The organism is Spirillospora sp. NPDC029432 (assembly GCF_040703975.1).
In the GTDB taxonomy this organism is placed as follows: Bacteria; Actinomycetota; Actinomycetes; order Streptosporangiales; family Streptosporangiaceae; genus Spirillospora.
In genome coordinates this window covers 1-55563 of record NZ_JBEZWH010000034.1, presented here as the reverse complement: position 1 = coordinate 55563, position 55563 = coordinate 1, and the positions used below count along the sequence as shown (strand labels likewise).

Genomic DNA, 55563 nt, shown 5'->3' with positions numbered 1-55563 from the left:
ACGAACGACTTGATGTCGCCGCCGTTCTCGTGGATCTCCTCGAGCATCTCCAGCACGGCCTGGTTGGCGCCGCCGTGCAGCGGGCCGAACAGCGCGTCCACGCCCGCCGAGATGGAGGAGAACAGGTTGGCGTGGCTGGAGCCCACGAGCCGCACGGTCGACGTCGAGCAGTTCTGCTCGTGGTCGGCGTGCAGGATGAACAGCATGTCGAGGATCCGCACGATCTCGGGGTCGACCTCGTACGGCTGGGTCGGCAGCCCGAACGTCATCCGCAGGAAGTTCTCGACGTACCCGAGGGAGTTGTCCGGGTAAAGCAGCGGCTGCCCGATCGAGGTCTTGTACGCGTACGCCGCGATCGTGGGCAGCTTGGCGATGAGCCGGATGCTGGACCGGTCGACCTGCTCGGCGTCGAACGGGTCCAGGCTGTCCTGGTAGAAGGTCGACAGGGCGCTGACGGCCGACGACAGCACCGCCATCGGGTGGGCGCGCCGCGGGAACGCCGAGAAGAACGCCCGGAACTTCTCGTCCAGCAGCGTGTGGTTGCGCACGCTGTCGGTGAACGACCAGAGCTGCTCCGCGGTGGGGAGCTCGCCGTAGATCAGCAGATAGGCGACCTCCAGGAAGGATGACTTCTCCGCCAGCTCGTCGATCGGGTATCCGCGGTAGCGGAGGATCCCCGCGTCACCGTCGATGTAGGTGATCTCCGATGTGGTGGACGCGGTGTTGGTGAAGCCCGTGTCGAGGGTGACCTGGCCGGTCTCTTTCATGAGGCTTCCGATGCGGAGCCCCGATGGGCCCTCGGTCGCCTGAGTCACCTCGAGTGGCAGTCGCCCGCCCGCGTGGTTGAGCTCGAAATCGGACATACTCTCTCTCGCTCCCAACTCCGTCCACACCTGCGTAGACGTTCCGTTCCTCATCGTATCCACGCGATCATGCGGCTTGATCCCCGGCCTGCCTGCAGTTGACGGCGGAGTTGACGGGGAGCGGCGCGGGACGGCCCGGCCGCCGGGCCTTCCTAGGGCGCCGGCAGGATGGCGGTGACCTGGGTCACCGTCTCCTGGTTCTCGCCGATGAGGGACGCCACGTCCGTAGGCAGCCACTCCTCGCCGTAGTGCGCGTCCAGCAGCGTCGACAGCGCCGTCAGCACCTGGTCGGGAGAGGGACGGTCCACCGCCTCCTTGGAGAGGCAGCGGGTGACGAGCCCGCGCATGGGGTCCGGCAGCCCGGACAGGTCGGGCTCGCCGTACACGATCCGCCCCCGCACCTTGCGGTCCGCTCCGAACGGCGCCGCGCCGACCGCCGCGTACACGAGCGTCGCCCCCAGGGAGAAGACGTCGCTCTGGGGCGTGATGCCCTCGCCGAGCGCCTGCTCGGGCGACATGTAGGCGGGCGTGCCGAGGATCTGCGAGCGCGACAGTGGCACGGCGTCCAGCGGGCGGGCGATGCCGAAGTCGATGACCCGCGGCCCGTCGGCGGCCAGCAGGACGTTCGACGGCTTCAGGTCCCGGTGGACGATCCCCGCCCGGTGGATCGCGATGAGCGCCTCGGCCAGGCCGGCCCCGAGCCGGCACGCGGCCTGCTCCGGGAGCGGGCCGCGCTCGGTCACCGCGGCGGAGAGGCTGACGCCGTTGATGTACTGCGTGGCCAGCCACGGGTTCGCCGCGTCCGGGTCGGCGTCCACCACCGGCGCCGTGTAGAAGCCGCTGACCGACTGCGCCGACGCGACCTCCCGGCGGAACCGCTCCCGCCAGTGGGGGTCGCCCACCAGCTCCGACCTGATCACCTTGACGGCCACCAGCCGGCGGCTCGGCGAGCTGGCCAGGAAGACCTGCCCCATGCCGCCCTCGCCCAGTTTGGCGGCCACCCGGTAAGGCCCGATGGTCTGGGGGGCGTCAGGGGGCAGAGGCTGCATGGGCACCGATTCCGATCATGACGGGTGAGCCGTTCCATGCTCCCACGACGTCACGTCCAGGGAAGAGCGGCACGTTGCTCCCAGTAGCGCTCGGGCGGAACCGCCAAGGAGCCGAGCGCACCTTCTTCTAGGACGACGTCCAGCGCCGCCAGGTTGGACCGCAACTGCGCGGTGCTGACCGCCCCGATAAGAACGGTGTCCGCCCAGGGCTGCCGCAGCGCGGACGCCAGAGCGACCGCGTCCGTGCCCACCCCTTGGTCGTCCGCGATCCGCCGCACGGGCCCAGGCGCCTGAACGGCGAGCCTGCCGTTGGCGAGGGCCTCCTTCACCAGAACATGGATCCCGGCCCCATGTGCTTCGCTCAGGGCCGCCCCCACGGATGGCTCCAGAACGTTCCAGGTGGACTGGACCGTACTGAACAGCCGCCGTCCCTCCACCTCCAGTTCCAGGGCCTTCTTGACGGTCTCGCCCTGCCGCGGCCCCGACGTGGAGAACCCGAGCCGCACCCCGTCGGCCGCCGCCTCCGCGAGCGCCGCCTGCAGCGCCCTGTCCACGAACAGCGGGCTGTCCACCGTCAGCGAATGCACCTGGTACACATCGGGCCTCAGGAACCGCCGCGTCTCCGCGTACTGCTCGCGGAACCGGCGCAGGCTGTGCTCCTTGACCTCGTGCACCTCGGCGTCCATCCGCCAGCCGCCGACGTACGCGTACCCCCACTTGCTGGACACGGTGACGTCCCGGTGCCCGCGGTCGGCCAGCCAGCCGCCCAGGAACTCCTCGGACCTCCCGTACGAGCGCGCCGCGTCCACCCAGCGCACCCCTGCCGCGTACGCGGCGTCCAGGACGCTCCACGTCGCCTTCCGGAGGTCCTCCACCCCGCGCCGCGCCGGCAGCTCCTCCGCCCGGCCGACGTTGATGTACGCCGGCCGGCCCAGCGCGGCCAGCCCCATCCCCAGACGTCCCACTCTCATCCCTTCACTCTCGCACGCCGGGTTATCCACAGAATCTCGTTCCACTGTCCCCGCCACGCCGCGTCGGCGACGCTTGCAGTCCGTGACCGATCGAAGGAGAGGCCGATGCGTACCACGAACCCCCGCGCCGACCTGGGCTTCCGCCAGCTGGCCGGAATCCTCGGGCTCGCCCCCTGGCAGCTGCGGCTGGCCCTCGAACACGGCCTCGTCCCCGCCCCGGACGCCGACGGCCGCTGGCCGGCCGGCACTCCCGAACGATGCCCCGGCGGGGCGCAGATCATCGAGGCCTTCGGCGAGGAGCCGCCGATCGGCGCGGGCAAGGCCGCGGCCCGGCTCGCGCTGCGACTCGCCCTCGACGTCGAGCGCGCCGACATCGAGGTGCTCGTCGCCCGCGGCGACCTCACCGTCGCCGGACGCTACCGGCGGCACCCGATCTACCTGCTCCGCGACCTGGACGCGCTCGACGCCGGCGTCGTCCGCGACGTCGTCGCCACCCGCAAGGGCCCGCTCCTCGACAGCGTGGACGCCAAGGGCGCCGCGCTCGTCCTGGGCTGGCCGAAGGGCCTCTTCGACGACATCGCCGCCGAGCGCTCCCTGCCCGCCGACCAGCTCGGCCGCTACCACCTGGCCGACGTCCGCGCGCTGGCGGCCGACGGCGCCCTCGCCGAACGCGCCCGCGCCGACCTGCGCCACCGCGCCCTGGCCCGCGCCCGCCGCGACGAGGAACGTCACGAGGACGCCCTGCGCAACTGGATGCTGCGCTGTACCGCCTACCTGGACCGCGCCGCCGACGACCCGCCCGACCCGGCCGCCGCGGGCCGGACCCTGCGAGCGCTCAGGACCGCCCGCGCCGCTCCCCTTGACCACCCGTGACCCCGCGGAGCCGCCCGCCGGCGGCGCGCGGCCGCCTCAGGGGCGAGGGCCTGTACTCCGAAGGGACGACGCAATGATCGGACTCCCGGACGACCGTTCGGGGCCGGGGCCGTCGGGACGATATCGATCATGACCGGAATACGGAACGGGCGGGCGCTGCCCGGGGCGCCGCTGGCGGGCGCGGGCGCCGCGGTGTTCGTCCTCGCCTACGCCTGGCTGCTGCTGAACGGTGAGACGGAGATCGCGAAGTCGGCGGATCCGGGCGCCGCCGGGTCCTCGCTGTGGGCGGTCGCGCTGCCGCCGCTGGCCGCGATCCTGCTGGCCCGCGCGGTGCCGCCGAAGGACGAACCGCCGCTGCCGCTGGCCGAGTCGCCACGGGACCGGCTGCGCAAGGAGACCGGGGCGCTGCTGGCGTCGGCGATCGTCGTCGCCTGCCTGCTGCCGTTCTCCGGAGACGCGTATCCGCTGGTCAAGGTGGTCGTTCTCCTGCTGGCCCCGCTCATCGCGTTCAAAATCATCAGAGGTGGCGGCGGCAAGGCGCGGGTGATCCCCGCGCCCGCCGCCTGGGTCGCGCCTCTGCCCGCGGTGGCGGCGTGGTTCGTTCTCTCGCAGGTCTGGCCGTTCGCGGTGCCGCTCACGCAGGAGCTCCCCGACCCGATCACCCTGGTCGTGGCCTCTCTGATCACCTTGCTGACCGCGAGCGTGCTCGAAGAGGTCTTCTACCGGGCGTGGCTGCAGACCAGGCTCGAGGCGCTGTACGGCCGGTGGCCGGCGATCATGGTCTCGTCGCTGCTGTTCGCGCTGATGCACTCCGACCGGCTGGACGCCGCGGCCCCGCTGACCGGCCTGGCCGCCATCGTCGCCGCGCAAGGACTGTTCGGCCTGATGCTCGGCTACCTCTGGTCCCGCTACCGCAACATCTGGGTGATCATCTTCATTCATGTCACCACCAATCTGATCCTGGTGCCGATGCTGGTCGAACGGCTCTGAGCGCGGCCCTGAGCGCGGCTCTTGAGTGTGGTACTGAGCGCGGCACTCGACGCGCACGATCGATTCGTGTGAGGCGACGGAACGCGGCGCCCATGGGAAGGCCCCGCCCGAATGCGCGGGTGCGGGCGGTCAGCGGCGCTTGGAGCGGGACTTGCGGGTGGGGGGTGCCTCCGGTGTCGGGACGATGGTCGCGTGAAGGCGGTCGCGGGCCTCCGTGCGGGACATCGCGGGCAGGCGCTGGGGCAGGACGTCCGCCAGGGCCGGCGGGGCGTCCGGCAGGCCCTCCTCGTCCACCGCGACGCGATCGCCCGGCCAGTCGCCCAGCAGCACGGCGTTGAACTGGCCGGGGTGGCGGGCCAGCAGCCGCTCGATCCGGGCGGCCTCCTGGCCGCAGTCGGCGACCAGGAGGAGGCGGCGGCGCGAGCGCGCGGCCGCCGTGTCGCGGCGCATGGCGAGCTCGGTCTCCAGGTAGGCGAGTGCGGCGTCGAGGTTGCCGGGGATGAACAGGCCCGCGCCGGTGTCGTCGAGCAGGTCGTCCTCGGCCAGCCCGAACAGCGCGCCCGCGTCGGGCCGGGGGACCACGGCGAGCGCGGTGTCGGCGCAGCCCTCCAGCGCGGCCAGGGCGAGCACGCGCGCCGAGGCCGTGGCGCCCGGGCCGGTGAAGGCCAGCAGCGGCGCGGCGAACGGATCGATCGCGGGCCGGTACGTGGGCGGCGCCGGCGGCTCGCCCGGCGGCGGGCCGGGGACGAGGAACGGCGGACCGGCCACGGCGTAGAGGCGGTGGCGCATCGGGTAGCCGATGGCGACGGCCGCCGGCAGCAGCAGGCCGAGCAGCAGCAGCGGCGGGAGCGAGCCCGTCGCCGCGGACTCCCGCGCGAGGTCGCTGGACGGGACGGCCGTCGGAGGGGCCGGGGCCGGACTGAACGTGGCGGGCGGGCTCGACGCGACCGGGCTGGGGGAGGGCAGCTCGCGGGTCTCGCGCGGGACGGCGGGCCGGGTCGGCGGGGACTTGCGGCTGGGGTGCCGTTCCCGGGGGCGCAGCTCCAGCCCGGAACGGCGGTCCTTGTAGTACATCGCCCGCCATGCCTCCCTGCACTTGCGCCACATGTGGCCGTCGCCGGTGCGGATGGCCAGCCGGCAGTCGGCGGGGAGGGTGCGGCGCGGCCGCGGTTCGTCGGCCTGGACGGGGAGGGCCATGGCGAACGAGGCGGCGCCGGCCATGGCCATACAACCCAGCAGTCCGCACGCGCAGCGGACGGCTCCACTCGGGGAGCCGGTGCGGCCGAGGTCTGCCAGCAAGCGCTTCATTGTCGCCCCGGGGGGTAGCGGGTGGTCGGCGTCAGGTAGCCGATCATAGTCAGTCCGGCTACGGAGCGTTGACATTTGGTCACAGTTCTTCGTCTTCCCGTACATGCCCCGCGACCAAGCGGCCAAATGCGACGAGCCGCCCGCGCGGAGCGGGCCGGCCCTCCCCGGGGCCGTTTCGACCTTCGCGGAGCGGTGCGCGATCCTGTCCTCCCAACCGCTCCAGGCCGCGCCCGCGACGATCGGCGGCCGCGACAGGAAAGGCGGGGCCGGGTGCCCTTCACTCTCAGCCATCCCGCCGCCGTGATCCCGCTCGCCCGCGGCCGCATGGTGCCCTCGGCGCTCGTCGCGGGCTCGATGGCGCCGGACGTGCCGTACTTCTTCGGGATGGGGGACCTCCGGGGCGCCACCCATGACCCGGTGGGCGTCGTGACCGTCGACCTCGTGCTGGGCATCGGGCTGTTCGCGGCGTTCCACCTGTTCTGGAAGCGGCCGCTGGCCGCCCTCGCGCCCGAACGGGCGCGGCGGCTGCTCGGCGGCCCGCTGCGCGGCCCGCACCGCTCGGCGCTGGTCTGGGTGCCGCCGTCGGTGCTCGCCGGGACGGTGACGCACGTGGTCTGGGACGCGTTCACGCACCGGTATCACGGGTTCGCCGACCTCATGCCCTGGCTGGTGACGACCTCGTTCGCGGGCATGGAGCTCTACCGGTGGCTGCAGTACGGCAGCGGCGTGGGCGGCCTCGCGATCGTCGCCTGGTGGCTCCGCCGGTGGGCGCGCCGGGCGACCGCCGACCCCGAGCCGCCGGCGGGCCTGCCGGTACGGGCCGCGCTCGCGGTGGGCGGCGCGCTGCTGGCCTGTGCGGCCGCGGGCGGCGTGCTCGGGGCGGTGTTCCTGTTCAACCAGCCGGATCTGCCGCGCACCTCGCACATGACCCTGGCCAGCGGGGTCATCGGGACGATCTGCGGCGGGGTCGTCGCGCTGAGCTTGTACGGCGCGGCGTTCACGCTGCGGGAACGCCGCCGGGGAGTGCCCGCCGCCGTGCCGGGGCGGCGGGAGGGCGAGCCGACGTAGGGGGCGCCGGTCCCGCCTTCTCGTTCTCGTACGGAATAAAAGAAATCGTCTATCCGGGACAAGGAATTCGTTCCGGTTCGCCCTCTTTGGGTACAGGGGTGTCGCTCCGTCCACCCGCCCCCGGGCGGACGGCACGTCACGACGGCCGACACCGGACGTCGGCGAAAAGCGCCGGACAGCCGGGCAATGCGCACGGTAAAATCATGGTCACCCGCAGTCATGTTCCGCGGTGCCGTGTCGTGGCATGCCCACAGTCGCTCATTCTCTGCGGCCGCGACCGGCGATCTCCGCTGTCACCGCTCTTTCGCGCCAGGGCGGACACGCACGACCAACAAATGAAAGGTAACGGCATGTGCCGATTGTTCGGTATGAGCACCGGCGGTCCCCGGGTCCGGGCCTCGCACTGGTTGATGGACGCGCCCGAATGCCTGCGGGCGCAGAGCCACCGGATGCCGCACGGCGCGGGGCTGGGCTGGTTCTCGCTCGGTGCGGAGCCGGTGCGCGACCGGGCCCCGCTCGCCGCGTTCGAGAGCCCCGACTTCGCCCTCCACGCGCGCAACGTCGTGTCGCACACGTTCGTGTCCCATATCCGTGACGCCTCCGTGGGCGGCCTGACGGTGCACAACTGCCACCCGTTCGTCATGAACGACCGGCTGTTCGCCCACAACGGCGTGGTCAAGGGCCTTCCGACGCTCGGTTCCTGGCTGACGGAGCTCGACCGCGCCCACGTGGCGGGCGAGACCGACTCCGAGCTGGTGTTCGCCTACATCACCGCCGAGATCCGCCGCGCCGGCGACACCACCGAGGGGCTCGTCCGGGCCGTCGCCCGGATCGGCGCCGAGCTGCCGGTGTTCTCGTTGAACCTCCTCATCGCCGAGGCGGGGCGCCTGTGGGCCTTGCGCTACCCCGACTCCAACGAGCTGTGGGTGCTGTCCCCCCGGCACGGCGGCCGGAGCGGGCCGGAGGCCGGCGAGGCGTCCGAGCACGTCCCCGCGGTCGTCGTGGCGAGCGAGCCGATGGACGGCCATCCCGGCTGGCGCCTCATGGACCCGGGCGAGCTCCTGATCGTGGACGGGCTGGAGGAGACGTCGGCGCACCCGTTCGAGCCGCCGCGCCACCGGCTGAGCCGGGCCGACCTGTCGCTGCGCGAGGCGGCCTCGCAGGGCGTGGTCGTCGCCCCGCCGTCCGCCGAGGCCATCCCCGCCCCGGGCGACGCGGCGGTGATCACCGACCTCTGAACGGCCCGCACGGCGCCCGGAGGCTCCCGACCTTCCCGGAGCCTCCGGGCGCCGTCCGGATCCGCGGCCCGGCGGCAAATTCGCTGGCCGGGACCTCCCGGCCGCTGAGAGGGTCGCCGGATGACCGCAACCCGTGCAGACCTCCTGATCCGGCAGCTCGACATCGCCTGGGCCCTGTTCGAATACCACCTCGCCGACATCGACGACGACGCCTGTCTCTGGGAGCCCGCGCCGGACTGCTGGACCGTCCGTGAGGACGGCCGGGGCCGCTGGATCGCCGACTGGGCCGACACCGAGCCGGACCCCGTCCCCGCCGTCACCATCGCCTGGGTGACCTGGCACATCGACTTCTGGTGGACGACCACGCTCGGCCACTGCTTCGGGTCCGGCGCCCCCGCCCGCGAGGAGATCACCTGGCCCGGCGGCATCGCGGCCGCGACCGGACGGCTCCGCGCCCTGAACGACGAGTGGCGCACCCGGCTCCGCGAACTCACCGACGCCGACCTCGACTCGGCCGATCGGACCGCCGGCCTGCCCTGGGGGCGGGACATGACCCTCGGCGACGTCGCGGCCTGGCTCAACGTCGAACTCACCAAGAACGTCGCCGAGATCGGACTCCTCCACAATCTCCACAAGCTCCACAACGTCCACGACCTCCGCGCCACCGGCGGCAACGCCCCGTCCGCATGACCCCCGGCCCCGGGTGGCCGCGTGTGGTCGGTTTGGTGGGTGAGGTGCGGATTTGGGCTCTTCTTGACAACCCCGATCGTTCCTAGAACGTCTGGTTCTTCGGGGAAGGAGAGGTACATCGGGGGACGGGGGATTTGGCGGATGTCTACCTGTGGGTACGCCTGGTAACGACACGCCGTTCGCCGTGGAAAAGACCACCAGTGGCCGGTCTTGTGTCGTTTCGCGCGGCATCGGGGGCGGATTATTGGGGATTGTGTACGTTGGGTAGATCAACAGTGCCGTGAGCTGCGGGGACGATCGTTCCGTCCCGGCTCACGCGTCGATTGAGGAGGTAACCGTGGCCCGCACTCTGGCGAGAGGCACCCGTGTCACCGGTGCCGAGCGCACCCGGCTGGCGGCGGAGCTCGCCCCTCGGTACGCGGCAGGAGAGAGCATCCGTGACCTGGCCGCCGAGACCGGCCGGTCCTACGGATTCATCTACAACGTTCTCAAGGAGGCGGGGATCCCGTTGCGCGGTCGCGGTGGCAACACCCGCCGCAAGAAGGACTGAGGCGGCGTCCCCCCAAGGCTCCCTGGGGGGACGCGGTCAGCGGCCGGACACCTCGGAGCGGGCGTTCAGGCTGGCCAGGTCGGCGGCCGCGCGTCCGGCCGCCCAGCCCTCGTGGTTGGAGACCGTACGGGCCCGGCCGCGGGACAGGTTCGGGAACAGCGCCGTGACGGCGTCGTCGACGGCCCGGTCGCGGGCGGCCAGGACCGGGACGAGGTCGCGGCCGCCGGACTCGGACTCCGATTCCGAGGCGGCGCGTCCGGCCGCCTCGCGGAGCCGCTCGCCGATGCGGGAGGCGTAGGCGTTCAGGAACGCGTGGCGGAACGAGCGGGTGCGGGAGCGGCCCGCGGCGTCGCGGCGGGGACCGGCGTTGACCATCGCCGTGGTCGCCTGGACCAGCAGCGAGGTGAAGAGCAGTTCGACCGCCGCGAGATCGGCGGGGAATCCCAGGACGGTGGAGAAGCCGAGTTCGCGGTGCCAGATCGCGCGGCAGCGGTTGGCGTCGGCGACGACGGTGAGCAGGGCGGCCTTGGGGCCGTCGTACGGGGTGTCGACGGCCAGGCGGCGGCCGGCGGGTTCGGAGACCGTGCCGAGGTCGGCGTCCAGCAGCGCGTGGTCGATGCTGTGCCGGGCCATCAGCTCCTGCGCCCGGGCGCTGAGCGCCTCGGCCTCTTCGGGGAACTCGGTGGACTCGGCCTTGGCGAGCAGGGCGCGGACCTTGCCGAGCATCCGCTGGTCGATCTCGGCGGGCGGGGTGTCCGGGACGGCCGCGCCGGGCGGCGGGCCGATCGTCGCGAGCCGGGGGAGGGCCAGGAGGAGGTCCAGGAGCTCGCTCGCGCAGGCCGCGAGGGCGTCCGGACCGGCCTCCTCGGCATCGCACCAGGCGGCCGTGTAGTCGCCGTCCCACCAGATCCGGGCATCGAGGGCGGTGAGCTGCTCGCGCCACTGGGGGCCCAGGGTCGCGTACCCGCGCGTCTCGGCCGCGATGGCGTCGACGACGAGCCGCTCGTGCCGCGGGGAGAGCCTGCGGGCGGTGTGCCGGACGAGGTCGGCGGGCTGCCAGCCGCGGCCCCAGGCGACCGTGACGGCCCGCTGGAGCCGCGCCACGAGGAGCCGGTCATGGGCCGGCGGCTCCTCGGGCGGGTTCTCGGGGGGTGCCGCGTCGCGGGTCTTCCGGTTCCACCATCGGGTCGCCCCCACCACCGTTCCCGCTCCCTTCCGCGCCGCGTGCCCATCGGCATCCTGCCACGCAGCGCACGGTGGTGGTGACCCGGTTCGTCAGGCGTCCCCGTGCAGTTCCTCGACGACGACGCTCTGGAAGTCGCGGGAGGTGTCGGGGACGTAGGTCAGCCGGGCCAGCGCCCGGCCGTCCCGGTCGCGGATCTCGAAGTGGTAGCCGCCCGCCGCGGCCTCGCCGATGTGCGCGACGGCCTGGTCGTGGCGCAGCCGGCACATCGTGTCCACCTTCTCGAGCGCGACCTTCAGGCTGCCGGCGTCGCTGATGAGGCGGGCGGGTTCGCTCGTCTCCCAGATCTCGAACATGGGTCGCGTCCTGTCGGCGATAGGGGGTGGGGTCGCGGGGCTTTCAGGTGTGCAGGAAAGCTTGCGACGCTTTTGTGGATCTTTCAATCGACGGAGGTATCGGATTGATCACTATTCGGAGTCGGGCACGTCCGTACGGTGATGGGCGCACGGCTCCTCTTACGGGACGCGCAGGTCGGCGGCTAGGGTTACCTGCCGTTACCGAATGTGATTCGGAGGAGGCGGAGTTGGACTACCGGGTGGTGTCGATCGTCCGTGACCACGCCCGCGAGCGCCCCGGGGCGCCCGCCGTGACCGGGGACGGCCGGACGGTGACGTACGCCGAACTGCACGACCGCTCCAGCCGGGCGGCCCGGGCGCTGCTGGCCGCGGGGCTCGGCCCGGGCTCGCGCGCCGGGTACGTGGGCAAGAACGCCCCCGAGTTCTTCGACCTCCTCTTCGGCGCCGCGAAGATCGGCGCGGTGGCGACCCCGGTCAACTGGCGGCTGACGCCCGGCGAGATCGCCGCGATCGTCGCCGACGCCGAGGCGCCGCTGACCGTGGTGGACGCCGAGTTCGCCGACCTGGCCGCCGTCCTGCCCGGCGAGGTCGTCGTGACCGGCGAGCCGTACGAGAACTGGCTGGCGGCCCACGCCCCGGACGACCCCGGCTACACCGGCCGGCCGGACGACATAGTGGTGCAGCTCTACACGTCCGGGACGACCGGGACGCCGAAGGGCGTCCAGCTCAGCAACACCAACTTCGCCATCGGCGAGCGGATGGCGCCGCGCTGGCGGCTGGACGGGTCGGCGGTGAGCCTGGTCCCGATGCCGCTGTTCCACATCGGCGGGACCGGCTGGGCGCTGGCCGGGCTGTACGCGGGGTGCCGGCAGGTGCTGGTGCGCGACATCGACCCGGCCGCGCTGGTGGACACGTTCGAGCGCGAGCGGATCACCAACGCGTTCATCGTCCCGGCGGTGCTGCAGTTCATGTGCCAGGTGCCGGGCGCGGCGGAGCGCGACTTCTCGGCGCTGCGGGCGATCACGTACGGCGCGTCGCCGATCACCTCCGAGGTGCTGCGCCGCGCGCTGGAGACGTTCCGGGCGCCGCTGTTCCAGCTGTACGGGATGACGGAGACGACCGGGGCGATCGTGCAGCTGGAGCCCGAGGACCACGACCCGGCGGGCCCGCGCCGCCATCTGATGCGCTCGGCGGGGCGGCCGTACGACTGGGTGGAGATCAGGATCGCCGATCCGGCGACGGGGGCCGAGCGGGCGCCGGGGGAGACGGGCGAGGTGCTGATCCGGTCCTCGCAGACCACGCCCGGCTACTGGAAGCGGCCCGCCGAGACGGAGCGGCTGCTGGCCGGGGACGGCTGGATCCGCACGGGCGACGCGGGGCACGTCGACGCCGAGGGCTACCTGTTCCTCACCGACCGGATCAAGGACATGATCGTCACCGGGGCGGAGAACGTGTACCCGATCGAGGTCGAGGAGGTGCTGGCCGGCCATCCGGGCATCGCCGACGTGGCCGTGATCGGCGTTCCGGACGAGCGGTGGGGCGAGACCGTGAAGGCGGTCGTGGTCCTCGCCGAGGGCGCGTCGCTGAGCGCGGACGAGGTCCTCTCCTACGCGCGGGAGCGGCTCGCGGGCTTCAAGCGGCCGCGCTCGGTGGACTTCGTCGAGGCGCTGCCGCGCAACCCGAGCGGCAAGATCCTCAAGAAGGACCTGCGCGCGCCGTACTGGGAGGGCCTCGGCCGCACCATCGCCTGAGCCGCGCCCGCCCGCGCCCGTCCGGGCCGGGCCCGTCAGGGCTCGGAGACCACCTGGAGGTCGGACGCCTCCGGCTCGGCGAACGCGACGAGCGACTCGGCCTCGGCCGCCAGCTCCTCCAGCGCGCCGCGCGGCAGCGGCTCGAACGGGCGCAGGCGCAGCGTCGCGGTCTTCCGCTTGCGCTCCAGCTCCCACGTGCCGCGGGCGAAGCCGTCCCAGAGGAACGTGGCGCGCACGCGCAGGTTCTTGGTCGTGAGGCCGGGCCGGTGCGCCTCGGAGATGACGCGCGTGCGGTCCGCGTGGGCCAGCACGAGGTTGTCGAACTCGGGCAGGAACCGCGCGGGCGCCGGCGTGTCCGCGTCCGGCCTGGGGGCGTCCGGGAGGTCGAACAGCTCGCGGCCCCGCTCGCCGGTGAACGCGCGCAGCCGCGGCCGCAGGCGCTCCAGGACCTCGCCGAGGGCGGGCAGCCCGGACCAGGCCTGCGCGTCGGCGGCGGAGGCGGGGCCGAAGGCCGCCAGATAGCGCAGGACGAGCTCGTCCACCGCGGGGGTGTCCGAGGGCGCCTCGCCCAGCCGGCTCTCCGCCAGGGCGAACCGGGCGCTGCGCGGGAAGCCCCAGCGGTCCGCGGTGGGCACCATGATCAGGGGCAGGCACATCCGGACGGCGAAGCCGAGCGCGCGCTCGTTCACGTCCGGGAACTCGGCCTGGAGGAGCGCGCGCGTCTCGTTGAACGTGCGCGGCGACTCCTCCAGCAGGCGCCGGGCCACCGGGAGGACGGCGTCCCGGTCCATGCCCTCGGCGCGCGCGCCCAGCACCTTCAGTCCCGCGTCCAGTACGGGCTGGATCGCCGTACGGAACGAGAGGTAGTCGGCGGCCGTCATGAGATGGAGCGTTCCGCGCATCATCGTCGCCCGGACGACGGCGCCGCCGTCCAGGGCCGCGCGGAGGTCCGCGGCGGCGAACCCGCCGAGCCGCGTCCAGAGCCCCAGGAACGGCGGCCGCGGCTCCTGCGCCTGCATCCCGCAGAGGCGGCCGACCGCCTCTGTGACGGAGATCTCCTCGCGCGCGAGGAGCATCTGGCGGGCCAGCGTCGCCCGGTTCAGGGCCCGGAGGGTGAGGGTGTCGGTCGTCACGGCCACACAGTAGAGGAGCCGTCCGCGCGGCCGCCCGCGAGAGGCGCCGTCACCGAACGCAAGCGCCCGCGATCACTTCGTGATCGGCTTCGGGCCGTTCCGTAGCGGCCGCCGTACGGTCCGTGGCCGTGCACCCGTACCCGAATGAAGTTCTGGAAAAACTTGGCGGCCGGCTCACGGCTCCGGGGAGGTGCTGTGAGGGCGCTCCGGCGGGGCCGCCGTCCGCGCCGGTCAGGGGCTTGCGGAGGGTGCGGGAACGCCCTGGCGTCAGTGCTTCCACACGTGTCCCGCAAGGCTCGAATGAGACACTTTTCGTTATCCTGCACGTGCATCGGCCCTTGCACATGCACGACATACCTAGCAGGATTGCTCCCGGACCCCCGCACGTGAACTCCCCGGAGATCGCGATGAACGCACACTTGAGTGACAGCGACCGACAGGCGCTGCGGCTTGCCCACGACCTGCGCGAGGAGCTGCGGCAGACACTGCCGCAGCAGGTCTCCGCACCGTCGGTCTCGCCGTTCGTCGATCCCTCGGGGCGGCCCGCCGTCCTGATGAAGATGGACGAGGAGACCGCGCGCGCCGTGATGGCGGTGCTGGAGGAGCGGCGCGGCCGGCAGGCCCAGCAGTTCCCCGAACCGCGGCGCGCCGACGGTACCCACGTACCACCGCCCCCGGACACCGCGATGGCGGTGCCGCCCCAGCGGCACCCCTCGGTTCCGGTGACGGCGACGGGCTTCCCCGCGGCGCCGATGCCCGCGGCCGGCGGCCCCGGCCTGCTCCCCACCGCCTTCCCGCTGCGCTGACGCGATCTCCCGGCCCCGCGCGGGCCGGGCACCGCGCCTCAGCCGGGCGGGCGGCCGAACGCCTCGACGGTGATGCCCCTCGCCTCGGCGAGCGGCGGCGCGAGATCTCGCGGCCGGCCGGGGGAGACCGGGACGGCGACGCCGGCCCGATCGTGATCTCCAGCGCGACACCGGGTGCCTCGGCTCACGCGTCCTCCCAGACGGCCCGCACGGCCTCGGCCACCGACGGCGCCTGGGCCCGCCCGGCGCGCGCCGCCGGGGCGCGGCCCGCGGGGTCCAGCGAGTTGCCGCCGAACGCCTCCCGTTCCGCGCGGCCCGGCGAGACCACGACCACCCGGGAGCCCGCGCGTCGCAGCGCGGCCACCTGCCGCCCCACGCTCGCCATCGGGCCGAACCCCGCCGTCGTGGGCGCCAGGACGAGCACGGCGCGGTGCCCGGCGGCCAGATCGGCGTTGGCGGCCGACCGCAGCCCGCCGTCGACGTAGCGGCGGCCGCCGATCGTCACCGGCGGCCAGACGCCGGGAACGGCGCAGCTGGCGCCCACGGCGTCCACCAGCGGCACCCCGGCCTCGCGGTCGAACACGGTGAACGCCCCCGTGAGCGCGTCCACGGCGGTGATCCGCAGCGGCCGGCCTGGCCACTCCCGGATCGGCAGGCGCGACTCGATCACGGCCCGCCGCTCGGCCTCGGGGACCGTCCGGGCAGCCAGCGCCTGCCGCCCGATCCGCGCCCCGAGCCCTTCGGGCGTGCGCGAGCGCACGGCCGCCCACGCCCAGCGCGCCACCACGGACCGGCCCACCCGGGCGGGGATCTCGTCCCCGGCGCCGGCCAGCTGCGCCCGGAAGCGCACCTCGGGTTCGATGCCCGAGGCCACCTGGGCGCCGACGATCGAGCCCGCCGACGTCCCGACGACCAGGTCGGCCGCGCCCGGATCGAGCCCGGCCTCGGCGAGCCCGGCCAGGATCCCCCACTCCCAGGCGATCCCGGTGATCCCGCCCCCGCCGAGCACGAGCGCCCGCCCGCCGGCCGCGGGCCCTGCCGTGCCGCCGGTCATTCGTACGGGTTCCTCGGCTTCTTGATCTTGGTGACCGACCGGCCCTGCAGCTCGTGCAGGCCGGAGACGGCGCGGCCCCGCGGCGGGCGCCAGGTGCCCACCACGCGGACCCAGGTGTCGGCGGGAGGCCGCTCCAGGCCGTGCACCACCACCGGGAACGGCACCGCGTCACCGGCGCAGCAGGCCATCTTGAGCCGGGTCACCTGCCAGCCGGGGCCGTCGGCGCGGGGGGTCACGAAGCCGGTCAGCTGGACCTGCACGTTCTGGAGGTACGGCGACTGCCCGGTCTGCGCCTCGTACGAGCGCCCGATGAACTCGCCCATGGTCATCGCCACCGGCGCACCGTTCTGAGGGAGGGGCCCGTAGCCCTGGGCCGGCGCGGCGGGCGGCTGCGCCTGGCGGCCGGTGTCGCGCCCCGCGGTGTACGAGCCGAGCGCCGGCGGCGCCACCACGAAGATCGCCAGTACGGGCAGGCACATCAGCCACGCGACGCGGGGCCCGCGGCCACCGTGGTCATGCCCGTGCCCGTCCCCCTCCGCGTCGCAGGGCGCGTGCTGGTGCTCGTGTCCGTGTCCGTGTCCGTCGTCCGGCCGGGCCCGCCACTCGCCGCGCAGCCCGGCGGCGCCCAGGGCGACCAGGACCGCGGCGGCCGCGACCAGCAGGTAGCGGAATCCGGGCTTGACGTAGTTGAGGTACTCGTCGGTGCCGAGGGTGATCCAGAGCACGGCGGCACCGATCACGATCAGCAGCAGGTTCTGGGCGGCCTTCGTCACAGCAGCATCATTCCTGTGATCGTGCTCACCGTCACGGCGAGGGCGAACGTCAGCGGGATGAAGCGGATCGCGAACCGGCGGCCGAAGAAGCCGGTCTGCAGCGCGATCAGCTTGAGGTCGACCATCGGGCCCACCACCAGGAACGCCAGCTTGGCGGTGGGGGAGAACTGGCTGAGGCTGGCGGCCACGAACGCGTCCGCCTCCGAGCAGATCGACATCAGCACGGCCAGCACCGACAGGACCAGGATGGAGGCCCACGGGATCCCGGCGACGCCGTTCACCGCGTCGGCGGGGACGGCCACGTTGATCGTGGCGGCCGCCATGCCGCCGACGACCAGGAAGCCGCCCGCGTGCATGATGTCGTGCCGCATGGCCTGGCGGAACGCCTCCCAGCGCGCGCCCGCGCCGGTCCCGGCGGCCGGCCGGGACGGGATCCTGATCCACTCGCCCTTGCCGAACAGCAGCCAGGCCCAGCCCGCCAGCACCGCCACGATCAGGGAGGCGGCGAACCGGCCGAGCACCATCTCCGGCGAGCCGGGGAACGCGACGGCGGTGGCGATCAGCACGATCGGGTTGATCGCCGGGGCGGCCAGCAGGAAGGTCAGCGCGGCGGCGGGCGCGACCCCGCGCGCCATCAGGCCGCCGGCCACCGGGACCGAGGCGCACTCGCAGCCCGGCAGCACGGCGCCCATCGCGCCCGCGACCGGGACGGCGGCGCCGGGCCGGCGGGGGAGCACCCGGTTCCAGAACGAGGGCGGCACGAACGCGGTGATCGCGGCCGACAGCGCGACCCCGAACACCAGGAAGGGCAGCGCCTGGACGCAGATCGCCACGAAGATCGTCGTCCAGGCGTCCAGCGCGCGGGCGTCGATCAGCGGGGCCGCGAAGATCCGGCCCGCGACCAGCGCGGCGGCCAGCAGGGCGAAGCCCCAGGCGGCGCGGGTGCCGGGGGCGGCGGGGCCACGGGAGCCCCAGTCGGACGGGGGGAGGAGGTCGTCGTCGGCCGTGCGGAGGCCGGCGGGATCGGTCATGCGGGTCATCGTTCCACAGGGATCCGCAAAGCCCGTACCGATCGGGCAGGACGATCCGGGAATCCTCGGACGGACCCGCTGGTTACACCTCCCGGGCACCACGACATAGAAGATCTACCTCCCCAAAGGTAAAGAAATGTGTGGTTTGCCCAAATCGTGGTAATGGCGCATATACTCGACGCCAGGTCGGGGTCAAAGCACCGTTGACCTGGCCAATCGCATAGTCGTCGCCCTCCCGCCCGCCAGGCGGGGCCTTCTTTCGCCGAGTCCAGGCCGCCCCCATGCAGCGGCCATCCGGACGGGCCCATGAGCCCCCGGTTCGGCATATCTCCCGCAGATAACGTTCGCGTTCCGCGCGTGCCCGCTCAGACGGTCGCGTGCCGTACCCGGACGGCGGTCCGCCATGTACGCGGGCCCTACTCGCTGCGGGGCGCCCCGCGACGGCTTCTTCCCGAGCTTCGAGCCTCGGGACCGTTTCCGCGCGCCAACGGGACTCCCCCTGTCCCTGCGCGAGACGGCATCCCTGACCGCCGAATAAAGGACTTTCATGCAGAAGCGAGCGCTCAACGTTGCCCTGACCGGTGTGACCGGTACCTGCCTGGCAGGCATGCTGGTGGCCGGTGTGGCCGCCGCCAGCGGTGATGACTCCGCTCAGCAGCAGAAGACGCCGTCGCAGACGCCGATGGCGCAGCAGGACTCCACGGAGAAGAACGACTCGGCCAAGACCCGCAGCCTGGCCGAGGCGGCCCGCAAGCCGGCCGCGAAGGACGCCGACGAGCCGGCGCGGAAGAAGGTCGAGAAGAAGGCCCTCCTGACCGGCAAGACGAAGGCCTCCTACTTCTGGGACGACGGCTCGGGCGTCAACGGCGACACCGGCGCCCCCGCCGGCGGCAAGCCGATGCAGAAGGGCCTGTTCGCCAGCCCGAGCTGGCCCATGCACACCAAGGTGAAGGTGAGCGCCAACGGCCGCAGCGTCACCGGCTTCGTGGGCGACCGCGGCCCGGGTGAGCCTTCTCACAGGGGCGTGATGCTCGACCTCGACACCTACACCTTCCGGTACCTGCTGGACGGCAAGAAGCCGAAGAGCAAGTACAACGCCGGTACCGGCGAGGGCCACATCAACGGCCTCAAGTACGAGGTCCTGGAGTGGGGCAAGGGCAAGGGCAACCGCGGCAAGCCGCAGCCCTTCGGCTCCTGACCCGGGCCCGGCGCGGGCCCGGCCCGCGCCCCGGAACGACCCGCGGACGCCCCGGCGATCACCCGATCGCCGGGGCGTCCGGCGTTGACCGTCCTGATCACCCGGTGCTTAGGTGGGGAGTGTTAGCTTAGCCTTACCTAAGAAGGAGCTCCCCCGTGTCCCAGCCGGGTGACCGACCGTACGACATCGTGGGCGTGGGCTTCGGCCCGGCCAACCTCGCCCTGGCCGTCGCGCTGGAGGAGCACAACGCGCGGGCCGCCCCCGCCGACCGGCTGACCGCGGCCTTCGTGGAGCGCCAGCCCGGGTTCGGCTGGCACCGGGGGATGCTGATCGAGGGCGCGACCATGCAGGTGTCGTTCCTGAAGGACCTGGTCACGCTGCGGGACCCGGCCAGCGGCTTCACCTTCCTCTCCTACCTGAAGGAGAAGGGGCGCCTGGTCGACTTCATCAACCACAAGACGTTCTTCCCGACCCGGGTGGAGTTCCACGACTACCTGTCGTGGGCCGCCGCCCGGGTCGAGCATTTCGTGCGGTACGGCACCGAGGCCGTGTCCGCCGCCCCCGTCGAGGACGGCGAGGGCGGCGTCACCGGGTTCGCGGTGACCGTCCGCGACGCCTCGGGCGCCGAACGGGTCCTGCGCGCCCGCGACCTGGTCGTCGGCGGCGGGCTCCAGCCCTCCCTGCCCGAGGGCGTCGAGGCGTCCGGGCGGGTCTGGCACAACCGCGACCTCCTCACCCGGCTCGCCGGGATGGAGGGCCCGCCGCCCGCCCGCTGGACGGTGATCGGCGCCGGCCAGAGCGCGGCCGAGGTCGCCGACCACCTGCACCGGACGTATCCGGACGCCGAAGTGTGCGCGATCTTCGCCCGGTACGGCTACAGCCCGGCCGACGACAGCCCGTTCGCCAACCGGATCTTCGACCCGGCGGCGGTCGACGACTTCCACGGCGCGCCCGAGGAGGTGAAGGAGCGGCTGCTGGACTACCACCGGGGCACCAACTACTCCGTCGTCGACCTGGACCTGATCGAGGAGCTGTACCGCCGCTCGTACCAGGAGAAGGTGCTGGGCCGGGAACGGCTGCGGATCCTCAACGCCTGCCGGGTGCTGGACGTCCGCGAGACCCCGGACGGGGTCCGGACGGCGTACGAGTTCCTGCCCACGGGCGAGCGGCACGAGCTGGACTCGGGCGTCGTGGTCTGCGCTACCGGCTACCGGCCGTACGACGTCCTGGGCCTGCTCGGCCCGGCGGCCGGGCTGTGCGAGCGCGACGAGCGGGGCCGGGTCCGGGTGGAGCGCGACTACCGGATCAGGACGGTTCCGGGAGTGCGCGCGGGGGTCTATCTCCAGGGCGGCACCGAGCACACGCACGGCATCACCTCGTCGCTGCTGTCCAACGGTGCCGTCCGGGCCGGGGAGATCCTCGGCTCGCTCCTGGCCCGCCGCGCCGATCCGGCCGCCGCGCGTCCGGAGGCGGTGGCGGTCGGCTAGCGCCGCGGACCATGCGCTGAGCGCGGCGACGCGCGCGCCGACCCGCCCGTCCGGCCCTTCGGCCGGGCGGGCGGGTCGCCTTCTATTCGGCTCTTGACAGTGGAGTGGCGGCCGATCCATGGTGTGTGAGCGATCACGTTAACGTTAATGTGACGAAGCCTACACCGAAAGGCCTCCCGAAGCATGAGGACGTTCCGTCCCCCCGCCCGCCTGGCGGGCACGCTGGCCGCGGCCGCCTGCGCCGCCGCGCTGGCCGTGCCCGCTCCACCCGCGTCCGCCTCCCCGGCGCCCGCCGGCCGGCCCGCGCACAAGCTCGACCTGCGGGTCGCCACGTACAACGTCTGCGGGCACGGCTGCCTGCCGACCAAGGAGATCTGCGAGGCGACCATCGGCCGCGACTGCGCCACCAAGCTGCCGCCGTGGGCGGACGGGCGCGCCGCCGCCGTGGCGGACGACATCGCCAGGGCCCGCGCCGGCGTCGTGGTCACCCAGGAGATCGGCAACAACGCCACCCCGACGCAGCCGATCGTCGACGTGGAGTCGTTCCGCAAGCCGCTCACCGAAGCGATGCGCGCACGCGGCTACGGGGAGGCGCCCGCCGACTACGCCGGTGCCCGCCATCCGGAGCAGGGCTACCCGCTGAAGTCCGGCGCCGGGCGCTACACCTACTACGACGCCCGCCGCTTCTCCCACCTGGACGAACGGGGCCGGGAACTGCCGCACGACCTCCTCTGGCTCCCCGACTCCACCGAGATCTACGGCAAGACGATGACGTGGAACACCCTGCGCGACCGCAGGACCGGCATGCGCTTCGTCGTCGTCAACATGCACCTGGAGTACCGCAAGAACGGCGCCACCGACCCCAACGGCTGGACCAAGAACTGGGACCAGGTGCGCTACGCCGACGCGCGCCGCACGGCCGAGTACCTCACGCGCGGCAACGCCTACACCCGAAAGCTGCCGGTCGTGTTCGCCGGGGACATGAACTCCGCCTCCCAGGAGGACGGCGCCAGCTCCTACGACGCGTTCGCCGACCTCGGCTACAGCGACGCCCACGAGACCGCGCGGCGGCGGGCCGGCGACGAGTACCTGTCGTTCAACGGCGGCAAGATCCCGCTGCCGAAGGGGGCGGACAAGATCGACCACATCTTCGTCAAGGCCGGGACGCCGGTCCGGCGCTGGACGCTCGTCCCGCAGACGACCGCGCAGGCCGGCGCGGCGTGGGACCTGCTGCGCTCGGACCACAACCTGGTGCACGCCGACGTACGGATCGAGGAGCCCGCCCGATGACCGCCACCGACTCCACCACGAGCTCCGCTTCGGCCGCCGACCTCGCCGCCGCGCTGCGCCTGGCCGACCCGGAGCTCTCCCGATTCAGCCCCCTGAAGCGGATCCTGGCGTACGACCAGTTCAACACCGGCACGCACGGCTGGATCGAGCTGCTGGGCAACTACGACGGCCACGGGAACCTCGCCACGGTCGACGACCACATGCGCGACTTCCGGCCGCCCCAGCTCAGCTCCTGCGACTTCTTCGACGTGGGCACCCACGGCGCGATGTCGGGCACCTACGCGCTGAAGGTCGCCACCCGGCCCGTCACCGGCCACACCGCCGTCGCCATCCGGCGGCTGACCATGGCGGGCCGCGGCCGGGTCCAGTTCGAGGCGTACCTGACCTTCAAGACCGAGGCGCACTCGGCGGAGAACCAGGCCGCGACCAAGGCCGGCGCCGGCGAATGGGACGCGAACCTGCACCCGTCCGAGCAGCAGTTCGGCGCGTTCACCATCGCCACCGACATCTGCGACGGCGTCCGCTACCACTGCGTCGCCCGGTACCTGAACACCGGCCTCGACAACGAGATGCGCCGCGAGTGGGTGTACCCGACCGTCCCGGAGCCGACGCCGCGCGAGCACTTCGAGGGCAAGCTCAAACTGCCGCCGACCGCGGACTTCACCGCACCGGACCCGGACGACTGGAAGCCGTTCGGCGGCCCGCAGGAGCTCTGCTACAACGAGGTGCCGACCAAGGTCAACTGGCACTACGTCCGCTGGGTGATCGACACCAGCACCCGCTCCAACGTGGAGCTGCAGGTCAACGACGTCGTGTACGACATGAGCGACGTGCCGGTGCCGCCGTACGAGGAGGAGTACGGCTCGCTGGGCAACCTGCTCAACTTCTACGTCTCCGTCAGGACGCACACCGACGTGCGCAACTTCCTGTACCTGGACTCGGCACTGATCTCGGTGGACTGGTGAGGAGCTTGACCAACATGCGCGAGTCGTTCACCGCCGTACTCGAACGCGCCCGCACCCTGACGGGCGAGTTCGCGACCGAGCCGTACGAGGCGGCCTGGGCCGCCGAGGCGCGCTGGTTCGTCCGGACGCTGGACCGCACCGACCCCGGCACCCGGCTGCGGGTCACCACCCAGATCTCCCCCGACGGGCTGAACTGGTGCGACCTGGAGCCCGCCCGCGAGCTGACCGGAGACCTGGAGAGCTGGACGTCCAGCGAGTTCGGCGGCTGGCTGCGGCTGAAGGGCACGGTCGAGTCCGACTCCGGAGCCGAGTCCCCGGGCGCCAACGTGATGATCTACCTGGCGCTGAAGAGCTAGCGCGGAGAGGAGGCGGCATGGAGTTGCGGAGGCGCGAGTTCCTCGCCCTGGCCGGGCTGGCGGCGTCCGCCGTCGCGCTCGGCGGCTGCGCCCGGGCGGGCGCGGCCGCGCCGGACGGGTCGCTGCGCGCCGCGTTCGGGCAGCCCGTCACCGACCTGGACCCGTACAACGCGGGCACGGCGGTGGACGAGGCGTCGCTGATCGTCAAGCGGCTGGTGTTCGACACGCTGGTCCGCCGCGACGGGGAGCGGCTCGTCCCGGGCCTGGCCACCTCGTGGCGGCGGACCGGCGACACGACCTGGGAGTTCGAGCTGCGGCGGGGCGCGCGGTTCCACGACGGGGGAGCGGTCACCGCCCGCGACGTCGTGGCCTGCCTCGACCGCACCAAGGCCGTGAAATCGGCGCAGAGCGCGCTGTGGGCGACGGTCAAGGCCGCGAAGGCGGACGGCGACCACCGGGTCGTCTTCGAGACCGACGGGCCGATGGCGACGCTGCCGGTCAACCTGACCCTGCTGTTCGTCGTCCCGGCGCGGCTCGTCGCCGACCCGGCCCAGAAGCGCCGGCCGATCGGCTCCGGGCCGTTCCGGGTCACCGGGTTCACCCCCTCGACGAACGTCGAGCTGGCCCGGTTCGACGCCCACTGGAACGGCCCCGCCGGGCTGCCGGGCATCTCCATGCCGTTCATCGCCGAGACCTCCAGCGCGATCACGGCGCTGCGCAACGGCGACGTGGACCTGCTCTGGCCGGTCCCGTCCGACCAGCTCGGCGAGGTCCGCGGGCGGCGCGGCGTCCGGGTCGAGACGGTGCCGAGCTGGACCTACTACCTGACCTGGTTCAACTGCGGGCGCGCGCCGTTCACCGACCCGCGGGTGCGGCGCGCGATGGTCCAGGCGCTGGACCTGGAGGAGATCGTCGGCAAGCTGTTCGGGGCGGGCGCCGAGCGGATGCGCGCGCCGATCCCGTCCACCGTGTTCGGGTACGCCGAGCAGCCGCCGTACGCCCACGACCCCGGCGCCGCCCGCAGGGCGCTGCGGGACGCGGGCCACCCGGACGGCTTCACCACCACGATGATGTGGTTCGACGCGACCGGGCCGCTGGCCCGCGAGCTGGCCCAGTCGATGATCTCGGCCTGGGACGAGATCGGGGTGAAGGTCGCCCCGCAGAGCGTCGAGAAGGCCCAGTGGCTCCAGCGCCTCAACGCGCTCGACTGGGACATGGAGCTGCAGACCAACACGGTGACGACCGGTGACGCCGCGTTCACCCTCGGCCGCCTGTACACCTCGAAGGCCAACCGGATGGGCTACCGGAACCCCGCGCTCGACAAGGTCCTCGCCGCGGCGGGCGCGGAGGCCGACACCGCGGCCCGGGAGCGGCTGTACGCCGAGGCCTGCCGGACCATCTGGTCGGACGCGGTCGGGATCTTCCCGGCCGCGCTCACCACCGCGTACGGGCTCGGGTCGGGCGTCACCGGCTTCACGCCGGCCGCGAACAACCAGCCGGACCTGTCCGCGGTCCGCAGAGGGTGATGCCCATGAACCGCACTCTGACGACCGCGGCCGCCCCCGGTGGCCGCGGCACCCACCGGAGGACGCCATGACGCCACGCCGCAGGGCCACCCTGCGCGACATCGCCGAGGCGCTCGACCTGTCGGTCAACACCGTGTCCCGCGCGCTGGCCGGCAAGGACGCGGTGAGCGCCGAGACCCGCGAGCGGGTCCGGCGGGAGGCCGAGCGGCTCGGATACGTGCCGAACACGATGGCGCGGTCCCTGGTGCTGCGGAACGCGATGACGATCGGGCTGGTCATCACCAACCCGTCCAACCCGTTCTACGCCCGGCTGATCAGCGCGATCGAGGAGCGCGGCCGCGTGCACGGCTACTCGCTCATGCTGATGGTCACCGAGGACAGCGCCGACAACGAGCGGCGGGTCGTCGAGGAGCTCATGCGCTGGGGCGTGGACGGCGTCCTGGCCGTCCCGGTGCAGCACGGCACCGAGCACTGGGAGCGGCTCGACAAGTCCGGCACCCCGGTCGTCCTGGTGAACCGCGACCTGCCCGGCCTGGACGCCGACCTGGTCGGCGTCGACTACCGCGACAGCGCCCGGCGCGCCACCGAGGTGCTCATCGCCGCGGGCGCCCGCGACCTGTACCTGGTCGAGGAGGACCTGGACATCTCCCCGGTCGCCGACCGTGTCCGCGGGTTCCGGGAGGTGCTGGCCGAGAACGGCGTCACGGTCGGCGACGACCACCTGATCAGGGTTCCCACGCGGCGCCGCGAGGCCAGCTCGCAGCCCTGGGACCCGATCGACTCCTACGCGATCGGCCGCGACCTCGCCCGGCGGGTGGCCCCCGGGAGCGCCGTCCTGGCCGGGAACGACTACTTCGCGCTCGGGCTGTACCGGGCGTTCACCGAGCACGGGCTGCGGATCCCCGAGGACGTCGCCGTGGCCGGCCACGGCGACCACCCCTTCGCCGCCTACCTCGCGCCCCCGCTGACCACCGTGCGGCTGCCCGCCGCGCGGGTCGGCGCCACCGCCGTGGACCGGCTCCTCGAACGGATGGCGGGACCCGGCACCGGCCGGGACGCCGCCGGCCCGCCCGGCCAGATCCTGCTTCCCGCCGAGGTCGTCGTCCGCGCTTCCATCCCGGAGGTGCCCTGATGGGCCGGTTCCTGCTCCGCCGCGCCGGGCAGGCGGTCGTCGTCGCCCTCGGCGCGATCAGCCTGGTGTTCGTCGTCGTACGGGTCGTGCCCGGCGATCCGGCCACCCTCATCCTCGGCCCCGACGCGGCCCCCGACCAGATCGCCTCGGTCCGGGCCGACTTCGGCCTCGACCGCCCGCTCTGGCAGCAGTACCTGACCCACATGGGCGAGGTCCTGCGCGGCGACTTCGGCGACTCGTGGCGGCTCGGCGGCGGCGCCATGGCCGCGACGCTGGACCGGTTCCCCGCCACGCTGGCGCTCGCCGCGCTGGCCCTTCTGATCACCATCGCGGCCGGCTTCCCGCTCGGCATGGCCTGCGCCCGCCGGCCCGGCCGGATCGCCGACCTGGTGGTGTCCACCGGGTCGCTGGTCGGGCAGGCGCTGCCGTCGTTCTGGGTCGGCATCGTGCTGATCCTGATCTTCGCGCGCACGCTGAACTGGCTGCCCAGCACCGCCGGCGGCGGCGCCCTGGCGGTGATCCTGCCCTCGGTGACGCTCGCGCTGCCGTTCGTCGGCTGGCTCGCCCGGCTCGTGCGCAACGGCGCGCTGGAGGAGGGCGCCAAGGACTACGTCCGCACGGCGCGCGCCAAGGGCACCGGCGAGACCGCCGTCATGTACGTCCACGTCGCCCGCAACATCGCCCTGCCCGTCGTCACCGTCCTCGGGCTGCTGATGGGCAACTTCATCGCCAACGCCGTCATCGTCGAGGTGGTGTTCTCCTGGCCGGGCATCGGGTCGCTGATGGTCGACGCCATCACCAACCGCGACTACGCGGTGGTGGAGGCCGCCATCGTGACGATCACCGTCTCCTACATCGCGCTCAACCTGCTCGTCGACGCCCTGTGCGTGGCCCTCGACCCGCGCCTTACCCCTGAGAACGCGTGACCCCCGAGAACACGTGACCCCCGAGAACACGTGACCCCCGAGAACGCCTGACCCCGAGAAACCTAGGGGATCCGCTCATGAGCACCATCGCCCCCGCCCCTCCGGTGCCCGCCCCGGCCACCGCGTCCGGCGGCACCGGACGCCGCCGGCTGCCCGCGATCGCCTGGGTCGGCCTGGCCGTCCTGGCCCTGTTCGTCCTCGCCGCGCTCGCCGGCCCGCTGCTGCGGCCGTACGACCCGGTCGCGACCGACCTGCCGCACCGCCTGCTGGCACCGGGCGCACGGCTCGGCGACGGCTCCGTCGCCTGGCTCGGCACCGACCAGGTCGGCCGCGACATGCTCGCGACGCTCCTGGCCGGCAGCCGCGTCTCGCTCGTCGTCGCGCTCGCCACCGTCGTCATCGGCGGCGCAGTCGGACTCGTCGCGGGCCTGGCGGCCGGCTACTTCGGCGGCTGGACCGACACCGTGCTGTCCCGGATCGGCGACGTCCAGCTCGCCTTCCCGTCGATCCTGCTGGCCATCCTGATCGCCGGGGTGCTCGGCCCCAGCATCACCAACATCGTCATCACCCTGGCGGTGACCCGCTGGGTCATCTTCGCCCGCGTCGTGCGCGCCTCGGCGCTGGCCACCCGGGAACTGGAGTTCGTCGACTCCGCCCGCGTCCTCGGCGCCGGCCACCTGCGCATCCTGTTCCGGCACGTGCTGCCGAACTGCTGGCAGCCGCTGCTGGTCGCGACGACCGTGCAGATCGGCCTGACCATGGTCGCCGAGGCGTCGCTGAGCTTCCTCGGCCTCGGCATCCCGCCGGACGCCGCGTCGTGGGGCGCGACGGTCTCGGCGGGCCGCGACTACCTCGGCTCCGCCTGGTGGATCTCCACCATGCCCGCGCTCGCGCTGGCCGCCGTGGTGACCGCCGTCGGCGTGGTCGGCGACGCGTTCCGCGACCTGGCCGACCCGCGGGCCCAGCTCTGAGAGGCACCCATGACCATCTCCGCCCCCCACCCCGCCCCCGCCCCGCCCCCGGGACCCGCCGGCGAGCCCGCCGCCGAGCTGCGCGACGTCCACATCGGCTTCCGCTCGGGACGGCACGTCACCCCCGTCGTACGGGGGATCTCCCTCGCCCTGCGCCGCGGCCGGGTGCTCGCGCTGGTCGGCGAGTCCGGCAGCGGCAAGAGCCTGACCTCGCTCGCGCTGATCGGGCTGCTGCCGCCCGGCGCCGAACTCACCGCCGGCTCGGTCCGGCTCGGCGGCGAGGACACCGGCGGGTTCTCCGCCCGCCGCTGGCGCGAGGCCCGCGGTGGCCGGGTCGCCATGGTGTTCCAGGACCCGATGGCCGCGCTCAACCCCGGCTTCCCGGTCGGCTGGCAGATCGCCGAGCCGTTCCGGCGCCGGCTCGGCCTCGGCCGCCGGGAGGCCCGGGAGCGGGCCGTCGCGCTGATGCGCGAGGTCGGCATCGCGGACGCCCCGGCGCGCTTCGGCGACCATCCGCACGAGTTCTCCGGAGGCATGCGGCAGCGCGCCGTGATCGCGATGGCGCTGGCGCTCGAACCGGCGGTGCTGCTGGCCGACGAGCCGACGACCGCGCTGGACGTCACCGTCCAGGCGCAGATCCTCGACCTGCTCGCGCAGCGGCAGCGCGAGGACGACCTCGCCACCCTGCTCGTCTCGCACGACCTCGGCGTCGTCGCGCGGCTCGCCCAGGACATCGCGGTCATGTACGCGGGCCGGATCGTCGAGCAGGGACCCCTGGACGCCGTCTACACCCGGCCCGCGCACCCGTACACGCTCGGGCTCCTGGAGGCGATGCCGGAGGCCGCCGATCCCGGCGAGGGGAACTCGGGCGGCAGGCTCAAGCCGATCCCCGGCGTGCCGCCCGACCCGCGCCGGCCGCCGGGCGGCTGCGCCTTCCACCCGCGCTGCCCGTTCGCGACCGACCTCTGCCGCGCCGAGGACCCGCCGCTCATCGAGATCGGCGGCGGCCGCGCCACCGCCTGCCACCACTCCGACCAGGTGCTCACCGAGGAGTCCGCATGACCGTCACCGAACCCGGCGCCGCGCCCGAGGACACCGGGACCGTCCTCAAGGTCAGCGGGCTGGAGGCCGGCTACGAACGGCCCGGCAGGCACGGGTTCGGGCGTACCCGGGTGCCCGTCGTCGCCGGGATCGACCTGGCCGTGCGGGCCGGCCGCACGCTCGGCGTCGTCGGCGAGTCCGGCTGCGGCAAGTCCACGCTCGCCCGCGCGATCGTGGGGCTGCGGCCGCCGTTCGCCGGGACGATCGAGTTCGCCGGTGCCGACCTGGCCGCCGCGCCGCCCCGGCGGCGGCGCCGGCTGAGCCGCGACCTGCAGATGGTGTTCCAGGACCCCTACACCTCCCTGAACCCGCGGATGACGGTCGCCGCCGTCATCGCCGAGGGCTGGAGCGTGCATCCGGGCATCGTCCCCCGCGACCGCCGGGACGCCGAGGTCGCGCGGCTGCTGGAGCTGGTCGGGCTGCGCGCCGACCACGGCGGCCGGCGCCTGCACGAGCTGTCGGGCGGGCAGTGCCAGCGCGTCGCCATCGCCAGGGCGCTCGCGCTGCGGCCCCGGCTCATCGTGTGCGACGAGGCGGTGTCGGCGCTGGACGTGTCGGTCCGCGCGCAGATCCTCAACCTGCTCGCCGACCTGCAGGCCGAGCTGGACGTGGCGTACCTGTTCATCTCCCACGACCTGGACGTCGTCCGGCACATCTCCCACGACGTCGCGGTCATGTACCTCGGCACCGTCGTCGAGTACGGCACCGCCGCCGACGTCTTCGGCGACCCGCAGCATCCCTACACGCGCGCGCTGCTGTCGGCGGCCCCGTCCGTGCACGACCGGCCGGAGTCGGCCGCGGGCGGCATCGTCCTCACGGGCGAGGTGCCCTCCCCGGCGGCGCCGCCGAGCGGGTGCAGGTTCCGCACCCGCTGCTACATGGCCACCGACGCGTGCGCGGCGGACGTCCCGGCGCTGGAGCCCCGGGACGGGCTGCCGCAATCGGTCGCCTGCCACTTCGCGGACTCCGCCGGATCCACCGCCCCGCCGCCCTAGCCGCGGGCGGGATCGCTATGAACGCCGGTTTTCGTCAACCGGAGGGCGGGCGGGCCCGTGCGGAGACCGCCACGACGAAGCGGCGGAGTGTCACGCGGGGTGAGTGGCGGGCGGGCGCACCGGGCACGGTTAGTGTGATCCTTGATCACCGTAAGCCACTGTCCAGTCACCCAGGGGTGCCATGCTGGTGTTGTTCGCCGTGCACTGCGCGGCCGCGGCGCTGGCACCGCCGCTCGTGCGGTGGCTCGGGCGCGGCGCGTTCCCGCTGCTCGCGCTCGTCCCCGCGGCGGCCGGGCTGTGGGCGCTCGGCCCCTGGCTGGGCGGCGGCGCCGACCGGGCCGAGACGGTCGCGTGGATCCCCGGGCTGCACCTCGACCTGGCGCTGCGCGCGGACCCGCTCGCCTGGCTGATGGTCCTCATCGTCGGCGGGGTCGGCGCGCTGATCGTCGCCTACTGCGGCCGCTACTTCGCCGGGAACGAGCCGGGCCTGGGCGCGTTCGCCGGCGAGCTGATCGCGTTCGCCGCCGCCATGCTCGGCCTCGTCCTGGCCGACGACCTGATCCTGCTGTACGTGTTCTGGGAGCTGACCACGGTCTTCTCGTACCTGCTGATCGGGTACGACGCGGAGAAGGCCGCCGCCCGCCGCGCCGCCACCCAGGCGATCGTCATCACCACCTTCGGCGGGCTGGCCATGCTCGTCGGCCTCATCGTGCTCGGCCGGCAGGCCGGCACGTTCCGGCTGTCGGAGATCGTGGCCGCCCCGCCGGAGGGCACCGCGGTGTCGGTGGCGCTGGCGCTGGTCCTGGCGGGGGCGCTGTCGAAGTCGGCGATCATGCCGTTCGGGCTGTGGCTGCCGGCCGCGATGGCCGCACCGACGCCGGTGAGCGCGTTCCTGCACGCCGCCGCGATGGTCAAGGCCGGGGTCTACCTGGTGGCGCGGCTGGCGCCGGCGTTCGCCGGCGCCGCGGTGTGGCGGCCCGCCGTGCTGGTCCTCGGCACCGCCACGATGGTCCTCGCGGGCTGGCGGGCGCTGCGCGAGACCGACCTGAAGCTGCTGCTGGCGTACGGCACCGTCAGCCAGCTCGCGTTCATGATCGTGCTGCTGGGGGAGGGGACGGCGGTCGCCGCGCTCGCCGGCTTCACCGTCCTGCTCGCGCACGCGCTGTTCAAGGCGGCCCTGTTCATGGTCGTCGGCATCATCGACAAGACCACCGGCACCCGCGACCTGCGGGAGCTGCGCGGCCTCGCCCGGTCCGCGCCGGTGCTGTGCGCGATCGCCGTGGCGGCCGCCGCGTCGATGGCGGGCGTCCCGGCCACGCTGGGGTTCGCGGGCAAGGAGGCTGCGTACGAGGCGTTCATCGGCGGACGGCCCCTGCTCCTGGCCCTGCTCGTCGTCGGATCCGCGTTCACCGCCGCGTACAGCCTGCGGTTCGTGTGGGGGGCGTTCGCCGGGGGCGCCCGGAAGGGACGGGACCGGACGCCCGCCGAGCCGGCGGGCGCGCTGTTCCTGCTGCCGCCCGCGCTCCTGTCGGCGGCCGGCGTGGTGCTGGGGCTGCTGGCCTCGCCCATGCACGCGCCGCTCGTCCGGGAGGCCGAGCCGTACCCGGGCGGCGACGGCTACCACCTGGCGGCGTGGCACGGGTTCGGCGCCGCGCTGCTGCTCACCGCCGTCACCCTGGCCGGCGGCGTGGCGCTGTTCCTCGCCGGCGGGCCGCTCGGGCGGCTGCACCGGCGGCTGGCGCCCACCGAGCCGGAGGCCGTCTACCGGCGCGTCATGCGGCGGCTGAACGACGTCGCCTTCCAGGTGACGGGCACCGTCCAGCGCGGGTCGCTGCCCGGATACCTGGAGACCATCCTGGTCACCGCCGTCCTGCTCGCCGGCGCCGCGGTGCTGGCCGGCATGCCGTGGCCGGCCGGAGGGCCCTGGCGGTGGTGGGACGGCCTGCCGCAGCTGATGGTCGCCGTGCTCACCGCCACCGCCGCGATCGCCGCCGTACGCGCCCGCGGCCGCGCGCAGACCGTGGTGCTCGCGGGCGCCTCCGGCTACGGCGTCTCGGTCCTGTTCGGCCTCCAGGGCGCCCCCGATCTCGCGCTCACCCAGCTGCTGATGGAGACCGCGAGCCTGGTCGTGTTCGTCCTGGTGCTGCGGCAGCTGCCGCGCGGCTACTCCCGTACGGCGCGGTGGCGGCGCCGCATGCACGTGGCCGTCGGCGCCCTGACCGGGCTGCTCGCCGCCGGGCTCACGCTGCTGGCGGCGCGGGCTCGCCAGGCCGAGCCGATCTCCGGCGCGTACCCCGCCGCGGCCGAGGAGGCCGGCGGCTCCAACATCGTCGCGATGCTGCTGGTCGACATGCGCGCCTGGGACACGCTGGGGGAGAGCTCGGTGATCGCGCTCGCCGCGCTCGGCGTGACGAGCATGGTGTTCGCCCGCCGCCGCCGCGCGCCCTGGCCGCGCGCCGCCGACGCCGCGGCGGGCACCGCGGTGTGGTCGGTGCGGGGCATGTCGGCGCCCGGCACCGACACCACCGAGGAGGACGAGGACGACCACCGCGAGCCGCACTGGCTGGCGGCGGCCGCGTACACGCTGGCCGCCGAGCGGCGCACCATCGTGATCGAGGTCGTCGCCCGGCTGGTCTTCCACACCGTCCTGCTGTACTCGCTGTACCTGCTGTTCACCGCGCACTCGGCGCCCGGCGGCGGGTTCGTCGGCGGGATCGTGGCCGGGCTCGCGCTGGCCATCCGCTACCTGGCGGGCGGGCCGTTCGAGCTGGCCGAGGCGGCGCCGGTCAAGGTCGGCCTGGTGCTGGGCGCCGGGATGGTCGTCACCTCCGGCACCGCGTTCTGCGGCCTGCTGTGGGGCGGCGCGATCCTGGAGGGCGGCTCCCTGGACGCGCACCTGCCGCTGCTCGGCGACGTGCACATGACGACCTCGCTGGTGTTCGACTTCGGCGTCTACCTCATCGTGCTGGGCCTGATCATGGACATCCTGGGCGCGCTGGGCGCCGAGGCCGACCGGCGGGCGGACGAGGAGTCGGGCCGGTGAGCGCGTCGGTCACGCTGGCCGCGGCGGGCGGCGTGCTCATCGCGGCGGGCGTGACGCTGCTGCTGGAGCGCACCCTGAGCCGGCTGCTGGTCGGCGTGCTCGTGCTGAGCAACGGCGTCAACCTGCTGATCCTCACCGCCGGCGGCGGGGCCGGGCGGGCGCCGATCCTGGAGAAGGCGCCGCCGGGCGTGCATCCCGCGCGCCCGATGAGCGACCCGCTTCCGCAGGCGATGATCCTCACCGCGATCGTCATCTCGCTGGCGTCCGCCGCGTTCGTGCTGTCGATCGCCTACCGCTCCGGCCGGCAGGGCGGCGACGACGACGTCCGCGACGACGTCGAGGACCGGCGGGTGGCGCGCGGGCGGTCCGAGCTGCGCGCGCAGATCCGCGCGCGGCGCCGCGAGTACCGCCGGCTGCGCCGGGAGCGGCGCCGCGAGGCCCGCCGGGCGCGCGCCGAGCTGCGCGAGCGCATCCGCGCCGAGCGCGAGCGCCGCGCGGTCGACGACCCCACGCTGTACGGGGACGACGCGGACGGCGGCGCCCAAGGCACCGGCGGGCACGACCCCGACGGCACGGGAGGAGCGCGGTGAACCAGGCCGTACCGCTTCCGGTCCTGCTGCCCCTGCTGGCCGCCGGCATCAAGATCATGCTCGGTCCCCGGCATCCCGGCCTGCAGCGCGTCATCAGCGTGACCGTGCTGGCCGCCGTGCTCGGCATCGCGATCGCGCTGCTGGTCGAGGCCGACCGGTCCGGGCCGCTGGTCGCCCGGCTCGGCGGCTGGGCCGCGCCGGTCGGCATCACGCTGGTCGCCGACCGGCTGTCGGCGCTGATGCTGGTGGTGTCGTCGGCGGTGACCCTCTGCGTGATGGTGTACGCGATCGGGCAGGACATGGCCGAGCGCGGCCCGCTCACCCCGCTGTCGGTGTTCCACCCGACGTACCTGCTGCTCGCCGCGGGCGTCGCCGACTCGTTCCTGGCCGGCGACCTCTTCAACCTGTTCGTCGGGTTCGAGATCATGCTGATGGCCAGCTACGTCCTCATCACGCTCGGCGGGACCGCCGGCCGGATCCGGGCAGGCACGATCTACATCATCGTGGCGCTGCTGTCGTCGATGATGTTCCTCGTCGCGATCGCCGTCCTGTACGCGGCCACCGGCACCGTCAACCTCGCGCAGCTGTCGGGCCGGATCGCGGCGCTGCCGCCGGGGATCACGCTGGCCGCGCAGGTGCTGCTGCTGACGGCGTTCGGCGTCAAGGCGGCGGTCTTCCCGCTGTCGATGTGGCTGCCCGACTCGTACCCGACCGCGCCCGCCCCGGTCACCGCCGTGTTCGCCGGCCTGCTCACCAAGATCGGCATCTACGGGGTGATCCGGGCCCAGACGCTGCTGTTCCCCGGCGACGCGCTGCGCACCACGCTGCTGGTCGCCGCGCTGCTCAGCATGCTGGTCGGCGTGCTGGGCGCGATGGTCCAGGTCGACATCAAGCGGCTGCTGTCGTTCACCCTGGTGAGCCATATCGGCTACATGATCTTCGGGGTGGCGCTGGGGTCGGTGGCCGCGCTGGCCGCCACCGTGTTCTACGTCCTGCACCACATCACGATCCAGACCACGCTGTTCCTGGTCAGCGGGCTGATCGAGCGGCGCGGCGGGAGCGCGTCCGCGCTCCGGCTCGGCGGGCTGGCGCGCACCGCGCCGCTGATCGGCGTGCTGTTCTTCGTCCCGGCGATGAACCTCGGCGGCATCCCGCCCATGTCCGGCTTCCTCGGCAAGCTCGGCCTGCTCTACGCGGGCGTGCGGGACGGCGGCCCGCTGGCGCTGGTGCTGGTCGCGGCGGCCGTGGTGACGAGCCTCCTCACGCTGTACGCGCTGGTCAAGGTCTGGAACCAGGTCTTCTGGCGGGCCCCGGCCGGCCTGGAGCGGAAGGAGAACGGCGGGGACGGCGGCGGCGACGCAGAGGACGGCGACGAAGAAGACGGTGACGAAGAGGACGAAGAGGACGCCCAGTCCGCGTCCGTGCGGCTGCCGGCCGCGATGGTCGGCGCGACCGTCGCCATGGTCGCGCTCAGCCTCGCCTACACCGCGGGCGGCGGCCCGCTGGTCGACCTGACCGGCCGGACGGCCGGGGAACTGGACCGCCCGCACGCCTACGTGCGCGCGGTCGCACCGGAGGGACCGCCGTGAACGACCTGCCCAGGACCACGCTGCGGATCGGCCGCCGGGTGATCCCGCTGCCGCTGGTCGCGTGGCTCACGCTGATCTGGCTGCTGATGTGGGACAGGTTCTCGCTCGCCAACGCCGTCTCCGGCCTCCTGGTCTCCGTCGCCCTCATCGTGGTGTTCCCGCTGCCGCCGCTGGACCCGGGCCTGCGGCTGCACCCGGCCGGCCTGCTCCGCTTCACCATCCGCTTCGGCGTGGACCTGCTGCGCAGCGCGGGGCCGCTGGCGTGGCAGGCGTTCGGGCACGCCGAGCGCGGCGTCGTCAACTCAGTCATCGCGGTACGGCTGCGAACCCGGTCCGACTTCATCCTGACCGCGATGGCGATCGCGCTGTCGGCCACGCCCGGCACGCTCGTGCTGGAGGTCCAGCGCCGGAGCTCCACCCTCTACCTGCACATCCTCGGCGGCTCCGGCGACCGGGCGGTCGCGAAGGCGCGCGCCGAGGTGCTCGCACTGGAGGCGCGGGTCGTCCGCGCCTTCGGAACCCGCGCCGACCGCCGAGCCCTGGAGGACTCGTGACCATCGTCATCGCCATCGCCGCCGGAGCCCTCGGGCTGGCCGCCGCGTGCACGCTCGTACGGCTGATCCGCGGCCCCTCCATGCTCGACCGCGCGGTCGCCCTGGACGTCATGGTGGCCATCACGATGGGCGGCCTCGGCGTCCAGGCCATCGCCACCGGCGAACCCTGGACGCTGCCCTCGCTGCTGGCGCTGTCGCTGGTCGGCTTCGTGGGCTCGGTGTCCATCGCCCGCTTCCTGGTGCACCGCGACGGGGAGGGCCGATGACCGTCGTCACGGCGCTGTGCCTGCTGATCGGATCCGGTGCCGCGCTGAGCGCCGCGCTCGGCCTGCTCCGGCTGCCCGACCTGCTCACCCGCATGCACGCCGCGGTCAAGCCGCAGGCCGTGGGGCTGCTGCTGATCCTGGCCGCGGTCGCGGTGAACTTCCCCGGCCCCGGCGTCGTCACCACCGTGCTGCTGGTGGCGCTGCTCCAGATCGTCACGGTGCCGGTCGCCGCCCACATGGTCGGCCGCGCCGCGTACCGCACGGGCCGCTTCCAGCCGGAGCGCCTGTACGTCGACGAGCTCGCCGAGGACCTCGGGGACCGCTGAACGCGGCGGCGCGCCGCGGCCGGCCCGCGTCCCCTAGGCTCGGCGAGCTGCCCATTCTTGGGACGGTCATGGCGTTGACCTGGCCCTTTCACCGGTACGTCGTCGGTCATGGGGTCGCTGCCGACGTACCGGCCGATGCTCGCCGTCGCCGGCGGGCTGCCCTCGGGGCCGTGGGCCGCCGAGATGAAGTGGGACGGCATCCGCGCCGTCGCGTACCTCGAGGAGGGGCGGCTGCGGCTGATGTCGCGCAACGACCGCGACATCACCGCCGCCTGGCCCGAGCTGGCCGGGCTGCCGCGGGCCGTCGACGGCCCGGCGGTGCTGGACGGCGAGATCGTCGGCTTCCGCGCGGGCCGGCCCTCGTTCGAGGCCCTCCAGCACCGCATGCACGTCCGCAGCCCCGCCCGGATCACGGCGTTCGCGGCCGCGAACCCGGTCGTCTACATCGTCTTCGACGTCCTGCACGCCGGGCGCACCCCGCTGATCGGCCGCCCGTACCGGGAGCGCCGCGACCTGCTGCTGGACATGGGGCTGTCGGCGTCCCGCTGGGACACGCCGCCGAGCTACGACGATCTCGCGTACGCGTTCGCCGAGTCGGACCGGCTGGGCATGGAGGGCATCGTCGCCAAGCGGCTGGACTCCCGCTACCTGCCCGGCCGCCGCGACCGCTGCTGGACCAAGGTCAAGAACGTCCGCACGCAGGAGGTCGTCATCATCGGCTGGACCCCGGGCGCGGGCCGGCGCTCGGGCGCGATCGGCGCGCTGCTGCTGGCCGTCCACGCGCCGTCCGGGCCGCTGACGTTCGCCGGCCATGTCGGCACCGGCTTCACCGACTCCATGCTCCGCGACCTGGCGGAGCGGCTGGCGCCCCTGGAGCGCGACGCGGCGCCCGCGCCCGTGCCGCCGCCGGAGGCCCGCGGCGCCCACTGGGTGGAGCCGAAGCTCGTCGGCGAGGTCGCCTTCGCCGAGTGGACCGGCGACGGCCGGCTCCGCCACCCCGCCTGGCGGGGCCTGCGGGCCGACAAGTCGCCCGGCGAGGTCGTCCCCGGGGAGTGAGACCCGCCCGGGATCCAGGCCGGTTACGGACGGCGGCAATGATCCCTCTTCCCTGTTGTCAGGGCCTCTGTCAGGGCTCTGACCAGGGATGATCCTCCAACCTTTTGCTTTCGGTCAGTAATCAATCGTTCGCGTTCGGTAATAATAAGGTGTGTGCATAAGTGGTGGAGGCGCCCCCGAAACCCCCTCCCCGCGAGTGATCGTCTTCATTGGCACGCCGGCTCCCGGGAAAGGACGCGTCAGCATGATCTCCAACGCCCCTTCCATGGCACGGCCGGGCCGGTGACGCGGGACGGGGTGGTGCCTTGTGCTGGGTTCGGTACGGCGCGCGTGGCGGGCGGCGAAGGCCCGGCGGAACGCGCACGAGCGGCCTCGGGTGCGGCCGCTGGCGGCGGGCTTCTGGATGCTGGTCGCGGCCTCGCTCGCGGGCGTCGCGATCTGGGTGACGACCGTGTGGATGCTGGGCACGACCAACGACGTGCTGGCCCGCGACGCCAAGGCGACGGCCGCGGACCGTGCGCGGGTGCGGCTCGAGGCCGTGCGGACGGGCCTGGCCGCCGGGGCGGGGGTCGGCGCGGCGGTCGGGCTGATGCTGGCGTTCCGCCGGCAGCGGCACCAGGAGATCGCGACCGCCCTGATCGACCATGACGCGGGCGAGCGCCGGGTCACCGAGCTGTACGCGGCCGCCGAGCTGCTCGGCTCGGACAAGGCCCCGGTGCGCGTCACCGCGCTCTACACCCTGGAGCGGCTGGGCAACCACAACCCGATCCACCGGCAGACGATCGTCAACATCATCTGCGCCTACCTGCGGATGCCGTTCCTGCCCGCGCCGCCGCCGCCGACCGTCGGCGAGGAGGAGCTGGCGGGGGTGCCGGCGAGCGAGCGCGCCGTGGTCGCGGCGGCGTCGGCCGAGCCGACGGTGTCCTGGCACCAGGAGCGCGACGTCAGGCTCACCGCGCAGCGGCTGCTGGCCGCCCATCTGCGGCGCGACGCCGAGGTGCCGTGGACGGGCATCGGGCTGGACCTGACCGGCGCGATCCTCTTCGACTTCGACCTCAGCGGCTGCACCGTCGGCACGGCGTGGTTCGGCCGAGCGGCGTTCTCCGGGGACGCCGACTTCCGGAAGACGGCCTTCACCGGGCACGCCCGGTTCGTCGGGGCCTCCTTCTCCGGCCGCGCCGACTTCGAGCTGGCGGTCTTCGGCGGCGACGTCAGCTTCGACCGGGCCGTCTTCTCCGGGAGCACGGGCTTCCGCGCGGTGAAGTTCGACGGCGCCGCCAGGTTCACCTCGGCGACGGTGGCCGACCTGGACGGCGACCATGTGCTGCCGCCGGGCTGGCGCGTCGAGGGGGTCGGTGCCGCCGGCGGCCGGCTGGCCCGCGACCGCCCGGCGAACCGCTGAGGCCGCGCCCGTCCCCGCGCTAGGCGAGCAGCGCGACGACCGGTGCGAACGCCTCCATGTCGCGGTCGGAGACCAGGTAGTAGGTGAAGCCGTACCGGTCGCGGCGGGCGGCCATCTGCCCGGCGATGTGCTCGGGCGGCCCGAGGAACTGCGTCGGCATGTCCGGTACGAGACCGGCGTCCCAGCCGCGGCGCCGGGCGATCCGCTCGGCGCAGGCCTGCGGGTCGGGGCCGAACGCGGGGGAGACGAGCAGGCTCAGCTCGATGTCGCGGCCCGGCTCGCGGGCGAGGGCGACCTTGCGGGCGATCGCGTCCGGCATCCGCTCGGAGATCTCCTCGGAGATCGTCCCGCCGGGGAGCGCGCGGGGGAGGATCCCGACGATGTCGGCGTGCCGGCCGGCGATGCCGAGCATGCGCGGGCTGCCCGCGCCGACCAGCAGGGGCGGCGGCGCCTGGACCGGGGTGGGGAAGACCTCCAGCCCGTCCACCCGGTAGTGCTCTCCGGTGAACGTGGTCTTTCCGCCGCTCAGCAGGTCCTTGAGGATCCGCAGCGACTCCTCCAGGCGCTCCACGCGCACCCCGGCGGGGTCGAACGGCATCCCGGCCCGCAGGTACTCCTCGCGGAGCCAGCCCGCGCCGACGCCCAGCTCGAAGCGCCCGCCCGACAGGTGGTCGAGGGTGGCGGCCTCCTTGGCGAGCATGACGGGGTGCCGGTAGTCGTTGGCGAGGACGAGCGTCCCGACCCGCAGCGTGCGGGTGGCGCAGGCGGCGGCGGTGAGCGCGGGCACCGGCGCGAGCTGGTCGCCGAACGGCTCGGCGACGAAGTGGTCCCGCAGGGTCAGCGTGGCGTACCCGAGCTCTTCGGCCCGCCGCGCCAGCGCGGTCAGCCCGGACGCGGTACGGACCGACTCGCCGACGACCCCGAACCGGAAGCGATGACTCATGCGACCAGCCTCGTCCAGGACGGGCGGGCCGCGCTGGCGGGAATCCGACGCGAGGTTTCCGTCAGGGCACCTTGACGTCAGGAAAACCTGACGACAGGATCGGAGGCATGACACCTGAAGCGCTGGATCCGGAAGTGATGGACACCGAGCTGACGCTGCGGAGCGCCGTGGCCAGGTTCGAGGAGCTGCGCGAGCGCGAGGCGTTCGGCGAGGAGCCGCCCGGCCGTGCCGAGGCCCTGGAGCTGATCGCGCTCGGCGAGGTCATCGCCCGCAAGGCGCGCTACGGGCGCCAGCTCTCGGTGCGCACGGCGCGCGCGGCCGGCGCCTCGTGGTCGCAGATCGGCCGGGCGATGGGCACGAGCAAGCAGACGGCGTGGGAGACCCACAACCGCTGGATCGACCGGCAGGCCGAGCAGCGCCGCGACGCGGGGCACTGGGGCCTGGAGGAGGACGAGGTCGCCCGCGAGCGCGCGCTGGCGGGCGAGGCGCCGTGAGGCCCGGTCAGCTGCCGCGCAGCTCCTCCTGAAGGGCGAACAGCTCCGCGATCGGGACGGCCTTGCGGGAGGCGGCGGCGATCTCCTCGGCGCCGTTCAGCGCCGGCAGCGGCGGGTAGAAGCTCATGCCCTCGTCGTGGCGCAGCGCGGCGACGTCGTCCTCCCAGCCCGGCCACTGGAGCGTCCAGTAGAAGTCGGTGAGGTTGCCGAGGATGAGGAAGCGCAGCCACATGCTGTGCCCGAAGACGCGCTGCGGCGTCCTCAGCAGTTTCCACTCCAGGCTCTCCGGCTGGAAGTAGCACACCTGCCCGGGCTCGCCCGGGCGGCCGCCGGCGGCGGGGTCCGAGCCGTTCACCTCGAACCGGCCGCCGAGCACGTCGTACCCGACCAGCAGCGGCGGGGCCGGGCCGCCGCGCCGCCCGAGCGCGGGGTTGGCCTCGGCCAGGCTGGGCAGCCCGCGCTCGGGGAAGCCGCCGCCGAGCACCCGCACCCATCCGTTCGCGACCAGCACGCCGCCGGTGTGCAGGGCCAGCGCGCCCAGGTACGAGCCGGCGCTGACCTGGATCCGCCGCAGCGCCTCCTCGCCGGCGGCCTCCTCGACCGGCAGTATCTCGGCGGTCTGGTGCCCGTCGGTACGGCCCAGCAGCTCGCGCAGTTCGGGCCAGGCGGGGTCGGCGACGTCCTTGAGCTCGGCGGCCGAGCGGAGATCACTCACGGGTCGTACGTCCTCCAATCCGGGGGTGGGGCATTCGGGCGATCCTGTCAGATGCCCGGCAACGGGCCGAAAGGTCCCCGGGACGGCGGGCGCGTCGGCCCTTGACGCGCACCCCCGTTTCAGGGTTGGTTAGGTATGCCTAACTTAGGTTCACCTAACCTGCTGGTGGAGGAACTCATGGACGGAACCCCGCTCGCGGGCACGGCCGCCCTGGTGACCGGGGCCGGCCGCGGCGTCGGCGCCGCCCTCGCCCGTACCCTGGCCGCCGCCGGGGCGCGGGTCGCCGTGCTGGACCGGGACGCGGCCGTCGCGCGCGCCGTCGCCGCGGAGATCGGCCCGGGGCGCGCGATCGCCTGCGCCGCCGACGTCTTCGACGGCGACGCGGTCGGGGACGCCGTCGAGCGCGCCGAACGCGAACTCGGCCCGATCGGGCTGCTGGTCAACGTCGCCGGGATCGAGCCGCCCGGCGCGTTCGCGGTGGACGCGACCGGCGTCTTCCTGGTCTCTCGGGAGGTCGCCCGCCGGATGGTCACCCGCCGCACCGGCTCGATCGTCACCGTCACCGACGAGCCCGCGGCCGGCGTCCGCTTCCCCCGCGCGCGGCGGACGCCCGGCGCCGCCTCCACGGCCGCGCAGTTCACCCGCTGCCTGGGCGCGGAGCTGGCCGGGTACGGCATCCGCTGCGACGCCGTCCCGATGGGCCGTGCCCGCGCCGAGATCGTCCGCCTCGCCCTCGCCGGCCGCCTCCTGGCGATGCGGTAGCGGCACGGCCCCGAGCGTCAGAGGCGCCGGGTGAGGAGCTGCCCGGGCCAGCCGTCCACGGAGAACGTCCGGTCCCGGACGAAGCCGTTGCCCGTGTAGTACTCGACCAGGCGCCCGTCGTCCCCGGCGTAGCAGTCGACCCGCAGCAGCGCGGCGCCGCGCCGCAGCGCCTCCTCGCGGGCGGTGCGGAGCAGCGCGCTCCCGACGCCCCGGCCCGCGCACGCGCGGTCGGTGACCAGCAGGGTCACGTACACCTCGGGCTCGTCCACCGGCTCGACGTAGCGGGGCGGGCCGGAGGAGAGCGCCATCGCGCCCGCCGGCTTGCCGTCGACCAGGGCGATCCGGATGTCGTCGTTCCCGGCGATGTCCCGGACGCGGGCGGCGCGGGCGGGATCGGTGCTCCACGGCGTGTCGCCCCACTGGCCGGTCCGTCCCCGGCTCGCGAGCCACTCCACCGCGGCGTCCAGCATCGCGAGCAGCACCGGCGCGTCGTCGGCGCCGCCTTCTCGGATCTCCATGATCCAATCTTTCCAGCCGCCGGTTCAGGCGTCCTCGGCGGCGATGAACGCCTCGGCGCGGCGGAAGAGGCCGAGGGTGATGCCGTGCAGCAGGTCCCCGGTCTCCTTGGGCGCCTTGCCGGCGCAGGCCCGGGCGTGGGTGCCCTCCAGGACGATGCCGAGCTTGAAGCAGGCGAGCACGGCGTACCAGGTGATGGACGCCAGGTCGCGGCCCCGCGCCGCCTCGGCGCGCTCGGCGTAGGCGGTGACCAGCTCGCCGGGGCCGGGCAGGCCGCCCGCGTCGCCGAGGGGGCCGGCGAGGGTGGCGCTCATGTCGCCGTGCGCGGGCCAGGTCGCCAGCAGCCAGCCGAGGTCGAGCAGCGGGTCGCCGATGGTGCACATCTCCCAGTCGACGATCGCCGCGACCTCGGGCCCGTCGTTGGAGTACATGAGGTTGGCCAGGTGGTAGTCGCCGTGCAGGATGCCGGGCCGCCACGTGGCGGGACGGTGGGCGTCCAGCCAGGCCGCGACCCGCTCCAGGCCGGGGATGTCGGGGCCGGGGTAGCCGTCGAGGGCGCCATAGCCGTCCAGCTCCGACATCCACCGGCCGACCTGGCGCTCCAGGAAGCCCTCCGGCTTGCCGAAGCCGGCGAGCCCGACGGCCTCGTGGTCGACGGCGCCGAGCGCGGAGAGCGCGCGGGCGGCGTTCAGGCCCATCTCGCGGCGCATCCCGGCGTCGGAGGCGTGCGGCTCGGGGAGGGTGACCGAGGCGTTGAAGCCGTCGACCGGCGTCATCAGGTAGAAGACGGCGCCGTTCATGACGTTCTCGTCGGGGCAGGCGGCGATCACGCGCGGTGCGGGGACGGCGGTGCCGTCCAGCGCGGTCAGCACCCGGGCCTCGCGGCGCAGCACGTCGTTGGTGCGGGTGCGCAGGTGCCGCGGCCCGCGCCGCAGCACGTACTCGCGGCCGCCGCGGGAGAAGCGCACCAGCACGTTCTGCGTGCCGCCCGACAGCAGCGCGACCTGCTCGAACGGCCCGTCCGGCAGCCCCTGCCCCGCCATCCACCCGGCCAGCACGTCGAAGTCCACGAGCTCGCGCCCGATCCCTGCCGGCTGCTGCACGATCGCACTCCCTCGAACGGTTGTGCCGGAGAGTAACAGTGATGCACTTGCATTAATACTTCGAGTGGGCACATTATCGGTGCGGAGAACCGCCCGACGCCGAGGAGGCCGCCATGGCATGGGACTTCGAGACCGACCCCGAGTACCAGAAGCTGCTGGACTGGGCGGACGCGTTCGTCCGCGACGAGGTCGAGCCCCTCGACCTGGTCCTGGGCGACCCGTACGACAAGAGCGACCCGCGCTTCAAGGAGCTGGTGCGGCCCTTGCAGGCGCAGGTCAAGGAGAAGGGGCTGTGGGCCTGCCATCTCGGCCCCGAACTGGGCGGCCAGGGGTACGGCCAGGTCAAGCTGGCCCTGCTGAACGAGATCCTCGGCCGCTCCCGCTACGCGCCGTCGGTGTTCGGCTGCCAGGCCCCCGACTCCGGCAACGCCGAGATCCTCGCCCACTTCGGCACCGAGGAGCAGAAGGAGCGCTACCTGGCGCCCCTGCTGGACGGCGAGATCTCCTCCTCGTACTCGATGACCGAGCCGCACGGCGGCGCCGACCCGACGCTGTTCACCACGCGCGCCGAGCGCGACGGCGACGGCTGGGTCATCAACGGGGAGAAGTGGTTCTCCTCCAACGCCCGGCACGCCGAGTTCCTCATCGTGATGGCGGTGACGAACCCGGACGTCAGCGCGTACGAGGGCATGTCGATGTTCATCGTCCCGGCCGGCGTGCCCGGGCTGACGATCGTGCGCAACGTCGGCGTCGGCGGCGAGCGGGAGGGCTCGCACGGCTACCTGCGGTACGAGAACGTCCGGGTGCCCGCCGGCAACCTCCTCGGCGAGGAGGGCGGTGCGTTCGCGATCGCCCAGACCCGGCTCGGCGGCGGCCGCATCCACCACGCCATGCGGACGATCGCGCAGGTCCGCAAGGCGTTCGACATGATGTGCGAGCGGGCGGTGTCGCGGCATACCCGCTTCGGGCCGCTGGCCAAGCTGCAGATGACCCAGGAGAAGATCGCCGACAGCTGGATCGAGATGGAGCAGTTCCGGCTGCTGGTGCTGCGCACCGCCTGGCTGATCGACAAGCACCAGGACTACCGGAAGGTGCGCAAGGACATCGCCGCCGTCAAGGCCGCCATGCCCAAGGTCTTCCACGATGTGGTCCAGCGGGCCATGCACCTGCACGGCGCGCTCGGCGTGTCGGGCGAGATGCCGTTCACCCAGATGATGCTGGGCGCGCAGGCGCTGGCCATCGCCGACGGGCCCACCGAGGTGCACAAGATCACCGTCGCGCGGCAGCTGCTGCGCGACCGGGAGCCGGTCGAGGGCCTGTGGCCGAGCGGCCACCTGCCCACCCGCCGCGCGGCGGCCCGCGAACGCTACGCCGCCGCCCTGGAGCACGCCCTAGGGAACGAGTGACCTCCTCCACCACCCGAGAGCGGCTGCTGGACGCCGCCCAGCACCTGTACGCCCGGCGCGGCCTGGACGCGGTGAGCCTCCGCGAGATCGTCCAGGCCGCGGGGGCGCGCAACGCCACCGCCGTCCAGTACCACTTCGGCGACCGGGCCGGGATCGTCCGCGCCGTCTTCGCCCGCCACCTGCCCGAGGTGGAGGCGCGGCGGCACGCCCTGCTCGACGCCTACGAGGCGGACCGCCGCGACGACGTGCGGGCGCTCGCCGGCGCGCTCGTGCGGCCGTTCGCCGCGCTCCTGGCGAGCGAGGGCGGCCGGGACTTCCTGCAGATCTGGGCGGACGTCCTGGGCCGCCCGGACGTGATCGTCCCGGCCGCCGCGCTGGAGGACCCGGCCGACAGCATGTACCGCTGGCGCGCGCTGGTGCTGCCGCTCCTGGAGGCGGACGCCGCCCGCCTGCACCGCCGGTTCACCGCGCTCCTGTACGCCTCGCTGGAGCTGGGCCGCCGGGCCCGGTCCGGCCCGCGCACCGACGACCGCCTGTTCACCAGCTATCTGACCGACGTGGTCACCGCGATCCTGGCCGCGCCGGTGTCGGACGAGACGCGCGCGCTGGCCGCCGAGCGGGACGCCGCCAGGAAGGGATCACATTTCTCCAATACGGGGGACGCGGGCCCGGCGCAGCATGGGCATGTCACCAGTGAACAGGGAGGATGACATGACCGACGGCACGAGGCGGACCTTCTACCCGATCGTCGACTACCGCGATCCCGTCAAGGCGATGGACTGGCTGGAGCGCGCCTTCGGCTTCGAGAAGCACGAGGTGGCCAGGAACGAGGACGGCGACATCGTGCACATCGAGATGCGCTACGACACCGGCATCCTCATGATCTCCGAGACCGGCAAGGGCGCCAGCGAGTCTGCCGGCAACGCCGGGATGTACGTCGCGGTCGACGACCCCGACGCCCACCACGACCGCGCGAAGGCGGCCGGGGCGGAGATCATCAGGGAGCTGACCGACCAGCCCTACGGCTCCCGCGAGTACGGTGCCCGCGATCTTGAGGGCAACGCCTGGCATTTCGGGACGTACCGGCCCTGAACCCCGGGAAAATGGGCGGAGGCGCCCGGCTTCCGGCTGCTACGGTGCGGATGCCGGCCGCGGGACTCCGGTGCGACTTCCGGAACCCACCTTTACAGTGATGATTCGCTGCTCGCGCCCCCATTCCCCGGCCGGCACCCGGACCACGGGACCGCGGGGGAGCGATGGCGGAGACACTGGCGGACCTGGTCGCCTGTGAGGACGTGCTGATGTTCGTCAACGCGGCGATCACCTCCACCGGGCAGCGCGAGTTCCGCCAGGACGAGGGCGAGCAGGGGCTGTCGCTGGAGTTCCTGCACGAGTACATGCTCCAGGGCTACCGGGACCTGTACGCCGCCACGCTGGCGCTCGACGTCAACGACCACAACGCGGCGATGATCATTCGCAATCTGCTCGTGCACGTCCCGGGCCCGGAGCGGCGGCACGCGGAGGGGCGGCTGATCGCGGCCCGGCTCGCCGTCCTCCCGCGGCACCGCGTCCTGCGGCTGTTCCGCGACCTGCGCCGCGCGAAGGTGAACAACCGCCGCACCCGCGCGATCATGCGCGACTGGATGGCCGCCCGCCCCGACCCCGGGTTCGAAGCGGTCAAGTACCGCGCCGGCGTCAAGGGCGCGATCCGGCACGCGCACCTGCGTGTGAAGGGGGAGATGGGGCCGTTCCTCTTCGACCCGCACCGCCGCGCCTCGTACCGGACCCCGATGTTCGAGACCTGGCGGCGCGCCCACTACGAGCAGGCCGCCCTGTACGAGCTGCCGTACACGGTCGCCGAGGGCTTCGCGGCCAAGCACGGCGTCCGGCGCGAGGTCTTCCTGGAGCGCATCGAGCCGCGGATGACCCGCCTCGAACGGCTCCGCCTCCAGGAGAACGCCTACGCCGACAAGGCCGGGAACGTCCGTACCGACCTGTCCGGCATGCCGCTGACCAGGCTCGCCACCTACGTGCTGGCACTGCCGCTGGACGACCGAGTCAAGCGCCGCGAGGAGCTGACCGCGGCCCTGCGCACCGCCGCGAGCAGGGCGGCCGGGCCGCTGGCCGGCCGCTGGGGGCACGTCGCGGCCGTCCTGGACGACAGCTTCTCCGCCACCGGCTCCGGGCAGAAGCGCCGCCGCCCCCTCGCGGTCGCGCTGGCCTGCCACTACCTGCTGCGGGCGCTCGCCGGCCGGTACACCGCGTTCTGGACGTCCGGCCGCACCGACGAGCTGCTGCTCTACCCGTTCGGGCCGACGCCCCTGGGCGAGCGGATCCTGGACGCCCTCGACACCGGCCCCGAGCGCCTCGTCATCGTCTCCGACGGCTGGGACAACGCGCCGCCCGGGCTCGCCGCCGAGGTGCTGCGCGTGTGGCGGACCCGCCTCGACCCGGACCGGAAGGTCGCGATCACCCATCTGAACCCGGTGTACGACGCCGGCGACTTCGACGTGCGGCGGCTCGCCCCGACGGTGCCCACCGCGGGCGTCCGCGACGCCGAGGACCTGCCGACCCTGACCGAGCTGGCCGCCCTCGCCGAGGGCCGGACCGGGCTGGCGGACGTCCGCGCCTACCTCGGCGAGCGGGTCGCCCGCTTCACGGGAGGAGCGCCGTGACGTTCACCCTCGACGGGCTCGCGACCCGGCCCGCGCAGACCTGGGGGTCGGTCCGGCTCGTGCCGCTCGTCCGGGACGAGCCGGTCCCGCACCTGCGCCTCGACCGCCGCGTCTACGACGACCCGTCCGTCGTCGACGTCGGCGACGGCACGTACTACACCTCCTACCTCCCGCACGCCTTCGTCGCGAGGTGGGAGGAGGGCGGCGAGCCCGCCGCCGCGTACGGCACCCGGCTGCTGGCCCGCGACGACCGGGGCGCGGCGCCGCCGAGCATGCCGATCACGGTGCGCCGCCGGATGGCCCGCCGGGTCGCCCGGGACCGGCTGCGCTTCCTGCCCCTGCACCTGGCCGTCGAGGGCTACCTCGCGCTGCACTTCGGCGGCCCGGAGATCGTCTGGGAGGAGTGGGCGCGGCGGGCCCTGACCCGCGGCCTGTCGCCGCGCGCCGAGGAGACCTACCTCGGCCTGTACGTGCCGGGGCTGGAGGAGGCGCTCGGCGTCTTCGAGATCCATCCCGGCCAGTGCGGCGTCCTGGTGTACGTCGCCGACGCGCTGGCCAGCGCGTTCGTCGTCCCGCACCCCGACGACTACCGGGCGCTGCACGCGACGCTGGTGCACGACCTGTTCGGCGAGCAGATCTACCAGTACGGCCTGCTGGGCGCCCCGGCCCGGGACATGGCGGTGCGCATCGACGGCACCGCCGTCCGCTCCCTGGCGGACCTGCGGGTCCAGGCGGCGCTGCGGCGGGACGAGTGGGCGGCGTTCCACGACGAGGTCATGGCCGCCGGGCTCTTCGGCGCGGACCGGTCGTACCAGGAGGTCCAGTACCTCGGCGGCTTCACGCTGGGACGCTTCCTGCCCGCGTTCGCCCCCGGCCGCGAGAACCACATCGGCGAGACCATCCTGGACGGCGGGACGGGCCGGGTCGCCTACCTCAAGACGTTCCGGCTGTCGGAGAACCAGGTCCGGCGCGGCTACCTGCTCACCCGGCTCGCCGCGCACGACTGGCGCCTGGCGGCCGCCGCGCCCGACCTGGGGACGGACGCGGCGGGGCTGGCCCTGCGGCTGGAGCGCGCCGGCTTCGGCCACCTGCTGCGCCAGGACGTCCTCGACGGCTTCCGCGCCGCGGCGCGCAAGGGCGAGCGCGGCGGCAAGGGGAGCGCGGCCGAGCGCAAGGGGAGGGCGCGCGGGCGCTAGGGGCGCAGGCCGGCGAACAGGTCGTCCTCCTTCTCCGGGGCGTCGACGCGGCAGACGCGGCGGGTGAACGCCTCGAACCCGAACGCCATCACCCGGGCCTCCTCGGGCAGGCGCAGCATGAAGATGCTGTCGCCCTGGCTGGCGTGCGCCTCCAGCGCCTTGAACTTGCGGTCGACGTAGGGCGTGACATCCACCACGCTGGTGATCATCTCGTCCGGCACGCCGAAGTCGTCCGGCAGCTCGACGTCGCCGAGGTCGGCGCCCGACTCCTTGAAGTAGGCCATCATGTCCTTCACCCCGGAACGCGGGACCGCCGTGTAGTAGAGCTTGCTCGGGATCCCCGTCGACTCGGTCGCGGCCATCGCGATCCGGTGCGCCTGGATGTGGTCGGGATGCCCGTAGCCGCCGTTCTCGTCATAGGTGACGACGACCTGGGGCCGGTAGCGCTCCATCAGCCCGGCGAGGCGCGCGGCGGCGTCCGCGACCGGGACGTTGGCGAACGCGTCCGGGTGGGCGTTGGTCTCCCAGCCCGCCATCCCGGAATCGCGGTATCCGAGCAGCTCCACGTGCTCGATGCCCAGCAGCCCGGCCGACTCGCGCAGCTCCGCGAGCCGCCGCCGCGCCACGCCCGCGGCGTCGTGCCCCGGGTCGTCGGGCTTCAGCCCGCCGGAGTCGTCGCCCGCCTCGCCGTTGGTACAGGTCACCAGGACCGTGCGGATCCCCTCCGCGGCCGAGCGGGCCAGCAGCCCGCCGGTGCCGAGCACCTCGTCGTCGGGGTGCGCGTGCACGGCCATCAGGGTCAGGCGGGTCTCCATGTTCAGCTGTCTCCTCAGACGTCTCAGGCCTGCGACGAGGCCTCCTTGGCCGACAGGTCGGCCTGGGTGAGCGGGTGGGCCGGCGGATCGAACGGGAACAGCGAGGTCGCCTTCAGCCCGTCGATGACCAGCAGCTCGCCCGGCTCCATCAGCCGCCAGCCGGGATCATCGTCCATCCGCTCGCTGGCGACCACGTGGGCGGGGGTGCGGTGGTCGGCCGACAGGTCCAGGTGGCCGGGCTGGCGGCCGCCGTCCAGATGCCGGGCGTGCCCCTCGCCGTCCAGGTCGGGCGCCAGCACCCATAGCTCGTTCGGCTCGGGGTAGCGCAGCGCCCAGAGGCGGCCGGACTCGGCCAGCAGGATGTTGAGGGCGAACACCGGCAGCTCCGCCGCGATCCGCCGCACCGCGGAGATCAGGCCCGCCGTGGTGTCGCCCCGGCGGCGGATCTCCGCGGTGATGTATGCGAAGATCATCTCCGAGTCGGTCTGGCCCTCCATCAGGGCCCGGTCCACGTCGGTGAGCCACGAGTCGAGCACGTCCAGGCCCTGGACGACCCCGTTGTGCGCGAAGAGCCGGTCGTTCATGTCGAACGGGTGCGCGTTGTGGACGTTGACCGCCCCGGTGGACGCGAACCGCACGTGGGAGACGAAGGTGTGCGACTGCACGTGCGTCGCGGCGGCGGCGAAGTCGGTGTTCTCGTACGCGGCGATCGGCGCCCGGTCCCGGACCGGCTCGTCCCCGAGCGAGAACCAGCCCAGCCCCGTCCCGTCGGGCTGCCTGCGGCTCTGCGCGTGCAGGCTCTGGGGCGCGTCCAGCAGCCAGAACGTGGCGCGGACCCGCGGTCCCCCGGTCGTCATACCGAAGAGTCGGCACATGGTTCCACAATGCCGGACGCCCGCCGCCCCCGTCAGCACCGCCCCCCGCGGCGCGGGCCGGATGGCGTGGCGGGGCGCCCCGCCATCGCGTACGTTTCCGCTATGGGGTCGCCGCTGGTGCTGCTGGACGTCGATGGTGTGCTCAACCCGTTCCAACGGCCGCACCGGGGCTACAAGCGGCACCGGTGCTCGCCCAACGGCGTCACTTACAAGCTGTGGCTCGACGCCGGGCACGGGCGGATGCTGCTGGACCTGGCCGAGTCGGCGGGCGCGGAGCTGGCGTGGGCCAGCTACTGGTGCGACGAGGCCAACACCTGGATCGGCCCGCGGGTGGGGCTGCCGGAGCTGCCGTACGTGCCGATCCCGCGCTTCCCGGGCATCGCCGACGCGGGCACGCTGGGGGCGTGGAAGGCGCGGCACGTGGCTGCGTGGGTCGAGCGGCGGCCGTTCGTCTGGTTCGAGGACGAGCCGGACGCCGCCGACCGCATCGCCGCCGAGCCCGGGATCGGCGATCATCTGCTGGTCGCGGTCGAACCCGATTCGGGACTGACCGGCCGGCACATCGAGCTGGCCCGAACCTGGCTCGGCGACCTGGCCGGCCGGTCCGGACCGTCCCAGCAGCCTCAGCAGCCCGAGCAGCCTCAGCAGTAGGTGTTGACCAGGCTCGTGAGGGCCTGCTTCTCCGCCGAGTCGACCTTGAGGCCGTAGCGGTACTTCACGTCGGTCCATGACCGCGCGTACATGCAGCGGAACGCCGTGCGGGACGGAGTCCACTCCGCCGGGTCCTGGTCGCCCTTGGACTGGTTGACGTTGTCGGTGACCGCCCAAAGCTGCGAGCTGGCGCGGTCGTTGGCGAACGCCTCGCGGCGCGAGGTCGTCCAGGAGTTCGCGCCCGACCGCCAGGCCTCGGCCAGCGGGACCATGTGGTCGATGTCCACGTCGGACGCCTGCGTCCAGGTCGCGCCGTCGTACGGGCTGTACCAGCTGCCGGAGACGGCGGCGCAGCTGGAGTCGGTCCGGACGTTCGTGCCGTCCCTCTTCAGGACGGTCTCGCGGGTGTTGCACGCGCCGGAGACGGTGCTCCAGTGCGGGAACTTCTCGCGGCTGTAGCCGGTGGACGATCCCTCGGCGGCGACGGTCAGGGCCGCGAGGTGCTCGAGGGTGGTCGCCTTGCCGGGCGGCGCGGGCGGGTCGGCGTACGCCGGCGGCGCGGTGAGCGCGGCCGTGGCGGCGGCCATGGAAAACGTGAGAGCGGTGACGGTGATCGCCGTGCGTTTCACGGTTCTCTCCTCCGGCTTCGGAATTGGGAGCCACACCAATCTCATTTAACGGGATTAACTGGAAATGTCCGTTACGTACCGGCAAGATCACGGTACTGTTACGGCAAACTGGGATCTCATTTGTCCAATACGTCCGATCGGTCCGCGCCTAGCGTCGTCCCCGTCCGCATGACGAGGGGAAATGACGGAAGGAGCGGGTCATGGCCCGATCACCACTGCTGGACCTGGCCTTCGGCTACATGCCGGCGCAGGTCGTGTACGCCGCCGCGGAACTGCGCGTCGGGGACGCGCTGGCCCGCGGCCCGCGCGGTGCGGAGGACCTGGCGAAGGAGACCGGCACGCACGCGCCGTCCCTGCGCAGGCTCCTGCGCGCGCTGGCCTCGCTGGGGATCGTGACCCAGCTGGACGCGGACCTGTTCGAGCTGGCGCCGCCGGGCGCCGGGCTGAGAAGCGACCATCCCGACTCGGTCGTGGGGCTCCTGCGGCTCTACTGCGGCCCCGAGGTCTGGCGGTCCTGGGGGGACCTGGCCGAGACCGTGCGCGGCGGGGAACCGGCCTGGGAGCGGCTGTTCGGGATGTCGTCGTTCGAGTTCTTCGACCGCGACGAGGAACTGTCGAAGACGTTCAACTCCGCGATGGCCGAGCACACCCGGAACGTGGCCCCGGCGATCATCGGTGGTTACGATTTCCGGCGTTTCCACATGATCGCCGACATCGGCGGGGGCGACGGCACCCTGCTGGCCGCGATCCTGCGGGCCGCACCGGAGGCGCGGGGCGTCCTGTTCGACCTGGCCGGCGGGCTGGCGGACGCGGAACGCACCCTCGGCGACGCCGGCGTCGCCGGCCGCTGCGAGATCGTCACCGGGGACTTCTTCGAGTCCGTCCCGGAAGGCGCCGACGCCTACGTGCTCAAGAGCGTGATCCACGATTGGGACGACGAGCGCGCCGCGGCCATCCTGAGCGCCTGCCGCCGCGCCATGCGGCCGGACGCTCGGGTCCTGATCGTCGACTTCGTGATGCCGCCCGTGGTCACGCCCGAGAACGCGCCGAACGTCATGTCCGACATCAACATGATGGTCGTCCTCAAAGGGCGGGAGCGGACCGAGGAGGAGTTCCGCGCGCTGCTGGCGGCCGCCGGGCTGCGGACGGCGGCGGTGACGCCCGCGCTGCCGGGGTCGAGCTACCGGATCATCGAGGCCGTCCCGGCGGCCTGACCTCGGTCAGGGGCCGCTTACCGGCGGGACGGTCGCGCAGGGCAGGATGGGGGTCGCCCTGTCCTGCCCAGCCCTTTGCGCACCCCTCGCACCCCTCGAAGGAGAAGCCATGAGTTCTCTCGCCGGACGCGTCGCCCTGGTCACCGGGGGAAGCCGCGGGATCGGCCGGGCGATCGCCCTGGGCCTGGCCGCCGACGGCGCCACCGTGGCCGTCGGCTACCGGCGCGACGAGGAGTCCGCGCGCAAGACCGTCGCCGACCTGGAGGCCGCCGCGCCCGACTCGGCGCCCCGCGCGTACGCGGCGCCCGTGGACTCCGCCGACGCCTGCCGCGACCTCGCCGCCCGCGTCGAGGCCGACTACGGGCGGCTGGACGTCCTCGTGCACAGCGCGGGCATCGCCAGCCGCGGCCAGAGCGTGGCCGACACCGACCCCGCAGAGCTCGCCCGGGTGATGAACGTGCACGCCCTCGGCCCGCACCGCCTCACCGCCGCCCTGCTGCCCCTCATGCGCCGGTCCGAGCGCGCCGACATCGTGTTCGTCTCCAGCGTGATCACCGACCAGTACCCCGCGAACGGCGCCCCGTACGCGATGGGCAAGGCCGCCATGGAGGCGCTGGCCCGCACGCTCGCCAAGGAGGAGCGCCCCAACGGCATGCACGTCAACATCGTGGCGCCCGGCCTGGTCGACACCGACATGGGGCAGCGCCTGGTCCGGGCCACCACCGGCATCGAGGACATGCGGCAGGTCGACGCGTCCTCGCCGTACGGGCACGTGTGCACGCCCGAGGAGGTCGCCGACGTGGTGCGGTTCCTGGTCTCCGACGGCGCCTCGTACGTGACGGGCCAGCGCGTCGTGGTGGACGGCGGCACGTTCTAGAGCACCGGCGGCGGGGTCAGGTGCGGGTCCAGTCCGGCTGCAGGAAGCCGGCGACCCGCGCCTCCCGGCCCAGCAGCACCACCTCGCGGAACTGCCACAGCATCGCCCCGGTCGGCGGGTGCACGATCCAGTCGGGGCGCAGCCGCATCTGCAGCAGCTCCCCGCCGCCCAGCTGGGGCACCCAGCGGGGCGTGTCGCCGGCGGCGAGCCGGGCCAGGCTCACGTGGTGGACGGACTGGACCTCGGCCGGGCTGGGCACGATCGGCCCCGGCTCGGCCGGCGCCACCACGACCGGCGTGATCGCGAACCCGGACGCCGCCGGGAAGTCGTCGAGCCGCCCCAGCACCTCGGCCGGCCCGACCGCCAGCCCCAGCTCCTCGTGCAGCTCGCGCAGCGCGGCCTCCTCGGGCGTCTCGCCCGGGTCCATCCGCCCGCCCGGCAGCCCCCACTGGCCCGCGTTCCGGCCCCGCGGCGCCCGCTTGATCAGCAGCACCGACGGGACGCCCGCGTCCTCGACCACGCACAGCACCACCCCGGCGCGGCGCATGCCGGGCGCGTCGGGGACCGTGGTGTGGGCGAACGCGCCGAGCCGCGCGGCCGCCGCCGCGCGGAACGCGGGCAGGCTGGTGAGGACGGGGTCCGGGGGAGCGGGGGCGTCCGGGGAGTCGGTCATGGGCCGATCTTCTCAGGCGGCCGCGCTCACGCGCCGCCCTGGGCCCGGGCGTAGCGGGCGGGGGAGGTGCCCACCGCGGCGGTGAAGTCGCGGGTGAAGTGCGCCTGGTCGGCGTAGCCGAGCTCGGCCGCCAGCTCCGCCCAGTCGACGCCGGTGCCCGCCGCGGCCCGCTCGGCCGCCTCCAGCATCCGGTAGCGCCGGATCACCCACTTCGGGCCGATCCCCACGTACTCCTGGAAGAGCCGCTGCAGGCTGCGCGGCCCGATCCCGAGATCGGCGGCCAGGTCGCCGACCCGGACCAGCGCCGGGCGCGCCGCGATGTGCGCGACGGCCCGCGCGGCCCGCTCCGCCCGCGGGTCCGGCGCGTCCGGGCACCGTTCGAGCAGGAACGACTCCAGCCGGGCCAGCGCCGCGCCCGCGTCCCGGAGCCCGGCGATCTCCGTGCCGAGCGCGCGGCCGGCGGGCCCGAACACATCGTCCACGGCGGGCATCCGGCCGGTGATCCCCGCCACCGGCGCGCCCAGGAACGGGCGGAACCCGCCGGGCAGGAAGCCCACCCCGACCACGCGCCCGTCGCCGGAGATCTCCTCGACGAACTCGTCCCGGACCACGCCCACGATCCGGGCCCGGGTCGCGCCGGCCGTCCAGTAGCTGGTGAACGTCATGTGCACGCTGGGCCGGGTCAGCACCTTCTGGCGGTGGGGCTCGCGGCCGCGCAGGTCCCACACCAGGACCCAGAAGAAGTCCACGTACGGCGCCAGTCCGGGCGGCGGCGCGGTCCGGGTGACCTGGAAGCGCTCGCGGGCCGCACGGGCGTTCAGCACGCCGGGCGGGCTCTCTGGCGGGCTCTCGGGCGGGCTCTCGGGCGGGAACGTCCGGGCCATGGCCTCAGGCTAGCGAAGGCGGTGTCGCGTTTCTTCAAGACCGCCGGGCGGTGGCCGGGCTATCGTGGACGTTGATTCGAACACATGAGCGAGAACGTGACCGAGAAGGAGAGATCGTCATGGAGTTCCGGGAGATGATGCTGCCCGCGGCGGAGACCGCGACGCGGATCGTGCGGGGCATCCCGGCCGAGGCGCTGGACAGGCCCACCCCGTGCCCGGAGTGGGACGTCCGGGGCCTGCTCAACCACACGATCTTCTGGACCGGCCGGAGCGAGGGCGCCGCCCGCAAGCAGCCGCCGCCGGCCGGCGGCCCGGAGGAGGGCCACGACTTCACCGCGGAGGGCGGCTGGGCCGCCCTGTACGCCGACCTGGCCCGCAAGAGCGCCGAGGCCTGGACCGACCCGGCCGCATGGGAGGGGAGCACCAGCCTCACGGGCGATCCGGACGGCATGCCGGCGGCCGTCATCGGCGGGATGATGCTCGGCGAGTTCGTCCTGCACGCCTGGGACCTCGCCGTCGCCACCGGCCAGGACCCCGCCATCCCCGACGACCTCGTCCGCGCCGCGTACGAGGAGCTGGAGCCGACCGCGGAGATGGGCCGGCGGTACGGGGCGTTCGGCCCGGAGGTGAAGGTGCCGGAATCGGCGCCGCTGCTGGACCGCCTGCTGGGCATGG

At 73.7% G+C, this 55563-nt stretch carries 57 protein-coding genes (1 of these 57 only partly in view); 38 read left to right on the top strand and 19 right to left on the bottom strand.

What is annotated here, in order from left to right; translation table 11 throughout:
* From AB0881_RS24980 to AB0881_RS24970, 3 genes are all read right to left on the bottom strand, one after another.
* On the bottom strand, positions 1-863 hold the 5' portion of the coding sequence (locus AB0881_RS24980; RefSeq protein ID WP_366620406.1) for a citrate synthase. 421 nt of this gene lie to the left of the window's left edge; the window shows 863 of its 1284 coding nt (coding positions 1-863); it begins with the start codon at positions 861-863; its stop codon lies beyond the left edge, outside the window.
* 152 nt (positions 864-1015) lie between these two features.
* Positions 1016-1912, bottom strand: coding sequence for a serine/threonine-protein kinase (locus AB0881_RS24975; RefSeq protein ID WP_366620449.1), 897 nt, complete (start codon positions 1910-1912; stop codon positions 1016-1018).
* Between the two features lie 50 nt (positions 1913-1962).
* Entirely contained in the window at positions 1963-2883 is a 921-nt protein-coding gene (locus AB0881_RS24970; protein WP_366620404.1) for an aldo/keto reductase, read from the bottom strand.
* 105 nt (positions 2884-2988) lie between these two features.
* Between AB0881_RS24970 and AB0881_RS24965 the strand changes: the two genes are divergently transcribed.
* Together AB0881_RS24965 and AB0881_RS24960 are read left to right on the top strand one after the other, a co-directional pair.
* Positions 2989-3756: a hypothetical protein gene (locus tag AB0881_RS24965; protein ID WP_366620402.1), complete on the top strand. Its 768-nt coding sequence runs from the start codon at positions 2989-2991 to the stop codon at positions 3754-3756.
* 129 nt (positions 3757-3885) lie between these two features.
* Positions 3886-4746 (top strand): CPBP family intramembrane glutamic endopeptidase, encoded by an 861-nt coding sequence (locus AB0881_RS24960; protein ID WP_366620400.1) that lies wholly within the window; start codon positions 3886-3888, stop codon positions 4744-4746.
* A 129-nt stretch (positions 4747-4875) separates the two neighbouring features.
* Here the strand turns inward: AB0881_RS24960 and AB0881_RS24955 are convergent, their stop codons facing one another.
* Positions 4876-5973 carry a hypothetical protein gene (locus AB0881_RS24955; RefSeq protein WP_366620398.1) on the bottom strand — a complete coding sequence of 366 codons (1098 nt, stop codon included), beginning with the start codon at positions 5971-5973 and terminating at the stop codon, positions 4876-4878.
* Between the two features lie 351 nt (positions 5974-6324).
* Between AB0881_RS24955 and AB0881_RS24950 the strand changes: the two genes are divergently transcribed.
* The 4 genes from AB0881_RS24950 to AB0881_RS24935 all read left to right on the top strand — a co-directional run bounded on the left by AB0881_RS24950 (position 6325) and on the right by AB0881_RS24935 (position 9600).
* On the top strand, positions 6325-7122 hold the full coding sequence (locus AB0881_RS24950) for a DUF4184 family protein (protein WP_366620396.1): 798 nt from the start codon (positions 6325-6327) through the stop codon (positions 7120-7122).
* A gap of 335 nt (positions 7123-7457) precedes the next feature.
* Positions 7458-8360, top strand: a complete 903-nt coding sequence (locus tag AB0881_RS24945) for a class II glutamine amidotransferase (protein ID WP_366620394.1) — start codon at positions 7458-7460, stop codon at positions 8358-8360.
* A 120-nt stretch (positions 8361-8480) separates the two neighbouring features.
* On the top strand, positions 8481-9050 hold the full coding sequence (locus tag AB0881_RS24940; protein ID WP_366620392.1) for a DinB family protein: 570 nt from the start codon (positions 8481-8483) through the stop codon (positions 9048-9050).
* Positions 9051-9387: 337 nt separating this feature from the next.
* Positions 9388-9600: a helix-turn-helix domain-containing protein gene (locus AB0881_RS24935; protein ID WP_366620391.1), complete on the top strand. Its 213-nt coding sequence runs from the start codon at positions 9388-9390 to the stop codon at positions 9598-9600.
* A gap of 36 nt (positions 9601-9636) precedes the next feature.
* Here AB0881_RS24935 and AB0881_RS24930 read toward each other — a convergent pair whose 3' ends face one another.
* Positions 9637-10800: a DUF2786 domain-containing protein gene (locus AB0881_RS24930; RefSeq protein WP_366620389.1), complete on the bottom strand. Its 1164-nt coding sequence runs from the start codon at positions 10798-10800 to the stop codon at positions 9637-9639.
* Between the two features lie 75 nt (positions 10801-10875).
* The gene (locus AB0881_RS24925; RefSeq protein WP_366620387.1) at positions 10876-11139 is read right to left on the bottom strand and encodes a hypothetical protein; all 264 of its coding nucleotides are present in this window, start codon (positions 11137-11139) and stop codon (positions 10876-10878) included.
* A 227-nt stretch (positions 11140-11366) separates the two neighbouring features.
* Between AB0881_RS24925 and AB0881_RS24920 the strand changes: the two genes are divergently transcribed.
* Positions 11367-12890 (top strand): long-chain-fatty-acid--CoA ligase, encoded by a 1524-nt coding sequence (locus AB0881_RS24920; protein ID WP_366620385.1) that lies wholly within the window; start codon positions 11367-11369, stop codon positions 12888-12890.
* A gap of 35 nt (positions 12891-12925) precedes the next feature.
* Here AB0881_RS24920 and AB0881_RS24915 read toward each other — a convergent pair whose 3' ends face one another.
* Positions 12926-14023: a winged helix DNA-binding domain-containing protein gene (locus AB0881_RS24915; protein ID WP_366620383.1), complete on the bottom strand. Its 1098-nt coding sequence runs from the start codon at positions 14021-14023 to the stop codon at positions 12926-12928.
* 419 nt (positions 14024-14442) lie between these two features.
* Here AB0881_RS24915 and AB0881_RS24910 point away from each other — a divergent pair, with 419 nt between their 5' ends.
* Positions 14443-14829 (top strand): hypothetical protein, encoded by a 387-nt coding sequence (locus tag AB0881_RS24910; RefSeq protein WP_366620381.1) that lies wholly within the window; start codon positions 14443-14445, stop codon positions 14827-14829.
* Positions 14830-15013: 184 nt separating this feature from the next.
* Here AB0881_RS24910 and AB0881_RS24905 read toward each other — a convergent pair whose 3' ends face one another.
* The 3 genes from AB0881_RS24905 to AB0881_RS24895 are packed head-to-tail and all read right to left on the bottom strand — an operon-like array spanning position 15014 to position 17696.
* Positions 15014-15883: a patatin-like phospholipase family protein gene (locus tag AB0881_RS24905; protein ID WP_366620380.1), complete on the bottom strand. Its 870-nt coding sequence runs from the start codon at positions 15881-15883 to the stop codon at positions 15014-15016.
* Positions 15880-16656: a TIGR03943 family protein gene (locus AB0881_RS24900; RefSeq protein WP_366620378.1), complete on the bottom strand. Its 777-nt coding sequence runs from the start codon at positions 16654-16656 to the stop codon at positions 15880-15882. The genes AB0881_RS24905 and AB0881_RS24900 overlap by 4 nt, the downstream gene beginning before the upstream one ends.
* Positions 16653-17696 carry a permease gene (locus AB0881_RS24895; protein WP_366620376.1) on the bottom strand — a complete coding sequence of 348 codons (1044 nt, stop codon included), beginning with the start codon at positions 17694-17696 and terminating at the stop codon, positions 16653-16655. The genes AB0881_RS24900 and AB0881_RS24895 overlap by 4 nt, the downstream gene beginning before the upstream one ends.
* Before the next feature lie 538 nt (positions 17697-18234).
* On the opposite strand from AB0881_RS24895, the gene AB0881_RS24890 reads away from it, so the two are divergent.
* The 19 genes from AB0881_RS24890 (at position 18235) to AB0881_RS24800 (ending at position 38460) form a co-directional block, all read left to right on the top strand.
* Complete coding sequence (locus tag AB0881_RS24890) at positions 18235-18885, top strand: hypothetical protein (protein ID WP_366620374.1); 651 nt, start codon at positions 18235-18237, stop codon at positions 18883-18885.
* A 155-nt stretch (positions 18886-19040) separates the two neighbouring features.
* Positions 19041-20372: a lysine N(6)-hydroxylase/L-ornithine N(5)-oxygenase family protein gene (locus tag AB0881_RS24885; RefSeq protein ID WP_366620372.1), complete on the top strand. Its 1332-nt coding sequence runs from the start codon at positions 19041-19043 to the stop codon at positions 20370-20372.
* A 183-nt stretch (positions 20373-20555) separates the two neighbouring features.
* Positions 20556-21662, top strand: coding sequence for an endonuclease/exonuclease/phosphatase family protein (locus AB0881_RS24880; RefSeq protein ID WP_366620370.1), 1107 nt, complete (start codon positions 20556-20558; stop codon positions 21660-21662).
* Positions 21659-22627, top strand: coding sequence for a DUF6772 family protein (locus AB0881_RS24875; RefSeq protein WP_366620368.1), 969 nt, complete (start codon positions 21659-21661; stop codon positions 22625-22627). The genes AB0881_RS24880 and AB0881_RS24875 overlap by 4 nt, the downstream gene beginning before the upstream one ends.
* Entirely contained in the window at positions 22624-22983 is a 360-nt protein-coding gene (locus tag AB0881_RS24870; protein ID WP_366620367.1) for a hypothetical protein, read from the top strand. The genes AB0881_RS24875 and AB0881_RS24870 overlap by 4 nt, the downstream gene beginning before the upstream one ends.
* Before the next feature lie 17 nt (positions 22984-23000).
* A complete protein-coding gene (locus AB0881_RS24865; RefSeq protein WP_366620365.1) occupies positions 23001-24509 on the top strand; it encodes an ABC transporter substrate-binding protein in 1509 nt (502 codons plus the stop codon).
* Positions 24510-24576: 67 nt separating this feature from the next.
* Positions 24577-25641 (top strand): LacI family DNA-binding transcriptional regulator, encoded by a 1065-nt coding sequence (locus tag AB0881_RS24860; protein ID WP_366620363.1) that lies wholly within the window; start codon positions 24577-24579, stop codon positions 25639-25641.
* Entirely contained in the window at positions 25641-26567 is a 927-nt protein-coding gene (locus AB0881_RS24855; RefSeq protein ID WP_366620361.1) for an ABC transporter permease, read from the top strand. The genes AB0881_RS24860 and AB0881_RS24855 overlap by 1 nt, the downstream gene beginning before the upstream one ends.
* A 77-nt stretch (positions 26568-26644) precedes the next feature.
* Positions 26645-27538 carry an ABC transporter permease gene (locus AB0881_RS24850; protein ID WP_366620359.1) on the top strand — a complete coding sequence of 298 codons (894 nt, stop codon included), beginning with the start codon at positions 26645-26647 and terminating at the stop codon, positions 27536-27538.
* Positions 27539-27547: 9 nt separating this feature from the next.
* Entirely contained in the window at positions 27548-28600 is a 1053-nt protein-coding gene (locus AB0881_RS24845) for an ABC transporter ATP-binding protein (protein WP_366620357.1), read from the top strand.
* Entirely contained in the window at positions 28597-29634 is a 1038-nt protein-coding gene (locus AB0881_RS24840) for an oligopeptide/dipeptide ABC transporter ATP-binding protein (protein WP_366620355.1), read from the top strand. Before AB0881_RS24845 ends, AB0881_RS24840 begins: the two co-directional genes overlap by 4 nt.
* A 181-nt stretch (positions 29635-29815) precedes the next feature.
* On the top strand, positions 29816-32677 hold the full coding sequence (locus AB0881_RS24835) for a Na+/H+ antiporter subunit A (RefSeq protein ID WP_366620353.1): 2862 nt from the start codon (positions 29816-29818) through the stop codon (positions 32675-32677).
* The gene (locus AB0881_RS24830; protein WP_366620351.1) at positions 32674-33267 is read left to right on the top strand and encodes a Na(+)/H(+) antiporter subunit C; all 594 of its coding nucleotides are present in this window, start codon (positions 32674-32676) and stop codon (positions 33265-33267) included. The genes AB0881_RS24835 and AB0881_RS24830 overlap by 4 nt, the downstream gene beginning before the upstream one ends.
* Positions 33264-34856, top strand: coding sequence for a Na+/H+ antiporter subunit D (locus tag AB0881_RS24825; RefSeq protein WP_366620349.1), 1593 nt, complete (start codon positions 33264-33266; stop codon positions 34854-34856). Before AB0881_RS24830 ends, AB0881_RS24825 begins: the two co-directional genes overlap by 4 nt.
* Complete coding sequence (locus AB0881_RS24820; protein WP_366620347.1) at positions 34853-35410, top strand: Na+/H+ antiporter subunit E; 558 nt, start codon at positions 34853-34855, stop codon at positions 35408-35410. Before AB0881_RS24825 ends, AB0881_RS24820 begins: the two co-directional genes overlap by 4 nt.
* Positions 35407-35676 carry a monovalent cation/H+ antiporter complex subunit F gene (locus AB0881_RS24815; RefSeq protein WP_366620345.1) on the top strand — a complete coding sequence of 90 codons (270 nt, stop codon included), beginning with the start codon at positions 35407-35409 and terminating at the stop codon, positions 35674-35676. The genes AB0881_RS24820 and AB0881_RS24815 overlap by 4 nt, the downstream gene beginning before the upstream one ends.
* Positions 35673-36002: a monovalent cation/H(+) antiporter subunit G gene (gene mnhG, locus AB0881_RS24810; protein ID WP_366620343.1), complete on the top strand. Its 330-nt coding sequence runs from the start codon at positions 35673-35675 to the stop codon at positions 36000-36002. The genes AB0881_RS24815 and mnhG overlap by 4 nt, the downstream gene beginning before the upstream one ends.
* Before the next feature lie 108 nt (positions 36003-36110).
* Complete coding sequence (gene ligD / locus AB0881_RS24805; protein WP_366620341.1) at positions 36111-37058, top strand: non-homologous end-joining DNA ligase; 948 nt, start codon at positions 36111-36113, stop codon at positions 37056-37058.
* Between the two features lie 307 nt (positions 37059-37365).
* Entirely contained in the window at positions 37366-38460 is a 1095-nt protein-coding gene (locus AB0881_RS24800) for a pentapeptide repeat-containing protein (protein WP_366620339.1), read from the top strand.
* 19 nt (positions 38461-38479) lie between these two features.
* On the opposite strand, the gene AB0881_RS24795 is transcribed toward AB0881_RS24800, so the two are convergent.
* Positions 38480-39403 (bottom strand): TIGR03621 family F420-dependent LLM class oxidoreductase, encoded by a 924-nt coding sequence (locus AB0881_RS24795; RefSeq protein WP_366620338.1) that lies wholly within the window; start codon positions 39401-39403, stop codon positions 38480-38482.
* Positions 39404-39510: 107 nt separating this feature from the next.
* Here AB0881_RS24795 and AB0881_RS24790 point away from each other — a divergent pair, with 107 nt between their 5' ends.
* A complete protein-coding gene (locus AB0881_RS24790; RefSeq protein WP_366620337.1) occupies positions 39511-39897 on the top strand; it encodes a hypothetical protein in 387 nt (128 codons plus the stop codon).
* 7 nt (positions 39898-39904) lie between these two features.
* On the opposite strand, the gene AB0881_RS24785 is transcribed toward AB0881_RS24790, so the two are convergent.
* A complete protein-coding gene (locus AB0881_RS24785) occupies positions 39905-40612 on the bottom strand; it encodes a DUF2625 family protein (protein ID WP_366620335.1) in 708 nt (235 codons plus the stop codon).
* A gap of 177 nt (positions 40613-40789) precedes the next feature.
* On the opposite strand from AB0881_RS24785, the gene AB0881_RS24780 reads away from it, so the two are divergent.
* Positions 40790-41374 (top strand): SDR family NAD(P)-dependent oxidoreductase, encoded by a 585-nt coding sequence (locus tag AB0881_RS24780; protein ID WP_366620334.1) that lies wholly within the window; start codon positions 40790-40792, stop codon positions 41372-41374.
* Between the two features lie 17 nt (positions 41375-41391).
* Here AB0881_RS24780 and AB0881_RS24775 read toward each other — a convergent pair whose 3' ends face one another.
* The gene (locus AB0881_RS24775; protein WP_366620332.1) at positions 41392-41892 is read right to left on the bottom strand and encodes a GNAT family N-acetyltransferase; all 501 of its coding nucleotides are present in this window, start codon (positions 41890-41892) and stop codon (positions 41392-41394) included.
* Between the two features lie 24 nt (positions 41893-41916).
* Positions 41917-42993 (bottom strand): phosphotransferase family protein, encoded by a 1077-nt coding sequence (locus AB0881_RS24770; RefSeq protein WP_366620330.1) that lies wholly within the window; start codon positions 42991-42993, stop codon positions 41917-41919.
* 113 nt (positions 42994-43106) lie between these two features.
* Between AB0881_RS24770 and AB0881_RS24765 the strand changes: the two genes are divergently transcribed.
* The 5 genes from AB0881_RS24765 to AB0881_RS24745 all read left to right on the top strand — a co-directional run bounded on the left by AB0881_RS24765 (position 43107) and on the right by AB0881_RS24745 (position 48270).
* Positions 43107-44399, top strand: a complete 1293-nt coding sequence (locus AB0881_RS24765; RefSeq protein ID WP_366620328.1) for an acyl-CoA dehydrogenase family protein — start codon at positions 43107-43109, stop codon at positions 44397-44399.
* On the top strand, positions 44396-45109 hold the full coding sequence (locus AB0881_RS24760; RefSeq protein ID WP_366620326.1) for a TetR/AcrR family transcriptional regulator: 714 nt from the start codon (positions 44396-44398) through the stop codon (positions 45107-45109). The genes AB0881_RS24765 and AB0881_RS24760 overlap by 4 nt, the downstream gene beginning before the upstream one ends.
* 1 nt (position 45110) lies before the next feature.
* Positions 45111-45491 carry a VOC family protein gene (locus AB0881_RS24755; RefSeq protein WP_366620324.1) on the top strand — a complete coding sequence of 127 codons (381 nt, stop codon included), beginning with the start codon at positions 45111-45113 and terminating at the stop codon, positions 45489-45491.
* 164 nt (positions 45492-45655) lie between these two features.
* Positions 45656-47074, top strand: coding sequence for a hypothetical protein (locus tag AB0881_RS24750; protein WP_366620322.1), 1419 nt, complete (start codon positions 45656-45658; stop codon positions 47072-47074).
* Complete coding sequence (locus tag AB0881_RS24745) at positions 47071-48270, top strand: hypothetical protein (protein WP_366620320.1); 1200 nt, start codon at positions 47071-47073, stop codon at positions 48268-48270. The genes AB0881_RS24750 and AB0881_RS24745 overlap by 4 nt, the downstream gene beginning before the upstream one ends.
* Here AB0881_RS24745 and AB0881_RS24740 read toward each other — a convergent pair.
* Positions 48267-49085 carry a PIG-L family deacetylase gene (locus AB0881_RS24740; RefSeq protein ID WP_366620318.1) on the bottom strand — a complete coding sequence of 273 codons (819 nt, stop codon included), beginning with the start codon at positions 49083-49085 and terminating at the stop codon, positions 48267-48269. The genes AB0881_RS24745 and AB0881_RS24740 overlap by 4 nt on opposite strands.
* 23 nt (positions 49086-49108) lie before the next feature.
* The gene (locus AB0881_RS24735; RefSeq protein ID WP_366620316.1) at positions 49109-49960 is read right to left on the bottom strand and encodes a class II glutamine amidotransferase; all 852 of its coding nucleotides are present in this window, start codon (positions 49958-49960) and stop codon (positions 49109-49111) included.
* 102 nt (positions 49961-50062) lie between these two features.
* On the opposite strand from AB0881_RS24735, the gene AB0881_RS24730 reads away from it, so the two are divergent.
* Positions 50063-50611: an HAD domain-containing protein gene (locus tag AB0881_RS24730; protein WP_366620315.1), complete on the top strand. Its 549-nt coding sequence runs from the start codon at positions 50063-50065 to the stop codon at positions 50609-50611.
* Here the strand turns inward: AB0881_RS24730 and AB0881_RS24725 are convergent.
* Positions 50602-51240 carry a DUF1524 domain-containing protein gene (locus tag AB0881_RS24725; protein ID WP_366620313.1) on the bottom strand — a complete coding sequence of 213 codons (639 nt, stop codon included), beginning with the start codon at positions 51238-51240 and terminating at the stop codon, positions 50602-50604. The two genes, AB0881_RS24730 and AB0881_RS24725, sit on opposite strands and share 10 nt — an antisense overlap.
* Before the next feature lie 200 nt (positions 51241-51440).
* On the opposite strand from AB0881_RS24725, the gene AB0881_RS24720 reads away from it, so the two are divergent.
* Positions 51441-52454 carry a methyltransferase gene (locus AB0881_RS24720; RefSeq protein ID WP_366620311.1) on the top strand — a complete coding sequence of 338 codons (1014 nt, stop codon included), beginning with the start codon at positions 51441-51443 and terminating at the stop codon, positions 52452-52454.
* A 109-nt stretch (positions 52455-52563) separates the two neighbouring features.
* Entirely contained in the window at positions 52564-53331 is a 768-nt protein-coding gene (locus AB0881_RS24715; RefSeq protein WP_366620309.1) for an SDR family oxidoreductase, read from the top strand.
* Positions 53332-53347: 16 nt separating this feature from the next.
* Here the strand turns inward: AB0881_RS24715 and AB0881_RS24710 are convergent, their stop codons facing one another.
* Together AB0881_RS24710 and AB0881_RS24705 are read right to left on the bottom strand one after the other, a co-directional pair.
* Positions 53348-54004: a CoA pyrophosphatase gene (locus tag AB0881_RS24710; RefSeq protein ID WP_366620307.1), complete on the bottom strand. Its 657-nt coding sequence runs from the start codon at positions 54002-54004 to the stop codon at positions 53348-53350.
* 26 nt (positions 54005-54030) lie between these two features.
* A complete protein-coding gene (locus AB0881_RS24705) occupies positions 54031-54888 on the bottom strand; it encodes a helix-turn-helix domain-containing protein (RefSeq protein ID WP_366620306.1) in 858 nt (285 codons plus the stop codon).
* A gap of 119 nt (positions 54889-55007) precedes the next feature.
* Between AB0881_RS24705 and AB0881_RS24700 the strand changes: the two genes are divergently transcribed.
* Positions 55008-55563, top strand: a 556-nt coding sequence (locus AB0881_RS24700) for a TIGR03086 family metal-binding protein (RefSeq protein ID WP_366620304.1), incomplete at its 3' end; no start/stop codon positions are given.

What these genes read in the sequence shown, in the direction of transcription:
- AB0881_RS24975 (WP_366620449.1), bottom strand. Translation starts at nt 1,912, where the DNA reads ATGCAGCCTCTGCCCCCTGACGCCCCCCAGACCATCGGGCCTTACCGG.
- AB0881_RS24970 (WP_366620404.1), bottom strand. Translation starts at nt 2,883, where the DNA reads ATGAGAGTGGGACGTCTGGGGATGGGGCTGGCCGCGCTGGGCCGGCCG.
- AB0881_RS24965 (WP_366620402.1), top strand. Translation starts at nt 2,989, where the DNA reads ATGCGTACCACGAACCCCCGCGCCGACCTGGGCTTCCGCCAGCTGGCC.
- AB0881_RS24960 (WP_366620400.1), top strand. Translation starts at nt 3,886, where the DNA reads ATGACCGGAATACGGAACGGGCGGGCGCTGCCCGGGGCGCCGCTGGCG.
- AB0881_RS24955 (WP_366620398.1), bottom strand. Translation starts at nt 5,973, where the DNA reads ATGGCCATGGCCGGCGCCGCCTCGTTCGCCATGGCCCTCCCCGTCCAG.
- AB0881_RS24945 (WP_366620394.1), top strand. Translation starts at nt 7,458, where the DNA reads ATGAAAGGTAACGGCATGTGCCGATTGTTCGGTATGAGCACCGGCGGT.
- AB0881_RS24940 (WP_366620392.1), top strand. Translation starts at nt 8,481, where the DNA reads ATGACCGCAACCCGTGCAGACCTCCTGATCCGGCAGCTCGACATCGCC.
- AB0881_RS24925 (WP_366620387.1), bottom strand. Translation starts at nt 11,139, where the DNA reads ATGTTCGAGATCTGGGAGACGAGCGAACCCGCCCGCCTCATCAGCGAC.
- AB0881_RS24905 (WP_366620380.1), bottom strand. Translation starts at nt 15,883, where the DNA reads ATGACCGGCGGCACGGCAGGGCCCGCGGCCGGCGGGCGGGCGCTCGTG.
- AB0881_RS24895 (WP_366620376.1), bottom strand. Translation starts at nt 17,696, where the DNA reads ATGACCCGCATGACCGATCCCGCCGGCCTCCGCACGGCCGACGACGAC.
- AB0881_RS24890 (WP_366620374.1), top strand. Translation starts at nt 18,235, where the DNA reads ATGCAGAAGCGAGCGCTCAACGTTGCCCTGACCGGTGTGACCGGTACC.
- AB0881_RS24880 (WP_366620370.1), top strand. Translation starts at nt 20,556, where the DNA reads ATGAGGACGTTCCGTCCCCCCGCCCGCCTGGCGGGCACGCTGGCCGCG.
- AB0881_RS24875 (WP_366620368.1), top strand. Translation starts at nt 21,659, where the DNA reads ATGACCGCCACCGACTCCACCACGAGCTCCGCTTCGGCCGCCGACCTC.
- AB0881_RS24865 (WP_366620365.1), top strand. Translation starts at nt 23,001, where the DNA reads ATGGAGTTGCGGAGGCGCGAGTTCCTCGCCCTGGCCGGGCTGGCGGCG.
- AB0881_RS24860 (WP_366620363.1), top strand. Translation starts at nt 24,577, where the DNA reads ATGACGCCACGCCGCAGGGCCACCCTGCGCGACATCGCCGAGGCGCTC.
- AB0881_RS24855 (WP_366620361.1), top strand. Translation starts at nt 25,641, where the DNA reads ATGGGCCGGTTCCTGCTCCGCCGCGCCGGGCAGGCGGTCGTCGTCGCC.
- AB0881_RS24850 (WP_366620359.1), top strand. Translation starts at nt 26,645, where the DNA reads ATGAGCACCATCGCCCCCGCCCCTCCGGTGCCCGCCCCGGCCACCGCG.
- AB0881_RS24845 (WP_366620357.1), top strand. Translation starts at nt 27,548, where the DNA reads ATGACCATCTCCGCCCCCCACCCCGCCCCCGCCCCGCCCCCGGGACCC.
- AB0881_RS24840 (WP_366620355.1), top strand. Translation starts at nt 28,597, where the DNA reads ATGACCGTCACCGAACCCGGCGCCGCGCCCGAGGACACCGGGACCGTC.
- AB0881_RS24835 (WP_366620353.1), top strand. Translation starts at nt 29,816, where the DNA reads ATGCTGGTGTTGTTCGCCGTGCACTGCGCGGCCGCGGCGCTGGCACCG.
- mnhG (WP_366620343.1), top strand. Translation starts at nt 35,673, where the DNA reads ATGACCGTCGTCACGGCGCTGTGCCTGCTGATCGGATCCGGTGCCGCG.
- ligD (WP_366620341.1), top strand. Translation starts at nt 36,111, where the DNA reads ATGGGGTCGCTGCCGACGTACCGGCCGATGCTCGCCGTCGCCGGCGGG.
- AB0881_RS24795 (WP_366620338.1), bottom strand. Translation starts at nt 39,403, where the DNA reads ATGAGTCATCGCTTCCGGTTCGGGGTCGTCGGCGAGTCGGTCCGTACC.
- AB0881_RS24790 (WP_366620337.1), top strand. Translation starts at nt 39,511, where the DNA reads ATGACACCTGAAGCGCTGGATCCGGAAGTGATGGACACCGAGCTGACG.
- AB0881_RS24780 (WP_366620334.1), top strand. Translation starts at nt 40,790, where the DNA reads ATGGACGGAACCCCGCTCGCGGGCACGGCCGCCCTGGTGACCGGGGCC.
- AB0881_RS24775 (WP_366620332.1), bottom strand. Translation starts at nt 41,892, where the DNA reads ATGGAGATCCGAGAAGGCGGCGCCGACGACGCGCCGGTGCTGCTCGCG.
- AB0881_RS24765 (WP_366620328.1), top strand. Translation starts at nt 43,107, where the DNA reads ATGGCATGGGACTTCGAGACCGACCCCGAGTACCAGAAGCTGCTGGAC.
- AB0881_RS24755 (WP_366620324.1), top strand. Translation starts at nt 45,111, where the DNA reads ATGACCGACGGCACGAGGCGGACCTTCTACCCGATCGTCGACTACCGC.
- AB0881_RS24750 (WP_366620322.1), top strand. Translation starts at nt 45,656, where the DNA reads ATGGCGGAGACACTGGCGGACCTGGTCGCCTGTGAGGACGTGCTGATG.
- AB0881_RS24740 (WP_366620318.1), bottom strand. Translation starts at nt 49,085, where the DNA reads ATGGAGACCCGCCTGACCCTGATGGCCGTGCACGCGCACCCCGACGAC.
- AB0881_RS24735 (WP_366620316.1), bottom strand. Translation starts at nt 49,960, where the DNA reads ATGTGCCGACTCTTCGGTATGACGACCGGGGGACCGCGGGTCCGCGCC.
- AB0881_RS24730 (WP_366620315.1), top strand. Translation starts at nt 50,063, where the DNA reads ATGGGGTCGCCGCTGGTGCTGCTGGACGTCGATGGTGTGCTCAACCCG.
- AB0881_RS24720 (WP_366620311.1), top strand. Translation starts at nt 51,441, where the DNA reads ATGGCCCGATCACCACTGCTGGACCTGGCCTTCGGCTACATGCCGGCG.
- AB0881_RS24715 (WP_366620309.1), top strand. Translation starts at nt 52,564, where the DNA reads ATGAGTTCTCTCGCCGGACGCGTCGCCCTGGTCACCGGGGGAAGCCGC.
- AB0881_RS24710 (WP_366620307.1), bottom strand. Translation starts at nt 54,004, where the DNA reads ATGACCGACTCCCCGGACGCCCCCGCTCCCCCGGACCCCGTCCTCACC.
- AB0881_RS24705 (WP_366620306.1), bottom strand. Translation starts at nt 54,888, where the DNA reads ATGGCCCGGACGTTCCCGCCCGAGAGCCCGCCCGAGAGCCCGCCAGAG.